General features: G+C 63.0%; 48 protein-coding genes (2 of these 48 running past the window's edge). 28 read left to right on the top strand and 20 right to left on the bottom strand.

Annotated features, from left to right (window positions below; all coding sequences use genetic code 11):
• From purE to manA, 5 genes are all read left to right on the top strand, one after another.
• On the top strand, positions 1–296 hold the 3' portion of the coding sequence (gene purE, locus FO013_RS03720) for a 5-(carboxyamino)imidazole ribonucleotide mutase (RefSeq protein ID WP_143921456.1). 178 nt of this gene lie to the left of the window's left edge; the window shows 296 of its 474 coding nt (coding positions 179–474); its start codon lies off the left edge, out of view; it ends in the stop codon at positions 294–296.
• 37 nt (positions 297–333) lie between these two features.
• Positions 334–1,482 carry an acyl-CoA dehydrogenase family protein gene (locus FO013_RS03725; RefSeq protein WP_143921457.1) on the top strand — a complete coding sequence of 383 codons (1,149 nt, stop codon included), beginning with the start codon at positions 334–336 and terminating at the stop codon, positions 1,480–1,482.
• Between the two features lie 306 nt (positions 1,483–1,788).
• A complete protein-coding gene (locus FO013_RS03730; RefSeq protein WP_143921219.1) occupies positions 1,789–3,309 on the top strand; it encodes an LCP family protein in 1,521 nt (506 codons plus the stop codon).
• 263 nt (positions 3,310–3,572) lie between these two features.
• Positions 3,573–6,371, top strand: coding sequence for an NlpC/P60 family protein (locus FO013_RS03735; protein ID WP_260847980.1), 2,799 nt, complete (start codon positions 3,573–3,575; stop codon positions 6,369–6,371).
• 355 nt (positions 6,372–6,726) lie between these two features.
• Positions 6,727–8,040, top strand: coding sequence for a mannose-6-phosphate isomerase, class I (manA, locus tag FO013_RS03740; RefSeq protein WP_143921220.1), 1,314 nt, complete (start codon positions 6,727–6,729; stop codon positions 8,038–8,040).
• Between the two features lie 547 nt (positions 8,041–8,587).
• Here manA and FO013_RS03745 read toward each other — a convergent pair.
• From FO013_RS03745 to FO013_RS03760, 4 genes are read right to left on the bottom strand one after another with little or no spacing between them, the layout of a single operon-like run.
• The gene (locus FO013_RS03745; protein WP_143921221.1) at positions 8,588–9,253 is read right to left on the bottom strand and encodes a CoA transferase subunit B; all 666 of its coding nucleotides are present in this window, start codon (positions 9,251–9,253) and stop codon (positions 8,588–8,590) included.
• Positions 9,254–9,262: 9 nt separating this feature from the next.
• Positions 9,263–10,033, bottom strand: coding sequence for a CoA transferase subunit A (locus FO013_RS03750; protein WP_143921222.1), 771 nt, complete (start codon positions 10,031–10,033; stop codon positions 9,263–9,265).
• Entirely contained in the window at positions 10,021–10,713 is a 693-nt protein-coding gene (locus FO013_RS03755) for a hypothetical protein (protein ID WP_143921223.1), read from the bottom strand. The genes FO013_RS03750 and FO013_RS03755 overlap by 13 nt, the downstream gene beginning before the upstream one ends.
• Before the next feature lie 59 nt (positions 10,714–10,772).
• Positions 10,773–11,900, bottom strand: coding sequence for a coenzyme F420-0:L-glutamate ligase (locus FO013_RS03760; protein ID WP_143921224.1), 1,128 nt, complete (start codon positions 11,898–11,900; stop codon positions 10,773–10,775).
• A gap of 497 nt (positions 11,901–12,397) precedes the next feature.
• Here FO013_RS03760 and FO013_RS23130 point away from each other — a divergent pair, with 497 nt between their 5' ends.
• Genes FO013_RS23130 through FO013_RS03775 form a run of 3 tightly spaced genes read left to right on the top strand, consistent with a single transcriptional unit; the run spans position 12,398 to position 17,393 of the window.
• Positions 12,398–12,841, top strand: a complete 444-nt coding sequence (locus FO013_RS23130) for a WhiB family transcriptional regulator (protein ID WP_269465931.1) — start codon at positions 12,398–12,400, stop codon at positions 12,839–12,841.
• Positions 12,838–15,939, top strand: a complete 3,102-nt coding sequence (locus FO013_RS03770) for a glycosyltransferase family protein (RefSeq protein ID WP_143921225.1) — start codon at positions 12,838–12,840, stop codon at positions 15,937–15,939. Before FO013_RS23130 ends, FO013_RS03770 begins: the two co-directional genes overlap by 4 nt.
• Complete coding sequence (locus tag FO013_RS03775; RefSeq protein ID WP_143921226.1) at positions 15,936–17,393, top strand: DUF5719 family protein; 1,458 nt, start codon at positions 15,936–15,938, stop codon at positions 17,391–17,393. The genes FO013_RS03770 and FO013_RS03775 overlap by 4 nt, the downstream gene beginning before the upstream one ends.
• Here FO013_RS03775 and FO013_RS03780 read toward each other — a convergent pair.
• Positions 17,390–17,749 (bottom strand): metallopeptidase family protein, encoded by a 360-nt coding sequence (locus FO013_RS03780; RefSeq protein WP_143921227.1) that lies wholly within the window; start codon positions 17,747–17,749, stop codon positions 17,390–17,392. The genes FO013_RS03775 and FO013_RS03780 overlap by 4 nt on opposite strands.
• 82 nt (positions 17,750–17,831) lie before the next feature.
• Between FO013_RS03780 and FO013_RS03785 the strand changes: the two genes are divergently transcribed.
• The 3 genes from FO013_RS03785 to ahcY are packed head-to-tail and all read left to right on the top strand — an operon-like array spanning position 17,832 to position 21,216.
• On the top strand, positions 17,832–18,230 hold the full coding sequence (locus FO013_RS03785) for a DUF3499 domain-containing protein (protein WP_395949323.1): 399 nt from the start codon (positions 17,832–17,834) through the stop codon (positions 18,228–18,230).
• Complete coding sequence (locus FO013_RS03790; protein WP_143921229.1) at positions 18,227–19,711, top strand: phosphohexomutase domain-containing protein; 1,485 nt, start codon at positions 18,227–18,229, stop codon at positions 19,709–19,711. Before FO013_RS03785 ends, FO013_RS03790 begins: the two co-directional genes overlap by 4 nt.
• An 11-nt stretch (positions 19,712–19,722) precedes the next feature.
• Entirely contained in the window at positions 19,723–21,216 is a 1,494-nt protein-coding gene (gene ahcY / locus FO013_RS03795; protein WP_143921230.1) for an adenosylhomocysteinase, read from the top strand.
• Between the two features lie 57 nt (positions 21,217–21,273).
• Here the strand turns inward: ahcY and FO013_RS03800 are convergent, their stop codons facing one another.
• The gene (locus FO013_RS03800; protein ID WP_260847981.1) at positions 21,274–22,098 is read right to left on the bottom strand and encodes an RDD family protein; all 825 of its coding nucleotides are present in this window, start codon (positions 22,096–22,098) and stop codon (positions 21,274–21,276) included.
• 93 nt (positions 22,099–22,191) lie between these two features.
• On the opposite strand from FO013_RS03800, the gene FO013_RS03805 reads away from it, so the two are divergent.
• Positions 22,192–23,190 (top strand): stage II sporulation protein M, encoded by a 999-nt coding sequence (locus FO013_RS03805; protein WP_143921231.1) that lies wholly within the window; start codon positions 22,192–22,194, stop codon positions 23,188–23,190.
• Positions 23,191–23,237: 47 nt separating this feature from the next.
• On the opposite strand, the gene FO013_RS03810 is transcribed toward FO013_RS03805, so the two are convergent.
• From FO013_RS03810 to FO013_RS03830, 5 genes are read right to left on the bottom strand one after another with little or no spacing between them, the layout of a single operon-like run.
• Positions 23,238–24,524, bottom strand: coding sequence for a DUF58 domain-containing protein (locus FO013_RS03810; protein WP_143921232.1), 1,287 nt, complete (start codon positions 24,522–24,524; stop codon positions 23,238–23,240).
• Complete coding sequence (locus FO013_RS03815) at positions 24,525–25,604, bottom strand: AAA family ATPase (RefSeq protein WP_143921233.1); 1,080 nt, start codon at positions 25,602–25,604, stop codon at positions 24,525–24,527.
• Complete coding sequence (locus FO013_RS03820; RefSeq protein ID WP_143921234.1) at positions 25,601–26,866, bottom strand: DUF4350 domain-containing protein; 1,266 nt, start codon at positions 26,864–26,866, stop codon at positions 25,601–25,603. The genes FO013_RS03815 and FO013_RS03820 overlap by 4 nt, the downstream gene beginning before the upstream one ends.
• Complete coding sequence (locus FO013_RS03825; RefSeq protein WP_143921235.1) at positions 26,863–27,519, bottom strand: hypothetical protein; 657 nt, start codon at positions 27,517–27,519, stop codon at positions 26,863–26,865. The genes FO013_RS03820 and FO013_RS03825 overlap by 4 nt, the downstream gene beginning before the upstream one ends.
• Entirely contained in the window at positions 27,516–28,568 is a 1,053-nt protein-coding gene (locus tag FO013_RS03830) for a hypothetical protein (protein ID WP_143921236.1), read from the bottom strand. Before FO013_RS03830 ends, FO013_RS03825 begins: the two co-directional genes overlap by 4 nt.
• A 136-nt stretch (positions 28,569–28,704) precedes the next feature.
• Between FO013_RS03830 and mtrA the strand changes: the two genes are divergently transcribed.
• From mtrA to hpf, 5 genes are all read left to right on the top strand, one after another.
• Positions 28,705–29,385: an MtrAB system response regulator MtrA gene (gene mtrA / locus FO013_RS03835; protein WP_143921237.1), complete on the top strand. Its 681-nt coding sequence runs from the start codon at positions 28,705–28,707 to the stop codon at positions 29,383–29,385.
• Entirely contained in the window at positions 29,382–31,487 is a 2,106-nt protein-coding gene (gene mtrB, locus FO013_RS03840) for an MtrAB system histidine kinase MtrB (protein WP_143921238.1), read from the top strand. The genes mtrA and mtrB overlap by 4 nt, the downstream gene beginning before the upstream one ends.
• Positions 31,484–33,205: an LpqB family beta-propeller domain-containing protein gene (locus FO013_RS03845; protein ID WP_143921239.1), complete on the top strand. Its 1,722-nt coding sequence runs from the start codon at positions 31,484–31,486 to the stop codon at positions 33,203–33,205. Before mtrB ends, FO013_RS03845 begins: the two co-directional genes overlap by 4 nt.
• A 60-nt stretch (positions 33,206–33,265) precedes the next feature.
• Positions 33,266–33,988, top strand: a complete 723-nt coding sequence (locus FO013_RS03850; RefSeq protein ID WP_143921240.1) for a ComF family protein — start codon at positions 33,266–33,268, stop codon at positions 33,986–33,988.
• 66 nt (positions 33,989–34,054) lie between these two features.
• Positions 34,055–34,714 (top strand): ribosome hibernation-promoting factor, HPF/YfiA family, encoded by a 660-nt coding sequence (hpf, locus tag FO013_RS03855; RefSeq protein ID WP_143921241.1) that lies wholly within the window; start codon positions 34,055–34,057, stop codon positions 34,712–34,714.
• A 97-nt stretch (positions 34,715–34,811) separates the two neighbouring features.
• Here hpf and FO013_RS03860 read toward each other — a convergent pair whose 3' ends face one another.
• The 4 genes from FO013_RS03860 to FO013_RS03875 all read right to left on the bottom strand — a co-directional run bounded on the left by FO013_RS03860 (position 34,812) and on the right by FO013_RS03875 (position 38,393).
• Positions 34,812–35,903: a DUF418 domain-containing protein gene (locus FO013_RS03860; protein WP_143921242.1), complete on the bottom strand. Its 1,092-nt coding sequence runs from the start codon at positions 35,901–35,903 to the stop codon at positions 34,812–34,814.
• A gap of 67 nt (positions 35,904–35,970) precedes the next feature.
• Entirely contained in the window at positions 35,971–36,612 is a 642-nt protein-coding gene (locus FO013_RS03865) for a response regulator (RefSeq protein ID WP_222103575.1), read from the bottom strand.
• A gap of 28 nt (positions 36,613–36,640) precedes the next feature.
• Entirely contained in the window at positions 36,641–37,786 is a 1,146-nt protein-coding gene (locus FO013_RS03870) for a sensor histidine kinase (protein ID WP_143921243.1), read from the bottom strand.
• A 40-nt stretch (positions 37,787–37,826) separates the two neighbouring features.
• Positions 37,827–38,393, bottom strand: coding sequence for a hypothetical protein (locus FO013_RS03875; RefSeq protein WP_143921244.1), 567 nt, complete (start codon positions 38,391–38,393; stop codon positions 37,827–37,829).
• Between the two features lie 151 nt (positions 38,394–38,544).
• Here FO013_RS03875 and FO013_RS03880 point away from each other — a divergent pair, with 151 nt between their 5' ends.
• Both FO013_RS03880 and secA read left to right on the top strand, forming a co-directional pair.
• Complete coding sequence (locus tag FO013_RS03880; protein ID WP_143921245.1) at positions 38,545–39,786, top strand: winged helix-turn-helix domain-containing protein; 1,242 nt, start codon at positions 38,545–38,547, stop codon at positions 39,784–39,786.
• Positions 39,787–39,840: 54 nt separating this feature from the next.
• Entirely contained in the window at positions 39,841–42,543 is a 2,703-nt protein-coding gene (gene secA, locus FO013_RS03885) for a preprotein translocase subunit SecA (protein WP_143921246.1), read from the top strand.
• Between the two features lie 19 nt (positions 42,544–42,562).
• Here the strand turns inward: secA and FO013_RS03890 are convergent, their stop codons facing one another.
• Both FO013_RS03890 and FO013_RS03895 read right to left on the bottom strand, forming a co-directional pair.
• Complete coding sequence (locus FO013_RS03890) at positions 42,563–43,030, bottom strand: Rv3235 family protein (RefSeq protein WP_143921247.1); 468 nt, start codon at positions 43,028–43,030, stop codon at positions 42,563–42,565.
• Entirely contained in the window at positions 43,027–43,854 is an 828-nt protein-coding gene (locus tag FO013_RS03895) for a LysM peptidoglycan-binding domain-containing protein (protein ID WP_143921248.1), read from the bottom strand. Before FO013_RS03895 ends, FO013_RS03890 begins: the two co-directional genes overlap by 4 nt.
• 148 nt (positions 43,855–44,002) lie before the next feature.
• Here FO013_RS03895 and FO013_RS03900 point away from each other — a divergent pair, with 148 nt between their 5' ends.
• The gene (locus tag FO013_RS03900) at positions 44,003–44,518 is read left to right on the top strand and encodes a hypothetical protein (RefSeq protein ID WP_143921249.1); all 516 of its coding nucleotides are present in this window, start codon (positions 44,003–44,005) and stop codon (positions 44,516–44,518) included.
• 67 nt (positions 44,519–44,585) lie between these two features.
• On the opposite strand, the gene FO013_RS03905 is transcribed toward FO013_RS03900, so the two are convergent.
• A complete protein-coding gene (locus tag FO013_RS03905; RefSeq protein WP_143921250.1) occupies positions 44,586–44,807 on the bottom strand; it encodes a helix-turn-helix domain-containing protein in 222 nt (73 codons plus the stop codon).
• Positions 44,808–44,947: 140 nt separating this feature from the next.
• On the opposite strand from FO013_RS03905, the gene FO013_RS03910 reads away from it, so the two are divergent.
• The 3 genes from FO013_RS03910 to FO013_RS03920 are packed head-to-tail and all read left to right on the top strand — an operon-like array spanning position 44,948 to position 47,331.
• Complete coding sequence (locus tag FO013_RS03910) at positions 44,948–45,598, top strand: flagella basal body P-ring formation protein FlgA (protein WP_143921251.1); 651 nt, start codon at positions 44,948–44,950, stop codon at positions 45,596–45,598.
• Complete coding sequence (locus FO013_RS03915; RefSeq protein WP_143921252.1) at positions 45,595–46,815, top strand: CpaE/TadZ family protein; 1,221 nt, start codon at positions 45,595–45,597, stop codon at positions 46,813–46,815. The genes FO013_RS03910 and FO013_RS03915 overlap by 4 nt, the downstream gene beginning before the upstream one ends.
• Positions 46,816–46,824: 9 nt before the next feature.
• Positions 46,825–47,331, top strand: coding sequence for a DUF6912 family protein (locus FO013_RS03920; RefSeq protein ID WP_143921253.1), 507 nt, complete (start codon positions 46,825–46,827; stop codon positions 47,329–47,331).
• A gap of 34 nt (positions 47,332–47,365) precedes the next feature.
• Here the strand turns inward: FO013_RS03920 and FO013_RS03925 are convergent, their stop codons facing one another.
• Entirely contained in the window at positions 47,366–47,830 is a 465-nt protein-coding gene (locus FO013_RS03925; RefSeq protein ID WP_143921254.1) for a DUF2505 domain-containing protein, read from the bottom strand.
• Between the two features lie 139 nt (positions 47,831–47,969).
• On the opposite strand from FO013_RS03925, the gene FO013_RS03930 reads away from it, so the two are divergent.
• On the top strand, positions 47,970–52,859 hold the full coding sequence (locus FO013_RS03930) for an NAD-glutamate dehydrogenase (protein WP_143921255.1): 4,890 nt from the start codon (positions 47,970–47,972) through the stop codon (positions 52,857–52,859).
• A 140-nt stretch (positions 52,860–52,999) separates the two neighbouring features.
• Complete coding sequence (locus tag FO013_RS03935; RefSeq protein ID WP_143921461.1) at positions 53,000–54,514, top strand: sensor histidine kinase; 1,515 nt, start codon at positions 53,000–53,002, stop codon at positions 54,512–54,514.
• A gap of 230 nt (positions 54,515–54,744) precedes the next feature.
• On the opposite strand, the gene FO013_RS03940 is transcribed toward FO013_RS03935, so the two are convergent.
• Positions 54,745–54,993, bottom strand: a complete 249-nt coding sequence (locus tag FO013_RS03940; protein ID WP_009884680.1) for a WhiB family transcriptional regulator — start codon at positions 54,991–54,993, stop codon at positions 54,745–54,747.
• A gap of 358 nt (positions 54,994–55,351) precedes the next feature.
• On the opposite strand from FO013_RS03940, the gene FO013_RS03945 reads away from it, so the two are divergent.
• The 3 genes from FO013_RS03945 to FO013_RS03955 form a co-directional block, all read left to right on the top strand.
• Complete coding sequence (locus FO013_RS03945) at positions 55,352–55,906, top strand: gamma carbonic anhydrase family protein (protein ID WP_143921256.1); 555 nt, start codon at positions 55,352–55,354, stop codon at positions 55,904–55,906.
• Positions 55,907–56,035: 129 nt separating this feature from the next.
• Positions 56,036–57,454: an NAD(P)H-quinone dehydrogenase gene (locus FO013_RS03950; protein ID WP_143921257.1), complete on the top strand. Its 1,419-nt coding sequence runs from the start codon at positions 56,036–56,038 to the stop codon at positions 57,452–57,454.
• A gap of 118 nt (positions 57,455–57,572) precedes the next feature.
• On the top strand, positions 57,573–57,671 hold the 5' portion of the coding sequence (locus tag FO013_RS03955) for a YciI family protein (protein ID WP_143921258.1). It continues 243 nt past the right edge of the window; only the first 99 of its 342 coding nucleotides appear in the window; its start codon is at positions 57,573–57,575; its stop codon lies off the right edge, out of view.

A 57,671-nucleotide genomic window follows, 5' to 3' on the forward strand; every position in this document is an offset into this window, starting at 1 on the left:
CGGCCCATCTGCCCGGAATGATCGCCTCGATGACCTCGCTGCCCGTCATCGGCGTTCCCGTCCCGCTGAAATACCTCGACGGCATGGACTCCCTGCTCTCGATCGTGCAGATGCCCGGAGGCGTCCCGGTGGCCACTGTCTCGATCGGCGGAGCCAAGAACGCAGGACTCCTCGCCGCCCGAATCCTCGGCGCCGGTGACACCGATGCAGCGGCGGCAATCCGCGGTCGACTCGACGAGCATCGAACCCAGCTGCGGCAGCTCGCTCTCGACAAAGGGCAGGCACTGCGGCGATAATAGGGGTACTTAACGATCGATCAGTAATAGGAGAATGATGTTCGACCTCTACCAGCCCAGCGAAGAACACGAAGAGATCCGCGCCGCAGTGCGCAATGTCGTCGAGAAGAAGATCACTCCCTTTGCCGCCGAGGTTGACGCCGATTCCCGCTACCCGCAGGAGGCCCACGACGCTCTGGTCGAGACCGACTTCTTCGCCGCCCACATCCCCGAAGAGCACGGCGGGATGGGCGCTGACGCGCTGGCAGTGGCCATCATCATCGAAGAGGTCGCACGTGGATGCGCTTCGTCATCACTGATCCCGGCCGTGAACAAGCTCGGCAGCATGCCGGTCCAGCTCGGCGGCAGCGAAGAGATCAAAGCGAAGTACTTCCCGCAGGTTGCTCGCGGTGAGGCTGGATTCTCCTATGGGCTCTCAGAACGCGAAGCCGGATCCGACACGGCCTCGATGAAGACCCGGGCAGTGGCCGATGGCGACGACTGGATCCTCAACGGTGTCAAGACCTGGATCACGAACGCCGGAGTCTCCGACTATTACACCGTCATGGCCGTGACCGACCCGGACGGTGCGCGCGGCCGCAATATCTCCGCCTTCGTCGTCGAGAAGTCCGACGAGGGATTCACCTTCGGTGAGAAGGAACGCAAGCTCGGCATCAAGGGATCGCCGACGCGTGAACTCCTCTTCGACAATGTCCGTCTGCCCGGCGACCGCATCATCGGTGACCCCGGTGAAGGACTGAAGATCGCTCTGCGGACTCTGGACCACACTCGCGTGACGATCGCCGCACAGGCCGTCGGCATCGCACAGGGCGCTTTGGACTACGCGGTGAACTATGTGAAGGAACGCCAGCAGTTCGGCAAGGCCATCGCGTCGAACCAGGGAGTCCAGTTCATGCTCGCGGACATGGGCATGAAGCTCGAAGCTGCTCGTTCGCTGACCTACACCGCTGCGGCCAAGAGCCAGCGCTTCGACGACGACCTCACCTATTTCGGAGCTGCAGCGAAGGCCTTCGCCTCGGACGCAGCCATGGAGATCACGACCGATGCCGTGCAGCTGCTCGGCGGTGCCGGTTATGTCGTCGATCATCCTGTCGAGCGGATGATGCGTGACGCGAAGATCACACAGATCTACGAAGGCACCAACCAGATCCAGCGCATGGTGATGGGGCGCAAGCTCATCGGCTGAGGCCAGACCCGCCTAGGCTGTGAGAGACCAGGCTTCGAGGAAGACGGCCATCGCTTATGGGCGGTGGCCGTCTTCGAGCCTGTGCTCCCACACTGAGGTCCACAGATCACGTGGCTGTGATCAAGTACACCTGCGATGACGCGACATGCGCAGGGCAAATGTGCCGGAATCCCAGGTTCGCACGCGCCACAATGGATGAACACAGTGGACTCTCCAGAAGGTTTGGCACAGTAGTCTGTGTCGCCGCGGTCTTCAGGTCCGCGCGGGTGGCCATAACAGCAACGAGCGCGAGGTAAAGGTAGGTCAGTGGCAGAAACGAGATATGTCGACCCCATTCATCACCCGTCGTACGCTTCACAGCCGACGAGGGATGTACGGGCGTGGATTCTTCTCCTCGTCACGGTACTCATTCCCGGGGGAGTGCAGCTGCTGTTCCGGTCTCGTCGCTGGGCCAAGATCTCGCTGTCGATCACCGCAATCACCTGGATCCTCGCGATCATTGCTCTGATCGTGATTCTCATCGACAAGAAGTTCCTCTTCACGATCGGCACGAACCCCTTCCTGCTGACGTTCCTCACAATCTGGCTGCCGGTCATCGCCGTCAACTGGATCGTGTGCCTCTTCGACACCTTGCGCCGGATCAAGCTGGTCACACTGTCCGCGAGGGCACGCAAACGCTTCCTCGCCGCGTTCTGCGCCCTGGTCCTCGTCGTTGTCGGCCCGCTGGCCTGGGGCACGACCCTGCTGGACTCCCAGCGCGGATTGATGGCTGACCTCTTCGCCTCCGGGAAAGCCGCGAAGCCCGTCGACGGTCGCTACAACATCCTTCTCCTCGGCTCAGACGCCGGCAAGGGGCGCACCGGCATCCGCCCGGATTCGCTGTCTTTGGTCTCGATCGATGCGAAGACCGGCAAGACGGTCATCGTCGGCCTTCCGCGCAATATGGAGAACGTGCCGTTCCCCGAGGACTCGCCGTTGCACCAGTACTACCCGCAGGGGTACAACTGCGGCGACGAGTGCCTGCTCAACGCGGTCTTCCAGCAAGGTGAGCGACACAAGGACGAGTTCGAGAACCCGAAACGAGCAGGTGAGCAGGCCACGATGGATGCCACCTCCGCGATCACCGGCCTCGAAGTCCAGTACTTCGCCATGGTCAACCTCAAGGGATTCGAGAGCCTCATCGACTCCCTGGGCGGAATCACCCTCGTCTCCGGTAAACGGGTGCCGATCTCTTCGAAGGTCGATCCAAACACGGGCGAGCATGGCCCGGTCAAGGGGTGGATCGAGCCGGGCAAGCAGAAACTCGACGGCTTCCACGCTCTGTGGTTTGCCCGCTCCCGTGAGTTCTCCAGCGACTACGAGCGGATGGTCCGGCAGCGCTGCGTGCAGACAGCGATGGTCAAACAGCTCGATCCCGCCACCGTTCTGACTCGGTACCAGGAGATCGCCAAGGCCACCCCAGGAGCGCTGGCGACGGACATTCCCTCTTCCGAGGTGGACGACTTCGTGGACCTGGCCCTGAAGGTCAAGTCGCAGAAGATCGAGTCGCTTGACCTCACTCCGCCCAACGTGACACCATCACAGCCTGACTTCGACGCCGCGAGGTCCTTGATTGCGGACACGATCGAAAAATCATCCCAGGATGCTGAGAAGGACAAGGACGCCCAGAGCGCCCCTGGCGATACGTCCGGAGCCGTTGCAGGGGTGAATGCGAGCCGTGGGCTCACAGCCGGAAGCACCACCCAGGTCAATGCGCAAAGTGGTAGTGAAGACGGCTCTGACGAGGGCGAAGAGAGCGCAGAGAGAGCCATCTGCTACGTGCCCTGAGATGTCGATCACCCAGCCGAGCTTGTGCGCCGACCGTGCGAAGCAGGGAATTTCGGAGGATTCTGGGAAAAACTTTCCCTCGGTGTGTCCCTTGCAAACGCTGGGAACCACACCGGTGTAATTTGGTTATTTTGTTATTTGGCTAGTCTGACACGCCGTATATGTGTAACAATTTTGAGATGTTGGGATTACCCACCGTCCTACCAACGGTGAGATGATTCCAGGGCCTGAACTTCCCTGACTTCCTCGAAAAGGCTGTAACGATGAAATACTTATTGCCCACAGTCGCGGGCTGCGCTTCAGTCGCACTCGTCGGCACCTTAGCGGTCACGGCACCGACTGCCTTCGCGGCGTCGACTGAGCCGGAAGTGACCCAAGAGGCGCTGAGCGTGAGCGAAGACGGACTCAACGTCCCCGGCGCCCGTGATTCCAGTGACTCCTCTGCCAACGTCGCCAATCAGAGCGCAACCAGCAACCTGCCGAACATCTTCAAATCGCAGACCGCTGCCGCCTCGACACAGGTGCCAGCAGTCGTCAACGCGAGTTCGGGCGCCTCGGCTGCTGCCGGTTCCACAGGGTCGGTCAACCCCGTCTCTGCAGGACTGTCCGCACCTGAGGGTGAGAGCGAAGCCGCTGAATCGGAAGCCTCCACCCCGAAGGCTGACCCATCGGCACCCGCTGAAGACTCCGAGAAGAAGGATGACGCGTCCGAGGACGCGAAGTCCGAGGGCTCTGAATCATCGGAGGAGTCGAAGGACAGCGACGATATCTCGGGCTCGGTGCGTCAGAAGACCGAAGACGGCGTCAACATCGCGCTGATCTCCGACGTCCTCGACGTTCCATCCAAAAACCCCAGCCTGATCGGCTTCACCTTCTCCGAGTCGACGTCCAACATCCGCATCCAGATCCGTGTCAAGAGCGGATCTGATTGGGGCAGCTGGGAGTCGCTCGACGAGGAGAAGCAGGAGCAGGCGAAGAACGAGGGTTCCGAACCTTTCACCGTCAACAGGGCCTCCGGTGTGCAGATGCGCATTCTGGGCGACAAGGCACCCAGCGATGCCGAACTCGTTCTCGTCGATCCGAAGCAGAATCCCAATGATGCTGCGGCCGTGGCCGAAAACGCCCCGGTGGAGATCGAGCCGCAGAGCTCCGATCCGTCCGAAAGCGCAGCAGACACCTCAGAGACGACACCCGGCTCGACTGAGGCTGCCGCGAGCACCGAGACTGTGGCTGCATCAGGTCAGGCCTCGGTCACCAATCAGAACTACGTACCGGGATCCTCGTCCACGAACAACGTGGCCAAATCCGCCAAGGTACCGAAGCCGAAGATCGGCTCGCGCGATTCGTGGGGTGCCAAGGCATACAACGGCAGCCCCGACTACGCCAGCAGCGTCAAGCAGGCTGTCGTGCACCACACCGCCGGTTCGAACAGCTACTCGGCTGAAGACGTTCCCTCGGTCCTGCGCGGTATCCAGTCCTACCACCAGTCGGGTCGAGGCTGGGATGACATCGGATACAACGTCATCGCCGATAAGTACGGCCGTCTCTGGCATGCCCGCGGCGGCGACATCAAGAAGGCCGTCATCGGTGCTCACGTGGCCGGCCACAACTCCGGTACATTCGGCATCTCGGTGCTCGGCTCCTATGACAAGTCGGCCCCGCCGAAGAAGACCAGGGATGCTGTCGCCTCGGCGATTGCCTGGAAGCTGTCGCTCGATGGCGTCAAGCCGAGCAAGTCGACCGTCGTCGCGCACCGCGACCTCGCGAACACCAGCTGCCCCGGTGACGCCTTCTATTCCAAGATGGGCGAGATCCGTTCAACTGTCACCGACATCATGAAGTCCGGCGATCTGCCGTCCGATGAGAAGAAGGACGACAAGAAGGACGACAAGAAGAAGGACGATAAGAAAGACGACGGCAAGAAGGCAACGCCGAAGCCCAAGACTGCGATCGAGAAGTACGCCGCTGACCACAAGAAGGAACTCGGCAAGGCCACTGGCAAGGAACACGATGTCAAGGGCGTTGACGGAGCACGTGCTCGCTCCTACGAGAAGGGCAACGTCTTCTGGTCCAAGAAAACCGGTGCATACCACCTGACCGGAGCGATCAAGAACTCGTATAAGGGTGACGCTGTCACCCAGCTGGGCCTGCCCACCTCGCAAGAGAAGGGCGGCCTGAAGGGCGGGGGATCGGCGCAGTCGTTCCAGAAGGGCAAGATCTACTGGTCGAAGGACACCGGTGCTCACTACACCACCGGCACGCTCCTGAACTATTGGGGTGACAAAGGTACCGTCAAGGGCCACCTTGGTTACCCCGCGTCGGACCCGGTGTACAAGGACGGACGAGGAGAGCAGCTGTTCGAAGGTGCCCGACTCGTCTGGGCCGAGGGCTATGGAACCACAGAGTTCTCGCCCACCGGAACCATTGAAGGCGGCGTAATCGACGACAATGGTCCGGGCGACACCGATGATGCCAATGCTTCCGGTGGTGCCGACGAGTCGGCACCACCGGGGGACAGCGCCACCGATGGCGGTTCGGCTGCAGACTCCGGGGAAGGTTCTACAGACGACAAAGACGCCAAGGGTGACGACAAGGATTCGAAGGACGATAAGTCCAAAGACGACGACAAGTCGGACAAGCCCAAGGATGACAAGAAGGACGATAAGTCCAAGGATGACGACAAACCGTCAAAGGCTGAGAAGATCCAGGCTCAGCGTGACTCCATCGTCAGTGAGGCGAAGGCTCACCTCGGTGTGAAGTACGTCTGGGGCGGAACCTCACCGACAAAGGGCTGGGACTGCTCGGGCTACACCCAGTACGTCTACGCCAAGCACGGCATCAAACTGCCGCGCACCACCAGCCAGCAGCGCAACGCCGGCACGGTCATTCCTGCCAGTGAGGCCAAAGCAGGCGACATGATCTGGATCCCCGGCCACATCGGCATCATCTCTGAGACCAAGGGACAGATGTACGATGCGGGCTCGTCTCGGACGAACACGACGAAGCGCAGCTACAGCTGGATGCTCGATCGTGGAGCGAAGGTCATTCGCGTGGTCGGCTGACGGCAGCACGGTGACATCGGCCGAGTCAGACTCGGCAGAGAGTCCCAATGCCTCGCGGTCGGTTCTGGAAAGAACCGGCCGCGAGGCATTTTCTGGTCCGGTTCACCTGCGACTTGGGCCCGGATATCCATAGACTCTCTTTGCAGCTGGCCCGTCTGTCTCGTGCGGTCAGCCTCATGTGCCGCTCCACGGGCCCCTGACTACGCGGTGAACAACAGATGTCCTTGCCTGAACAGTCAGTGAAGCCACTTGGGAAAACCCTGATCTGTCAAGATAGACGCGCTAACGTGGAGAAACACGCACGGCAAATGCATGTGTGTTCATCCGAACAGTCCAGCCGAAGGGGACCAAGACAGTGCGCCGATTGCACAACACGGTCAAGAATTTTGCTTGGGGCAGCACGGACGCGATCCCGGCGATCCTGGGAACTGCGCCCGACGGCACTCCTTGCGCCGAGCTTTGGCTCGGAGCACATCCCCTCAGCCCCTCCCGTCTGGACATAGGTCAGTCTGACCAGCAGCGCACGGCCTACCGCTCCGCGCAGCAGGGGTCATCGTCTTCGCTGGACGTGAAGACGGACAACAGCACCGTGGGACCCAATCTCATCGAATACCTTGCCGGTGACCCAGAAGGTCTGCTGGGCCATGACTCGCTGCAGGTCTTCGGGCCGCGTCTGCCATTCCTGCTCAAGGTCCTCTCCGCGCAGAAGGCACTTTCCATTCAGGTTCACCCGAATCCAGAGCAGGCGGCCATCGGATTCGCCCGGGAAGAGTCCGAAGGCCCCGATCTCGACGCTTCGACCCGTAACTACAAGGACCCGTCGGCCAAACCGGAACTCATCTACGCCCTCACCGAATTCCACGCGCTGACCGGATTCCGTTCGCGCAAAGCCGTGCGTGCAACCTTCGAACGTCTGCTGTCTCTGTCACTGTCACCGGCTTCCCTGGACTTCCTCGGAGACGTGATCTCGGCGCTGAAATCGGTGACTGAGGCTAAGGCCTTCGCCAAGGCAGTGGAGCTCGTCCTCGGCGATGCCCGGTCGGCCGAGTTTGTGGACGAGATCGCCGGCCAGGATCTGGCAGAGCTGCCAGAGGGACACATCAGCCGTTCGGGCACAGCCGTCGATCCTGCTGAGACCTTCCAGGAGCTTGTGGCTGACTATCCTTCCGATCCTGGGGTGCTTGTGGCACTCATGCTCAATCGCGTTCACCTGCAGCCCGGGGAAGCCCTGGCGATGGAATCAGGTGTGCTGCACGCCTACCTCGGCGGGACCGGAATCGAGGTCATGGCCTCGAGCGACAACGTTCTGCGCGGGGGACTGACGAACAAGCACATCGACATTCCGGAGCTCGGAAAGGTTGCGAAGTTCGGCTCCGCAAAACCTCGAATGGTTGAACCTGACCGCGCCGGAATCCTCTTCGGTGCGACCGAGGATTTCGCACTGCAGTCGCTGCGGTGCCCACGACTGACGCAGGTCGAGCGCCGAGGCGCGAGCATCGCCCTGTGCACCTCGGGAAGCATCACTCTGACCTCCCTCGGGTCCACAGTGACACTCACACGTGGCCAGAGCGTTTTCATCGCGGCAAATGAGCCCACAGTGACCGCAGACGGCCACGGAGACCTGTTCGTGGCCACCACCGGACTCGACACCTCGCTGCCCTTCGCCTGAAGCACCTGGCTGGCCTCTTTTGGCCGGTCTGGGCGACTGCTGGATGCCGAGCGGACTGGCGCGAGTGAGGTGGGCCGCGCCACCGCGAGCACCCTGCACCGTCGGAACCAGATCACCTCGTTCCTCAGGTGCCTTTTGCCGCTGAGGGGAGGAGTCGCTGAACTAGCTGGTGTATTTGCAGCTGACGGGATGTTGAGCGAGAGACTGTGCGTGGTGCACCGAGGAGCGAAGTCTCTGATCGCGTCTCCCAGGCCCGAGAGTCATCTGCAAGTGGTCCCACGCACCACCGCACCGATTCATCCGCGCGGGTGAAAGCTCCCTGACACAAGAAAGAGGCCGTCCTGAGCCGAATTCCTCGAAAGGAATCGGCCCAGAACGGCCCCACGTCTCACAACGGCTCTGTATGACGCCGCCGGAGCAGCGCTACCTCACGATGCACGTTGCCTGTCTGACTTCACAGTGCCAGCCACCCGGCTGTCACCGTCCGGCAGCCGCTCGGCGGTCTCCACCCGGCCGTCACAGTGCCAGCCGCTCGGCGGTCGGTGCCTCAGGCGGCGTCGACGCTGATGGTGGGGACGTCGTCGGGGACGTTCACCTCGGCGCCGGTCTTCTCCTTGACCTCTTCGACGGTGACTCCGGGAGCCAGTTCGACGAGAGTGAATGAGTCTCCGGAGACGTCGAGCACGGCGATGTCGGTGATGACGCGGCTGACGACTCCCTTGCCCGTCAGGGGCAGCTCACAGGACGACAGCAGCTTGTGTGAGCCGTCCTTGGCAACATGGTCCATGATGACGATGACGCGCTGGGCTCCGTGGACCAGATCCATGGCCCCGCCCATTCCCTTGACCATCTTTCCGGGGATCATCCAGTTTGCGATGTCGCCGTTCGTGGCGACCTGCATTGCGCCGAGGATCGCGGCATTGACCTTGCCGCCGCGGATCATGCCGAAGCTGGCAGCAGAGTCGAAGAAGGAAGCGCCGGGGAGCATTGTGACGATCTCCTTGCCGGCGTTGATGAGATCAGGATCGACCTCGTCCTCGGTGGGGTATGGGCCGACTCCGAGGAGACCGTTCTCCGACTGGAGGACGAGGTCGACTCCCTCGGGCAGGTAGTTGGGCACGAGTGTCGGCATTCCGATGCCCAGGTTGACGTAGCTGCCGTCTTCGAGTTCCTGGGCTGCGCGGGCGGCCATCTGATTTCTTGTCAATGACATTTCGGCTCCTCAGGCTTCGCGAACGGTACGTTTTTCGATGGGCTTGTCGGCCACCTGCTCCGCGGTCAGCTCGACGACGCGGTGGACGAAGATGCCGGGAACGTGGACGTCATCGGGGTCGATCTCTCCAGGCTCGACGAGCTTCTCGACCTCGGCGATGGTGATCCGGGCCGACTGTGCGGCCGGGGGATTGAAGTTCCTGGCCGAAGAGTTGAAGACGAGATTGCCGTGGCGGTCTCCGATGGCGGCGCGGACGAGTGCGTAGTCGGGAGCAAGTGACTCCTCGAGGACGTATTCCTCCTCTTCACCGAAGGTGTCGAAGACGCGTGTGTCCTTGGCCGGTGACTCCTTGACGACGTTGCCCTCGGCGTCGTACTTCCACGGCATGCCGCCGTCGGCGACCTGAGTGCCGGCACCGGTGATCGTGTAGAACGCTGGGATTCCGGCTCCGCCGGCGCGCAGCTTCTCCGCCAGGGTGCCCTGCGGGGTCAGCTCGACCTCGAGTTCGCCGGAGAGGTACTGGCGGGCGAACTCCTTGTTCTCTCCGACATAGGAGGCAATGATCCGGCGGAGGCGGTGGTCGGCGAGCAGCAGGCCCAAGCCCCGTCCGTCGACTCCGGCGTTGTTCGAGATCACTTCGAGGTCCTTGGCGCCCTGGTCCTTGATCGCTCGAATCAGGAACTCAGGCACGCCCACAACACCGAAACCGCCCACGGCGATCGATGATCCATCTGCAATATCGGCTACCGCCTCAGCGGGAGTATCAACTACTTTGTCCATACGCCCAGTCTGCCACGGACCTCGCCGAGGCTGCCCGCCAGGTCCGCAATGCGAGCCTCATCCATCCCGTTGGCCAGCACAGACTCACCCCCGCGAAGGAGATGGCCCAGGAACGTCGCCCATTCCTCGGGACCCGGAGTTGAGTTCGCGACGAGGAGGCCGGAGCTGGAATCGTCTGGAGAGTCGGTCCACTGGACCTCCTGACCACCGACGATGAGAGTCCCGGTGGACTGGAGGCGCCGAGGTGTCACGTCCGGGTAGGCGCGGATAGCTGAGTTGACGTCGATGAAGTCCTCATCGACCGGTGTGCTCAGCGCCAGTGCCGGCGGGTTGTAGACGAAGACCTCCTCGGCATCGACCAGTCGCTCATCGTGCTCGTGGCCCTGCGGTACGAAGGCGTGGAAATCGCCATCTGGGGCTGGTGACCCGTCCGTGCCGAGCACGACGCGACCGTCGGCGAGGAGGACACTGAGAATGGCGACGAGCTCTCGCCAGTGCAGTCCGGCAGGCAGCGGAACGAAGAGCGTGAAATCAGGGCCGAGGTCGTAGTCGCCGAAGAGGCCGACACCCTTGTTCACCCAGTTCGCCACGACTGGACCGGTGAGGTCGAGTCGGTCGAAGTCGGGTCCGCGCCAGAAGAGGACGGCTCCGCCGGTGCGGCTGATGATGGAAAGATCCACGGGGGATGACCTGCTTTCTCTATGGTGATGGGGCGTTCACTGGGACGGGAGCCCGATGTTCAGGGGGTCAGGAGGCCGATATTGATCCGGACACCACGGGGGAACGCTCCGAGCTCTCCGTCGGCCCACTCCCACTGCGTGGTCGCGCTGAGATCCTCGGCGAAGAGCGCAGTGTGCATGCGCTCGACGAGAGACCCGAGGCCGACCATCGCCTCCAGCAAGGGAGGACCACCGGCCTGCGGAGTCGCCGGAGAATCGGAGGGAGCCATGGTGATCCGGGAGCCGGACCCCTCGATGCGCATCCGCCATGCAGCCTGCCCGGGGGTGCGTGAAGCTCCAGCGCGGACGACGCGGATGGCGCGTGAGACGCGTTCGAGGATGTCGTCACTGTTGTCACCGGCTGCGGCACGGCCGGGCAGCTCGGTGACCCCGAGGCCTCTGTGGATTGCTTCGACGTGGCCGTAGCGGAACCAGTCCTCCCCGAGGTCGCGGCTCAGAGCCTTCGCCCCGGCTCGGCCGTTGTCGAGATATCCGCCGGCGCCGCGTACGAGTGCCATCGGCAGTCCGCGCGACGATCCCTTGACGAGGTCGGCCGCGGCGGCGATCTCATCGGCCACCGCGCGCACGGTCACCGATTGCACCCGGCCATCATCATCTGGTCTGCCACGCTGATCGTCGAGGCCTGAGAATCCGGAGAGACCGAGCGCGAAATCACCGACGCCGATCCTCCAAGGCCGCGAGATGGTGTCGGAGATGACGACCCCGATCCGCACGGAGAAGGACTCTTCGACCCGCAGCCGCAGCTTCTGTGCCGAAGCATCGCTGTCGTGAGGGTGGAGGACGACGGCGCCGCTCGAATTCGACTGGTCGAGTCCGGCCGCCGCCTGCACAGTTCCTGACTTGGTGCGCACGACCTGGACGGTCGACCCGGAGGCATAGGTCCGTTCGGCAACGAGGTGATTCGACGAATCCTTGACGAGGTCCTCGAACTCCGCCCGGTCCTTCACACTGCGCATTCGACCATCAGCTTTGGACACCACCTTCGAGGCGATGACGAGGATGTCGCCGTCCTTGAGGTCGATCCGATTCCGGCGCAGAGCGTTGACAAGGATCGCTGCCAGATCGGAACCGGCTTCGATGGGCTCCTCTACGGGAGGCGCATACACGGTGAGCAGTCGGTCATTCATCGATGCGTCCCCATCATCGTCGGGCCGCCTCTGCGCCCGGATTCAGTGGGCGGACGCGGGGATCGGGCGACGATTGCGAGTGATTCGACTCTCATGTCTCCATATTCCCACTGACGGCGAATGATTTCGAAATTCTCCGGATTTGCTCAGCCGCTCACTACAGGTTGTGTCAATATCAGATAGTGGTCGCTACATGTGGTGTCATCGGCGCGTGTGTATGTGAAGGTGTGTTCGATTAAACCGCAGGTGCCCACTGCAATACTCCACAAGGGCTTGACGGGGCGGTAATGACACGCGTGTAATTTATAGTTAACAGGGGAACGCACTTAGCACGAATCCTCGGATTCGAGCATCCACCACGCTGATACGGTCAGCACGAGCTTCACCTCCGGAACCATCCGGGGAGCCGGTCGCACCCAGACCACTCAGCTCCTCGAACGCTACCGGAATCGGAGCTCGCAGTGGTGGGTGAGCTGAGAGTGAGAAAGGGGAAAACCGTGCAAAGCGCACAGAGCAAAAGGCAGGAGAGGGAAGACTTCTCCACAGTCGTGCCTGGAGTCACTTCTCGAAGTGCCGAAGACTGGTTCGTCGAACCAGGGGCCCGTACTCCGGACACTCTGCCTGATCCATTGGCGATCGATCCGAACGATCTGACACCGCTTCCCACGGACAACTCCGCAGTATCGCCGCTCTCGCTGCTCTTCGGGGCAGCCGAGGACGGCGAGCTATCCTGGCAGGACCAAGCGCTGTGCGCTCAGACCGACCCCGAGGCGTTCTTCCCTGAAAAGGGCGGATCGACTCGTGAGGCCAAACGTGTCTGTGCCTCGTGCGACGTCCGGTCAGACTGCCTCGAATACGCGCTGGCGAATGACGAGCGCTTCGGAATCTGGGGCGGTATGTCTGAACGTGAACGCCGCCGACTGAAGAAACAGGTCGTGTGAAACCTGCCGTCACCGTTGTCCTCGCCTCAGGCGATGACAGCAGCAGGGTTGAGCTCGAAACAGCTCTGAGCAAGACCTACCCCGAGATCCCGGTCGTGGATCTCGGGGGTCTTGACGTCACAGAGGCACTTGCACTCCCCAAGATTGCCGACAGCACCCATCTGTGGTTCCTCACCGCAGACTCACGTCCGGAACCCGATTGCCTCGAGGAGCTGCTCGACGCCATCGGCGCAACCGAATCGATCGCCGCCGTCGGTCCCAAGATCATGCACCAAGACCACATCGTCTCCGCCGGAGTCACCACCACCTCGGCGGGAGCCAGGGTCAACCCGGTTGCCGACGGAGAGGTCGATCAGGGCCAGCGCGACGGCCAATCGGAGACATTGGGCCTCGACTTGCCCGGCATGCTCATCTCCACCACCGAGCTCGAAAGAATAGGTGCTCCTTCGCGCGTCCTCGGCGTGGCCTATCGCGGTCTTGAATACTCGCGTCGACTGCGCGACCTCGGCCGCCGAGTCGTCGTCGCCCCACGCGCCGGACTCACCGTGTCCGCACACTCGGCCGCCCAGCTGGGCTCCTCGCCTCTGCCACCACTGTCGAAATCTCAGATCCGGACGGAACAGCGCTACCGGCTCAGCCTCGCCACCCCCGGATTCGCCGGCATCTTCTGTCTCCTCATCCTCACCCAGCTGAAGAACACCCTGGCGGGACTCCTGTCGAACAACGTCCGCGCCGCCTCCTGGTACTTCTCCGCACTGCTCGGGCTCGTCTCCGACGCCGGAACCACCTCACGGCTGAGACGGTCCAACGCTCGCCGCAACCGCCTGGCCAAACGCACCACCGACTCTCATGTGGCTCCGCTCTACGCGGACCCGGACGAACTCGCCGTCCAGCGCAGGAGCATGAACTCCGCCGAGGAAGCCCGCCTGGCCCAGGCCGAGTCGTCCACCGTCAGCGGCCCGGGCCACATCGACGAAACCGAGCTCAACCCGGTCGGTGACACGGAAGAAGCCATCGACTCGTTCTCACGCCTCGAGGTCACCGGCGGTTCGGGACTCTTCCGCAGCCCTCTGACCTACCTCCTCCTCGCGGCCGCGGCACTGAGCGGCCTCGTCTCCTACCGTCTCTTCGGCCCCGGCCACCTCGTCGGCGGTGCACTGGGATCCACCGACGTGACGATGGGTGATCTCGTCGCCCGACTGCTCAGCCCTCACCTCGATGTCTCCACCGGTGCCACCGCTCCCGCCGACCCCTACCAGCTGGTCCTCGCAGCCCTCAGCGTTCCGTTCCTAGGCGACGTCGACATCATGGCCCGGACCCTGATCCTCCTCGCCCCGATCCTTGCCGTCATCGCCGCCTACCGTGCCGCGGGCGCAATCGTGAAGCGAAGGTGGGTACGCGGATTCGCCGGTCTGCTGTGGATTGCGGCCCCACTCTTCGTCACCGCGCTCTCCGACGGCCGCCTCGGCGTGATCCTCGTCTGGATTGCAGCACCGCTCTTCGTCATCGCCCTGCGGCGCAGCCTGCGCACAGGGTCGATCGCCGCGGCCGCAGGTGCCGGACTCCTGCTGTTCCTGATGATCGCCGGCATGCCGCTGATGCTTCCTCTGGGCATCATCCTCACCGTGGTGCTGGTGTGCACCGGGCGCGGTCTGCGCCACCTGTGGCTGCTGGCCCCGACCCTGTTCCTGGCGTGGCCCTGGCTGGTCGACCTCGTGACTGCTCCGGGTGCGCTCTTCGTCATGCCCGGCCAGACCCTGGCCCCGCCGGCACCGCCCAGCTACCTCCTCGCGGTCGGCTTTCCCTCGACGATCGACATGAGCTGGCTGGCCGATCTCCTGTCCGCTGTCGGCGTCAACGGCGTCAGCCCCGGGATGCTCCAGCTGTGGGCACCGGTTCTGGTGCTGCCGATGCTCATCCTCGCGTTCCTCACGCTCATCGAAGCTCACCTCAGACTCTCACGCCTGATGTGGGCCGTGGGACTCTACCTCGCGGGTCTGCTGTTGGCCACCGTCCAGGTCCTCATCCCGGCCCAAACCGGTCCCTTCCACCTCATCGGCTCCTATCCTGCCGCGGGACTGACCCTGCTCAGTCTCGGCGCGATCATGCTGCTCACGCTCGGGGCTCAGACCACGACGACGAAATCGACGAACTCCAGGCGACTGCCCATGCGGGGTCTGTCCGGACTCGTGGCCATCGCCGCCGTCGGACTCATCATCGTCAGCGCCGGGCCCAGCACCACCTCGGCGAACAATGTCACCACCCAGGAACACGGCACCGTCCCGGCGCTGGCCGCCGACCGCGCTGCCGGTGATGCTCAGGCGCGCACGCTGCGCCTCGACGTCGTCGACGGCGAAGTCCGTGCCCGCCTCCTCTCGTCCGCCGATGGGACCGTCATCGGGACCTCGACCATCCGGTCCGCCGAGGCAGTCGGTGGCTGGCCGTGGGAGCGCAGACCTCTGCCGATTGGCGAGGACCAGACACTCATCGCTCAGGCCGCTGCGGCGCTCTCGGCCGATGACGCCGGAGACGTCCGCACCATCCTCGGTCAGCTGGGCGTGGACTTCGTCCTCGTCGACTCGGATGCGAAGAATCTGACGAACTCAGTGGCCGCCGCCGACGGAGTCGTCCAGGTCGGTCCGACCGAATCGGGTCGCCTGTGGCAGGTCGACAATCCCTACAGCGGCCGGTTCCTCGTCCGCGAACCCGACGGCACGATGAGCACCGCACCGATGCACGGCACCACCGCCGAGGTGGCTCCAGGTGAGGACGGACGCACCCTGATCGTGTCCGACAGTTCCGACAACATCACCGCCAGCCTCGATGGCAACGACCTGCCGAAGCCGGAGAAGCCGACGATCGGCTGGGCCTCCGAGTACTCCTTGCCTGCTTCCGGCGGCGAGGTCGAACTCACCTACGGTTCGTCGCTCTACGCCCCAGGCGTCATCATCGGCTGGATTCTCGGCCTTCTGACCATCATCGTCGCGATCCCCTTCGGGTCTCAGCGCCAGACACGGGCCTGGTCACGAACGACGCGGGCGAAATCCGAACGAAAGTCTGAAGCCGCACCCGAGCATCCTGTGGAGGCGAAGTCATGAAACACATGCGCAGCATCGTGACCTTCGCGGCGATCGCCGTACCGGGAATCCTCGTCGCGACGACCTCATTCCTGACTCCGCTGACTCCGGGCACACTCGACCGCAGTCCCGAGCAGGTCAGAATGCCCACCGCCGACACCCGTGTGATCTGCCCCGGTCCGCTCCTGACTGATGACGAAGCAGAGGGCACCGACGCGGAGTTCGTCGACGACTCGAACGTGTCCACACGTGCCGTCTCCGCCTCCGCACCGATCAGTGCCGCAGACGGCTCGGTCTCCGCGGCCCGTCTCCAGGTTGCGGATCTGGGTGGTTCGGCGAACTTCGACAACCCCAGCTCCGACGGCTTCGTCTCCGGCGACGATCCCATCGACAAGACCAAACTCATCACCGGGTTCGCCCGGCCCGGGGCACCGGCGCTGACGACCGGCGTCGAAACCGTCGAAGGCACCTCCGGAGACCTCACAGGACTCGCGACACTGACCTGTGGTTCGGCGGCGAGCAACTTCCGGATCCTGGCTGGCTCCGGTGCAGCAGGATCGAACTCCCAGCTGTTGCTGAGCAATCCCGGCGACGTTCCCGTGCAGGCCGAAGTCACGCTCATGACACCGTCGGGAGAGCGCGGGGAGCCGACAGAGGTCAGCATCAAGGCAGGGAAGCAGCGAGCCATCCGATTGGGTGGTCTCGCCGCAGGTGCGGAATCGCTGGCCGTCGATGTCAACGTCGACGGGGGAGTCGTGGCCGGGTCCCTCCAGGAGACCGTGCTCGACGGTCTCACCCCTAAAGGCATCGATCTGGCCACGAGCGGAGCAGAAGCCGACACACAGCAGGTCGTCACCGGACTCGACGGGAAGGACGCACGCCTGCGCGTGGCCAACCCGGGCGATGACCTGGCAGAGATATCGCTCAAGGCCTATGGACCCGATGGGGAGATCGACATTCCCCGCTCATCGATGACCGTTGTCGCACACGGAGTCGCCGAGGCCGACCTCGGAGATCTTGACGCCACAAGCGTCGTCCTCGATTCGGGCCAAGCCATTCAGGCCAGCGCATTCATCGGTCAGGACGGGGAGAAGGGAAGCTCAGACTTCGGAAGCATCAACGCCACCGACGCTCTCGCCGAGTCCCAGGTCATGGCTCTGCCGCGCACAGGCACCGGGAAACTGTACCTCTCACCAGGGCAGGGGCAGGTGCAGGTGAGAGGCATGCTCGACGACGGTTCGCTCACGGAGGGTCAGTCGATTGACCTCAATCCGACCGGCACCACCGAATTCAGCCCGGCCGAGGTCTCCCCGGACGCAGTCCGCGCCATCGTCATCAGCGGTGAGAACGCCTCAGGTTCCCAGTCCGACGGTGTCCACGCCAGCTATGTGGTCACCACAGACTCAGGGATCTCCGCGGTGCAGCCGGCCCCGGCACCTGCCGGCGTGGCCTACCGCGACATCCGCCTCGGCTAGGAATTCCTGAGGATCTCGACCTGGTCGGCGACGACTTCGGCGATGAGCGAGTCCCGTTGCCCGCTGCTGTGATATTCGATGACTCGCCGGTAGAGGACGATGTGCGTGTGCCTGTTCGCGGTGGCCGGAAAGACCCGGCCGAAGGCGGGCTCGGTGGAGCTCGCCGGTGGAACCGCATCAATGGCCAATACCACCTCGGCGAGCAGTGCCGGTTCCTGCGCCCGGAAGCGGGCGAACTCCTCGGCCGCGACACGGGCAAAACTCTCCGCCCGACGCAGACGGGCGGGGACGTCGGCCAGGAACAGCGGGGACCGCAGTCCGCGGCCGTGCCGATCACGATGACGCCTGGTACTCATGAGTCAATATTCTACCGACCATACGGCCCTGGTTGACCAAGACAAGCGGTGCTCGCGTGTAAAGTGGTTGACTGTGTCAGCCGTGAGATTGTGTTCAAAAGTCAGCTGCTCGCGCAGTGCCGCAGCCACCATGACGTACGTGCACGCTGATGCCTGTGTCGTCATCGGTCCGCTGTCGCGTCGCGCCGAGCCCGGTGCCCATGACCTGTGCGCCGACCATGCCGCGAAACTGACCCCGCCTGTGGGTTGGCAGCTCATCCGCATCGAGGGTGAACAATCCCCGCCCGAGCGCACCCATGACGATCTGTTGGCCATCGCCGACGCCGTCCGGGAAGCTGCGGGACGTCCCGGAGAGGGCGTCAGAGCGGGCGCGGCCGCATCGGCATCGTCGTCTGGGTCACCCTCGCCCTCCGAGGGCCGAAGCGACGGATCGATGCCGGGTCGCAAACACGGTCACCTGCGCATCATCGGCGATTCATGACCGAGTCCACGTCCGGCGCCGAACCCGGTCCCGAACTCGTCGCCGCCCGCACCGCCGCACTCGAACCCGCAGTCGGTGCCTATGATATCCGTGGCCGCATTCCCGACCAGCTCGATGCCGATGTGCTCTACGCCCTCGGCTGGGCCACCGCCACAGCTATGTCGGAACTCCATTCGAGCGCCGAGGTGGTCGTGGGACACGATATGCGACCCAGTTCACCCGGTTTCGCCCAGGCCTTCGCCGCCGGCATCGAGGCGGCCGGATATCGAGTGGTGCTGTTGGGGCTGTGCTCGACCGACCAGCTGTACTTCGCCTCCGGGATCTTCGAACTGCCGGGTGCGATGATCACCGCAAGTCACAACCCGGCCGACTACAACGGGATCAAGATCTGCGGGCCACGTGCCGCAGGAGTCAGCCTCGCCTCTGGGCTGGGACGGATCAAGGAATTGGCACCGCAGGCGCCGGCACATGTCGCCACCGGCACCTTCCACAGCTCCGCACCTGAGGTCGATGTCGACGGCGTTGCCGCCGCGGACATGCGCAGACGCTACGTCGAACGCATCCGGACGCTGACCCACGTCGACGAGGTCACAGGCCTGAAGGTCGTCGTCGACTGCGGCAACGGCATGGCGGGCAAACTCCTCGGAGAGGTCTTCGGCACCGAGTCCGGGTACTCGAGGGTGCCATTCGACGTCATCGGGCTGTTCACCGAACTCGACGGCACGTTCCCCAACCATGAGGCGAACCCGCTGAAGCCGGAGAACCTCCTCGACGTCTCCCGTGCAGTGCTCGACCAGGGGGCGGACTTGGGACTTGCCTTCGACGGGGATGCCGATCGCTGCTTCTTCATCGACGAAACCGGAGCGACCATGTCGCCCTCGGCCGTGGGCGCGCTCGTCGCCGAACGCGAGATCGTTCGCTCCAGGGCCGCAGGCGTCGCTGAACCGGTCGTCATCCACAATCTCATCACCTCCCGCAGCGTTCCGGCTACGATCGCAGCCGCCGGCGGGCGGGCCGTGCGCTCGAAGGTCGGGCATTCGGGCATCAAAACACTCATGCGCACCGAACATGCCGTCTTTGCCTGCGAACACTCCGCTCACTTCTACTTCGATGAGTTCTACGGCGCGGACTCCGGCATGCTCGCTGCCTGCCACCTGATCGCCGCCTTGGCGAAGACCGGAGCACCGGCGTCACGACTCCTCGCCGACTACGACCTCTACGTCCAGTCGGGAGAGATCAACTTCACCGTGGCCGATCCCGACTCGGTCCTGAGCTCCTTCTCGTCCGAGTCCGGTCAGTTCCCGACGAACACGGTCGACGATCTCGACGGCATCGGGCTGCAGGGAGACGACTGGTGGATCAACCTGCGCAAGTCGAACACGGAGCCCCTGGTGCGACTCAATGTCGAAGCCAGCGACCTGCAGAGCTTGCGCGAACTGACCGCACAGGCCAGTGAGTTCGTCGAGGCTCGCAGGCAATAGACTCGAGAAAGATGACAACAGTTTCCGTTCCCGATGGAGGTACCGTGCTCGATTCCACCGACTTCAAGGTTGCCGATCTGAGTCTGGCCGAGGCCGGCCGGCATCAGATCCGACTCGCCGAACGCGAGATGCCAGGACTCATGGCACTGCGCGAAGAGTTCGGCCAGAGCAAGCCGCTGACGGGAGCGCGCATCGCCGGCAGCCTGCACATGACGGTGCAGACTGCGGTCCTCATCGAAACCCTTGTCGCACTCGGGGCGCAGGTGCGGTGGGCCAGCTGCAATATATTCTCCACTCAGGACGAGGCAGCCGCCGCTGTCGTCGTCGGCACCGGCAGCGTCGACGCCCCAGCCGGTGTGCCGGTCTTCGCCTGGAAGGGTGAGACCCTCGAAGAGTACTGGTGGGCTGCGGACAAGATCTTCGACTTCGACGAGGGCGCGAACCTCATCCTCGATGACGGCGGTGACGCCACCATGTACGTCCTCAAAGGTGCCCAGGCCGAAGTCGACGGGGGAGTGCCCACCGCGGGCGAGGACGACCCGGAGGAGTTCAAGGTCCTACTGGCACAGGTGCGGAAGTCGCTCGAGGCCTCACCCGGTCGTTTCGGTCGTATGGCTGCCGGCATCAAGGGCGTCAGCGAGGAGACCACGACGGGAGTCAATCGCCTCTACCGACTGGCAGAGGAAGGGAACCTTCCATTCCCTGCCATCAACGTCAACGATTCGGTGACGAAGTCGAAGTTCGACAACCGCTACGGGATCCGCCATTCCCTGCCCGATGGCCTCAACCGCGCCACCGATGTCCTCATCGGCGGCAAGATCGCCGTCGTCGTCGGATATGGTGACGTCGGCAAGGGAGCCGCCGAGGCGCTGCGTGGTCAGGGTGCCAGGGTCATCGTCACGGAGATCGATCCGATCTGCGCCCTGCAGGCGACGATGGACGGCTACCAGGTCGACCATCTCGCCACTGTGGCACCGAGCGCTGACATCATCATCACGACCACCGGCAACACTCGTGTGGTCGGTGTCGAGGTGCTCCAGAGCCTCAAGCCCGGAGCGATCGTCGGCAACGTCGGACACTTCGACGATGAGATCGATCTGGCCGGATTGGCCAAGATCTCCGGAGTCTCCAAGGTCGAGATCAAGCCGCAGGTCCACGAATGGCGCGTTCCCGTGCCCACCGACTCGGGTCTGGACCGTGCGCAGACGGATTTCCTCGTCCTCTCCGAAGGACGCCTGCTCAACCTGGGCAACGCGACAGGTCACCCCTCGTTCGTGATGAGCGCCTCGTTCACCAATCAGGTTCTCGCCCAGATCGAACTCTGGGTCAGCCCCGAACGCTACGACAACGATGTGCACAGGCTGGCGAAGGAACTCGACGAGAAGGTTGCTCGCCTCCACCTGCCTGCTCTCGGAGCGAATCTGTCCGAACTGTCGAAGGAGCAGGCCGAATACATCGGAGTCGACGTCGCCGGACCCTACAAGCCCGAGCACTACCGGTACTGAGCCACTGATGAGGTGCCAGTCGAAGTGGTGCTGAGTCGAACCTGAGCCTGTGGAACCCTAGCGGTTCTGCAGGCTCAGGCCGTGTGGGAGGGTGTTGACTCCTGCGCGGAAGGCTTTGGACTGTTCGCTGCGGCGCTGCTGTTTCGCGAATTCTGCGGACCGTTGCCGGTGGATGACCGCCGACAGGAACTGTTCGGGCATCGTCCCCTCCGGCGGTGCCGGTGCGACATAGGGATTGAGTTCGGTGGCAAGCTCCTTCGCCCGCTCCCACCGCGATTCGCGGCCCAGGTTCTCCGCCGTCGACAGGAACTGCACCACCCGTCGGTGCAGTCCGGCAGGCAGTGTGGCGATGTCGGTCTCCGCCAGCCAATTCTGCAGGTGCGGTGAGACATGCGTGCGGACCGGTTGGGGTGGGGCGGTGCGTTCACTGACGGCCATCGTCCCCGCCATATAGTCGCCGAGGCGCTTGGACTGCGGCGAGACCAGCCCGGAGAGGGCAGCCAGGCCGCCACCGCTCGAGAGGATCTCGAAGGGCCAGAGAATGGCGCGGATGAAGGAATGCCTGGCTCGCACGGCTCCACCGTCATCGCGGACGACGCGCAGGCCGAGGGCGAGCTTGCCGATCGAGCGGCCGTGGGTGAGGACTTCGATGATCATCGGAAGGAGCACGAACACGGAGATGCTCATGATGGTCATGACCGATGTCAGCAGGAGTTCATTGACGTCGAGGACCTGAAGCAGGAACCAGAACATGGCGATGATGAGACCGATGTTGACGATCGAGTAGACGATGTAGTCGATGAGGCAGCTCAATGCGCGCGCCGCCAGGGCCGCGGGCTGGATGCTCAGCTCGACGGCTTCACCCGTCACCAAAGTACTCACGAATCCATCCTGTCATAATTCGCATCGCCACTTCATGGTGGATCGCCTGGGACACCGATTCTGGTCGGGAGGACTCTCCGATAGGGTTGAACCATGGACCCGAACCTGCTGGCCGAACTGCACGGCGACGAGTGGCGAGAACTGTCCATGCTGGCGAAGAAGAATACGCTGAGTCCGGCCCAGACCCGCAGATTCCTCGACCTCTATCGAGACGCCTCGAAGGATCTGTCGCGGATCATGACGGTGGCCCCTGACTCTTTGGAGGCTGCGCGGCTGTCGGCGATAGTCCACCGCTCACGCAACCATCTCTCGGCAGTTCCCGCCGGCGGGCTGAGCGGTCTCTCTCGCTTCTTCATCATCAGTCTGCCGCTTTCGATCTACCGGCTGAGGTGGGACTTCCTCATCGTCGCCGTGTGCTTCCTGGCGGTGGCGAGCTTGGCCGGGATCTGGGCTGGCATGCACCCGGAGGTCCTCGAGACCTTCGGCGACCACGCCTTCCGCAAACAGTTCGCCGAACATGATTTCGTCGATTACTACAAAGAGAACCCGAACGGCTTCTTCGCCGTAGGGGTGTGGACGAACAACGCGTGGATCGCCGTGCAGTTCGTGCTCTTGGGCATCACCGGAGTCTTCGTCGTCTCTGGGCTGTTCTCCAACGCAGTCAACGTCGGCTTCTCCGGTGCGATGATGTTCGAGTTCGACCGCGGTTCCGACTTCTTCCTGTACATCCTCCCGCACGGAATCCCCGAGATCAGCTGCATCATCCTTGCCGCTGCGGCAGGACTGAGACTGTTCTTCGCCTGGGTAGTGCCGGGGCCTCAGCTGCGGCGGAATAAGCTCGCCTCGGAGGCCAGGTCGCTGCTGACCGTCGCCGGTGGTCTGGTCATCATGCTGTTCATCTCGGGACTCATCGAAGGGTTCATCACCCCGAACCCGATTCCACCGGCGCTGAAGATCGCCATAGGCGTGGCCTACACCGCGCTGGTCATCGCCTACGCCTGGTACTTCGGCAAGCGTGCCGCCACGGCCGGGCTCAGTGCCGACCTCGACGAGCATCAGGCGGGCTACTCAATCCGCGCCACCGACCGGTAGCGATCCTCATCACCGGCTGGTCGGGGCTTCACCGGTCTGTGAAGCGCCTACAGCTTCCCGGTGGCCTTGAGATTGATGTAGAGGTCAGCCAGCGCACCGGGCAGGTCATCGGGACCGGCTTCGACGGACTGGACACCGGCTCCGCGCAGACGAGCCTGCAGTGACTTCGACGTCAGCAGCGCCGATTCCGCAGCGGCGGCTGTGAATATCTCATCGATACTCTCACGCTTGGCCGCCAGCTCACCCAAGGCTGGATCCTCCACCGAGGCCAGCACGATCCGGTGACGGGCCAACAACGTCGGCAGAACGGGCAGGATCTCATCGGCGACGCTGCCCTCATCCAAAGCGGTGACGAGGACGACGAGGGCATGCTGGCGTGAGGTGGCCAGAACCGTCGTCGAGATCTGCTCCCAGTCGGCATCGTAGAGTTCCGGATGGACCGTGGTCAGCGCCACCGACAGGTCATGGACCGGGTCCTTCGACCGATGGCTCGAAGCGATTGCGCGGATGCGTGCATCGGCGACGACGACATCGACGCGGTCACCTGCTCCCGAGGCCAGAGCTGTCAGCAGCAGAGCAGACTCCAGGGCGGCATCGAAGATCGTGCCATCTCCGCACCGTCGCGCAGCCAGCCGAGAGGAATCGACGACGATGACGACCCTGCGGTCACGCTCGGGTCGCCAGGTCTTGACGACCAGGTCCTGGGAGCGGGCACTGGCGCGCCAATCGATTGAGCGCACATCATCACCGTCGACGTAGTCGCGCAGCGAATCGAACTCCGTGCCCATGCCGCGGATCATCACGGCAGAACGCCCGTCGAGTTCACGCAGCTTCTGCGTCTTCGAGGGCAGTTCACGGCGAGAGATGAACGGAGGCAGGACCCGCACGATCGCCGGCACATCGAAGCTCTTCTGCCGGGCGATGAAACCGAGGACGCTGCGAGAGCGGATGGTGACCTTGTCTGCGTGCAGTGCGCCGCGACGCACGGGCAGAAGCTGTGTCACCACCTGTGAGTTCTCGCCTGGAGGTAAGTCGAATGCTGAGCGGGTGCTCGTCGCCCCGGCACTCGGTGACCACGCATCACGGACCGCGATGCGCAGGCGTCTGGGGGAGTCGTTGACCAAGGTGAGGGTGCAGTGGGTGGGGTCACCCAGCCGGACCATGGGTCCGGGGGTGCGCTGGAGGGAGACCAGCCTCGGCGGGGGAACGAGGAAGAAGTCGAGCAGCGCGACGATGACGATGATGCCGAATACGATCAATGCACTCGTCCACCCCGGCACGAGCATGACGGGGACGAGCCCGAACAGGGCCAGCAGGAGCAGTCGTGTGGTCATTCAGCGGGGGACTTCGGTGGTCGCGATGATCGAGTTGAGGACCTGATCGACGTTGAGTCCGTCCATCTGCGCCTCGGGACGCAGGATCACACGGTGACCCAGGGTCATGTGCGCCAGGGCCTTGACGTCATCGGGGGTGACGTAGCCGCGGCCCGACAGCCAGGCATAGGCGCGTGCGGCACCGAGCATCCGCGTGGCACCGCGGGGAGAGACACCCAGGGCCAGTGATGGTGCCTGTCGAGTCGCTCGGGCCAGATCGACGATATAGGTGATGACCTGCGGAGCGATGTAGATCTCGGCGATTCGCTCCCGAGCCTGGGCGATCATGGCCGAATCGACGACGGGAGTCAGTCCCGCCTCGGCGAGGTGGGAGGCGTCGAAGCCGCGCGCGTGACGGTCGAGGATCTCGAATTCCAAGTCACGTTCGGGCAGTCCGAGTACGAGTTTGAACAGGAACCGGTCGAGCTGCGCTTCGGGCAGGGGATAGGTGCCCTCGTATTCCAGCGGGTTCTGGGTTGCTGCGACCATGAAGGGTTCGGGCAGTGCACGGGACCCGCCGCCGACCGAGACCTGGTGTTCCTCCATGGCCTCGAGCAGAGCCGACTGCGTCTTGGGTGGCGTGCGGTTGATCTCATCGGCGATGAGGATGTTCGTGAACACCGGGCCGGGCCGGAATTCGAAGTTCGACACGGATGCGTCGTAGACAAGAGAACCGGTGACATCGCTGGGCATGAGGTCGGGCGTGAACTGGATGCGGGTGTTGTCGAGGCTGACCGAGGTGGCGAAGCTGCGCACCAGCAATGTCTTGGCGACACCGGGCACACCTTCGAGCAGCACGTGGCCCTGGCACAGCAGGGCGATGAGCATACCGGTGACCGCTTCGTCCTGGCCTACGACGGCCTTGGCGATCTGCGTGCGCACATCGATGAACGAGTCTCGCAGGGGATCGCGCTCCTGAGTCGGCTGGGTCTGCTGCGGCTGTGAGGCTTGCTGCTGCTGAGCCTGCGCCGCTGGCTGGGGCTGCGCTGGCTGTGCCGGGTTCTGCTGCTGGGCGGAGTTCTCGCCTGGAGCCTGTGTCATGAGATCTCGCTTTCGATGAGAGTGAGCAGATGGATGATGTTCGCCAGATCTGAGTCGGTGCGGGGCACCGCGGAGGAGAAGACCGATTCGACCTGGGCCGGGTCGCGGCCGGTCGCGTTCACGATGCCGACGATGATGTCGTGGCGGCCGGCCTCAGGACCCAGCGCCAACCGTTTCGCGATGCGCAGCAGGGCACCCATGCGCAGAGTGTGCAGAGCCCCGGTCCGGTCATGGCTGCGAGCAGCCAGAGCAGCCCGCCCGTGCACCGTCTCCACTGCGGGAACGATGACCGGGAGCCGTTCGACGGCCAGAGGGCCGAACCTGCGGCCGAGGATGAGCAGCAGGATCAGCACACATGGAGCCAGCCACAGGGCCCCGGCGATGAACCAGCTGGGCACATAGTCCAGTGTCGACGGAGCCGACTCGAACTCACCGGAATCGGTGGGGTAGTAGACGACAAGACGGTCGGTCTGTGACAGCTGGGAGAGCACCAGCGAGGCATGACCCTCCTCATCGATGCCGGCATTGGTCACCCAGTCGGAATTGCCGAGGACGGTGACGGGGAAATCGCCCTTGCCTTCGCCGCCCTCATCGACGATGAGCTGCCCGTGTGCCGACCCGGGGGTGACCTCACCGCCGTCGATCTGAGTGACGCCGGGGCCGGCGAACGGATAGCAGGTGCTCAGCCCCTGAATACCCTTCCGGGCTTCGGCATACTGCTCATCACCGGTCTCCACGGCACCGGCAGCCTGAGCGGCCGGGACCTCACAGTCAGGCTGTGAGGTCTCATCTGGTGTCGCCAGGGGGCTGAGGCTGTCATCGACCGTGATGCGGTCGGTGAAGTCCTGAACCGAGTAGCCGGGATCGATGAGGGTCAGCCGGTTGTCATTGGCGGCGAGTTGGGACCGGAAGCCGTCGATGTCGCCCTGGGAAAGCAGATCGGCCTTCGTCGGAATCAGGAGCGTCGTGCCGGGCTGGCCTGAGGCTTCATGGGCCGTGTCGAAATCCTCGGTGGTGGTGACATCGACCCCATGGTCGCGCAGCGTCTCGACCATGGCCTTCGTGCCCTCTCGAGCCGTGGAGTCATAGTGCAGCGGTGCCTCGGAGCCACGATCGGACGTCATCAGCATCGTCGCGATCACGGTGATGAGGATGGCGACGGCCGCGACGATCCACACTCCAGCCGATCTCAGCCGAGCCGTCAGCGGCACCGCCGCACTCGACCGTGTGCCTCTGGTGGCGACGTCGATGAGGGCACTCATGATGTCACCGCCGATCGCTGTCGGGGACTCAAGGCGCTCAGGTCCTCATCGAGTGCAAGGAACTCGCTGTAGGTCGCATGCAGAGAAGCGGCTGAGGTCCGGGCCGAGTCCTCGCCGAAGAGGAGGTCGTTGAAGACCTCGGCAACCCGGGCCAGCTCAAGTCGGTGCTCGGGCAGTTCGCCTCCGGCCGTACGGCTGAGCTCGCTGGCCGTCGACGCCGAATCGAGCGTGACGATGTGCTTCTGCGAGAGCACGGCGAAGATGGCACGTGCGGAGTCGATGACTGCGGGCCTCATATCGCCGCGCTGCGCGGCGGCACGCGCGCTGTCCCTCCAGGGACCGGGCTCAGGTGAGGCGACGACGGGGTCGAACGCCGACAATGGGAGAGTCGTCTTCCGCAGCCCGACCCGACGCACCCGCCAGATGATGAGACCGACGATGGCCGCCAGAGCCACGACGACGATGAGGATCAGCCAGGGAGAGTTACCCTGCAGCGCTCCGGAGACGATCGAGTTCCAGATGTTGTTCAGCCATTGACCGAGCTGTTCCAGAGGGGTGAGGTCGGTGTCGGAGTACTCCGACTTCGACAGTTCGTGTTCGACCCACTCGCGGCCGGTGTCACGGTCGATGACCGAATTGCTCTGCAGGCTCATTCTGTGCCCTCCTCACGACGGATGAGGACCAGGTCGAAGCCTTCGGACCGCATGCGCTGGTCGAAGTAGCAGACGCAGACCAGGCACGAGAAGTAGGCGAAGAGAATTGCCGAGGACACGGTCGTCAAGAGCAGAAGAATCGCTCCCGCGATGGCGAGGATGATCGTCATCGACATGGAGGCGGCAGCAGCGGTGCCGATGGCGATCGTGGCGATCACGGTGACGACAGTGACGAGGGGCGTGATGACGAGCTGAACCAGTTGGTTGGACAGGAAGTAGCCGAGACCCAGCTGTCCGAAGGTGCGCCAGAAGCCTGTGCCGGTCAGGCTCCAGGAGCGTCTCAGCCCGGCACGCACACCCAACCTTTCGACGGAGATCGCGGAGCCGGTGAAGGCGAATCGCAGATTGAGCCAGACCAGGGCGCAGAGCCAGAGTCCCAAGGCGATGAAAGCGGTGACGATTGCGAGGACCGTGTTGTCGACCATCGCGAACAGAAGAGATGGCAGCCCGAGCAGTATGAGCAGACCCAGATTGATCGCGCCCAGGAGCGCTGCGGCGAGAAGCAGTGACCACCGGCGCCCGCGCAGAGACATCCACGACTGCGTCAGCGTGGTCTTGCGTGCCCCGAACGAGCTCTCGGCACCAGCTGCGGCCAGTCCGGCAAGGAAATGAGCGACGCCGAGGCTGAGCAGGCTGATCGCGAACGATCCCATCTGCGCGAGCAGGAAGAACCCGGACATCGCATCGTCATTGCTGACGAGGTCGTTGAGGACGGGCAGGAACTCAAGGACGACGAAGGTTCCGACGGCAGTGAGGATGAGAGTCCAGAGTGTGAACACGATGAGGGCCGCACCGATGGTGAGGCCGGGGACGAAGCGCAGAAGCCGGAAACCGGAATCGAGCACCTCGAAGAACGTCAGCGGTCGTTTGGCCAGGACTCCACGCGGGGAAGGCGGGTGCCATTCGTGATGCGTCGGGCCCTGACCTCGTCGTTGCCACTGACCGGTCTGCCAATCGACCTCTGAGGTCCACGCATTCGATCGTCCCATCACCAAGCAATCCTGCCATGTTTCGCAGTCCGCCGCCGAGTCGAATCGCCCCCTGAAGTCGAGTTCACAACGTCTGCGTTCACGGGTGGGGGTGTCGAGGTCGAAAGATTGGACGCTCATAAGCGACAATGGACAGATGAACGCTCGTATCCTCGTAGTTGATGATGACACGGCTTTGGCCGAAATGATCGGAATTGTGCTCAAAAGTGAAGGCTTCGAGCCCTTTTTCTGCGCTACCGGCGATCAGGCCTTCGGAGAATTCGAGAAGGTGAATCCGGACCTCGTCCTCCTCGACCTCATGCTGCCCGGAAAGGACGGACTCGAGGTCTGCCGAGAGATCCGCGAGATCTCCTCGGTGCCGATCATCATGCTCACGGCGAAATCGGACACCGTGGACGTCGTCCTCGGCCTGGAATCCGGTGCCGACGACTACGTTCCCAAACCCTTCAAACCCAAGGAGCTCATTGCCAGGGTGCGAGCCCGCCTGAGGATCTCCGAACCGCAGGCGCCGGAGCTGCTCACCGTCGGCGATGTCGTCGTCGACGTTGCCGGTCATACCGTGACCAAGGGCGGTTCCCCGATCTCACTGACTCCGCTCGAGTTCGATCTGCTGGTGGCCCTGGCCCGCAAGCCATGGCAGGTCTTCTCCCGTGAGACCCTGCTCGAGGAAGTGTGGGGCTACCGGCACGCTGCGGACACGCGCCTCGTGAACGTGCACGTGCAGCGTCTGCGCTCGAAGATCGAACGCGACCCGGAGAAGCCAGACATCATCGTCACCGTTCGCGGCGTCGGATATAAGGCAGGCAGAGCGGCGTGAGTCGCTCCTCGGCTGTGGGTGGAGCAATCCGCACCGCAGCCTCGGCGATCCGGACGTTCTGGAAGTTCCTCCTCCGTTCGTTCAGTCATTCCCTGCAGCTGCGGATCGTCGTCCTCACCATCGTCCTCACCTCCGTGGCCATCTTCGGAGTGGGGACGTACATGTCACAGCAGATTTCGCGTGGCCTCTTCGACACTCGGCTCCAGTCCCTGTCGTCCCAGGCCGGGACCATCGTCTCCGAGCTGCGCAGCCTCGCCCCCGTCGACGGACAGGCCGTAACACAGGAGAATCTGAGCTCTCAGCTGTCGTCGATCTACAACCGGTCGACCGGATCCGTGTATTCGCTGACTTTGGAGCCCAGCGATCCGAACTCCTCGTTCTCCACGATCAGTGCCGGGTCGACAGATTCCGACGGTGCGGCAACCGAAGTTCCCATCACCGATGAGCTCCAGGACGCCATCGGCAAGGCCCCGACCGACGACATGCTCTACCAGTCGGTGGCGCTTCCCGACGGGTCAGGACCCGGGCTCCTGATCTCCCAGGAGCTCCAGATCCCCGGTGCCGGTCAATTCCAGCTCTACTATCTGGGCGACCTGTCCGAGCAGCAGGACACCCTCGACTTCGTCCAGAGGTCGATGCTCGTCGCTGCCCTCGTTCTCGTCGTCCTCGTGGGTGCTGTGGCGTGGATCGTCACCCGACTCGTCGTCACGCCGGTGCGCACCGGCGCCGAGGTGGCACGTCTGATCGCCGATGGTGACCTTGACGAACGCATGCCCGTCCACGGCAATGACGAAATCGCGGTGCTGGGGGAGTCCTTCAATGACATGGCAGACACCCTTCAGCACCAGATCCAGCAGATGGAGCGACTGTCGGTGCTGCAGCGACAGTTCGTCTCTGACGTCTCCCACGAGCTGCGCACACCCCTGACCACCATTCGGGCTGCGGCGGACCTCATCTACGATTCCCGTGATGACCTCGATCCCGTCACTGCCCGCAGCGCTGAGCTGCTGAATTCGCAGGCCGAGAGATTCGACAATCTCCTCTCGGACCTGCTTGAGATCTCCCGTTATGATGCCGGTGCCGCTGCCTTGGTGGCCAAGCCGGTCGACATCGGAGCCATCGTCACCTCGATCATCGAGACAGTGTCGATGGTGGCCGATCAGATGCACACGAACATCGTCGTCCATGCCCCGTCATCGCCGGTGATGGCCGAAGTCGACCGGGTCCGCATCACCCGGATCGTGCGCAACCTCATCGTCAACGCGATCGAGCACGGGGAGTCGAACCCGATCGACATCTATGTCGCCTCCAACGCCGAGGCGGTGGCCGTGAGTGTCCGCGACCACGGAGTGGGAATGAACGACGAACAGGTCGAGCACGTCTTCGACCGCTTCTGGCGTGCGGATCCCGCCCGCAAACGCACCTTGGGCGGATCTGGTCTGGGACTGGCGATCTCGCTCGAGGACGCCCACCTGCACAATGGTTGGCTGCAGGTCTGGGGCAAACCTGAAGAAGGCTCATGCTTCCGCCTGACGATCCCGCGCCGTCCCGACCAGGAGATCACCTCCTCGCCTCTGCCTCTGCCGCCTCGGGATGCCCAGATCCAGGGTGCAGCCCTTGTGGCCGGCCCGCTGTCCTCGGACGGTTCCGTGCGGATCCAGACCGGATCCATTCCCATCGTGGTCGAGACCGGTCAGACTCCTCCCACCCACGAAGGGTATGTTGATGTGCCCGAGGTTGTCCGCGGTCACGCTGCCATCATCGATGACGACGCTGAGGATTCGGGCGCCGAGGACAGTTCCAAGAATTCCGAACCCGCAGACGACGAACTCGACCACGCAGACGCAGGCACTGCTGCCGACGATGCCACCGATACCGACGATGCCACCGAGCACCCTGGCGACGCAGACACCGATGCTGACGAAGTTACCGAGCACGGCAGCGACACAGGCGCCGATACCGACACAGGCGCCGATTCTGACACAGACACCGATACTGACACAGACACCGCGCACCCAGTCGGCGGCAACGCTGACTTTGAGATCGACATGGACACCGTTTGGCCCCCGGATACAGCACCTAAAGGAGGATCGCAGTCATGACGACATCCCGAGGTAAAAAGGGTCTGCAGATGCTCATCCTCGCTGTGTTGGCCAGCCTGGCGCTGGGGGCCTGCTCCTCGATTCCGAGCAGTTCGCCCGTGGGACACATCGAGGCAGGATCCGGTGACCCGGGTGCCAGCAGCGCTCGGATCCCAGACGGACCCGAACCCGGCGACAGCGTCGGTGAGATCGTCCGCGGCTTTCTCTCTGCCGGCGCGGGAACCGGAAACAACTTCTCCGTCGCCAAGTCCTTCCTCACCGAGGCCGAGGCACAGGAGTGGAACCCACAGGAATCGGTGTCGCTGCTGCCCAATGAAACCGATCTGGATTCGATCAACGCCGAAGTCACCTCCGACCAGAAGACGCTGACGCTATCTGTGCCGGTCGTCGGACTCGTGAACTCGTCGGGAATCTTCAATTCCACCAAACCGGGTACCCAGTCGAATCTGGAGTTCTCCCTGCGGCAGGAGAACGGTGAATGGCGCATCGCCTCGGCGCCCGACGGTCTGCTGGTCTCCCAGACAGAGTTCCAGACGATCTTCCTCAACTACTCTCTGCAGTTCTTCACCTCCGACTACTCCTACCTGGTTCCCGACTCCCGCTGGTTCCTTCGCTCCTCGTCGACGCCGACAGCTCTCATCAACGAACTTCTCAGCGGCCCGGCCTCCTATCTCTCGGGCGCGGTCGTGACGTCAATACCAGACGGAGCGAAACTCAGCGATACGAACGTGGTGACCATCGAAAACGGCGTCGCGCACATCGCCCTGAGCAACCAGGGGGACGCGCCGACGGACAAGGAGAAGGGAATGATCCGACAGCAGATCGCATCGACGCTCAAGGTCATCCCCTCAATTTCGAGCATCGAACTGACCATCGGCGGACAGGTCGTGTCGGAGAGCCTGCAGCCGAAGACCGACTCCTCGGTCCAGGTCGACGGGCCCCCGGTGGTGCTGGCCAAAAACCGGCTCTCACGCATCTCGGGCACGACCGTGGCGAAGGTCGAGAACAGTCCGGACCTGTCAAAGGCCAAGGCCAGCGACCCAGCGGTCTCGTTCGACGATTCGCTCTACGTCTACCTGCAGAACTCCGGGAAGGAGCTGATGCGCCTCAAGGCCGACACCGTTGATGCGACTCCGATCCTCAAAGGTAAGAGGCTCGTACGCCCGAGCATCGATCGGTTCAACACGGTCTGGACCGGGGAACGCGACAACAAGGGCAAGCTCACAGCCATCGGCGAAGACAGCACGGAGTACACGATCGCCACGGACATCCTGTCCGGTCGAGACCTCATCGATCTGGAAGTCTCCCGCGATGGTACTCGGATTGCGCTGCTGAGCAGGCACAAGGGAGAGCCCTCACGCATAGACGTCGTCGGCATTCCGCGTGACAAGGCGGGAAATCCGTCCAGTGCCGTGTCTGACTCTCCGATCGAGGTCGGGTCGAACTTCGACGAGATCAAGGACATCTCCTGGGCCGGATCGACCTCGCTGGTCGCGTTGGCTGCAGCGGAGGGCGAACGAGTCCAGCCGTTCCGCATCGGCGTCACCGGGCCTCCTGCACAGCTGGGAGAGGTCCCCGACGGCAGTCGGATCGCCTCCGGTGAGGATGGTCGTTCGATCCTCGTGACGAGCTCATCGGGAGAGATCTACTCCTACAATTCCAATGCCTGGCAGAAGCTCATCGACATCTCGGCGAAATACCCCTCTTACCCGGGCTGAGGCTTCGGAGAGTCGGAGACAGCGGAGCCGCCTGCAGACGCGGCATAGTAGATTTCTCCCATGGGACTGCTGACCGAATTCGGCGAACTCTTCCTGCCCCGCCGGTGTGCCGGCTGCGGGCGGGAGGATGTTTCCCTGTGCACGGCCTGCCTGAGTCTGCTCGGCGGCATCCCGCGTGCCATGGAACCGAGATACGGTCAGATTCCCGTCGTGGGAGTCTCAGAATACAGCTCGCAGATTTCTCATATGGTGGTCAGCTTCAAAGACAACGGCCGCCGCGACATTCTCGACCCTCTTGCCCTGGCGCTTGCGCGTTCCGTCACAGCAGCCTTGGAGTTGGCTCATCATCCGGGAGGTCGGGTCAGACTCTTTCCCGCGCCGAGCTCCCCGCGGGCACGGAGACGCCGAGGCGGTTCCCACACCGCTGTCCTGGCTCGCCGTGCGGGAGAACTCGTGCCCGAACTGTCGTTGGAGGTGGTCGACGTCCTTCTCACCAGACGCCATCACGATCAGGTCGGTTTGGGAGCCCACGCCAGGGAGCGCAACGTGGCGAAGTCGCAGTATCTCAACCCGGCGATTCTGCCTTCGATGTTGTCTGGAGAGGGCGGCGAGACCGCGCTGGAATCCGGTATCGATCTTCTCGTCGATGACTTCGCGACGACCGGAGCAACTCTGGCAGAAAGCGCAAGGGTATTAGCATCGGTGCAGATCAGACCCGCTGCAGGAGCCGTTCTCGGTCTCGGCCGCGGGGGCACTCGATTTGTCTCTCCCTTTACTGTATAACGGGGGATACCCATCCAAGGGAATGGGATCGGATGAATCCGAAGAACGAGTCGCTAAGGACGCATCATGGACATTGTTGTCAACGGACGTCAACTGACCATCTCCGACAGCTTTCGCGCCCACATTGAGGACAAGATCGCGAAGGTCGAGCAGCTTGCCCCCCGAGCTCAACGAGTCGAGGTACACGTCGCTCATGAGAAGAACTCCCGTCAGCCGGAGACGAGCGAGCGAGTAGAGCTCACGGTCGTTGCGAAGGGCCCGGCCATCCGTGCGGAGGCCATGGCGAGCGACAAATATGCAGCATTGGATCTGGCTTGGGCGAAGCTCGTCGAGCGATTACGGCGCGCCAGAGACCGCAACAAGGTTCCTCGAGCCGGTCACCACCGAAAGGAATCCACAGCCGAGGCCCTGGCTAAGATGCCCGTCGCCGAGTCTCTGGTTCCCGACGAGGGTCAGGCGATCGACGCGAACGAATCCGCGAACAACGATCAGACCAACGGCCGCATCAAGGCCGAAGGCGACTCACCCGTGGTTCTGCGTGAGAAGACATTCAACGGCGCTCCCATCGGCATCGAAGAGGCGCTCAACCGCATGGAGCTCGTCGGACACGACTTCTATCTGTTCATCGACGAGGATTCGAGCAAACCGTCCGTCGTCTACCGTCGCAAGGGGTGGAGCTACGGTGTGATCACTCTCGATCACGAACTGCAGGGCGTCGCCGACTGACCTGAACTGAGCAGTGCTGACCTGGACACTCGAACAGCACGATCGCCGAGGTGGGAATCCCCACCTCGGCGATCTGCGTCTGCGGTCGAATCCGGTCTCAGGCTCGAACACCCTCGCGGCCCCAGGTGACAAGGCGCCAGAGCTTCTCCAGCGGTCCCTGTCCGACAAAGCGCAGCCACAGCGCCGAGACGAGGATCTGGATGACCATGATGCCGACGCAGACGAGCACGCCTGCCAGATATCCGCCATGGTCATCGAATTGAGCCAGGTCGGGTTCAACAGCCTTGACGGCGAGGATGAGCAGTGTGGCTCCGATGTAGTTGCTCAGCGCCATGCGACCCAGCGGTGCGAAGAGCGGCCGCAGAAGCGCCTCGGCCGGGGTGAGCATGAGGAGCATGACGATGACGACGAGGCCCAGGGCCATGGTGATGCCCAGTCCGGCCGTAATCCACAGGTGCAGTTGGCGGGTGTAGAAGTCGGTGAGGAGGAAGCCGAGGACGGAGATGCTCGCGCTCAGCGCACCGATCAGGGCGAGCCGAACCGGATGACGCAGTGCACTGCGGACCATGTCGGTGTACCCGATGGAAAATCCCAGTAAGAACAGGCCCGGGATGATGACGAGTCCTCCACCGGACCACACGCCTGCGGCCAGGAGCAGCGCTCCGCCGACAGAGGTCGACACGGCGAGAGCCCGGGCGGGTATCCAGGTCGAGGGAAGCAGTATGACGATCGCCGCGATCGCATACGGCAGCAGGGCTTCACCGGGCTGCAGGACCATGTGGCCGGCACCGAGAAGTCCGAGGAACAGGAATCGGCGCAGCAGCGCCAGCCTGGGTCGGGGGCTGCGGGCTGTGGCGGAGTTCCACATGATGCCGAAGCCGACGCCGAAGAGGATGGAGAAGATCGGGAAGAACCGGTTCTGTACGAAGTCCTGCTCGACAGCGCGGATGCTCTCGACTGCGCCGGATTCGTCGAGAGCGCCGAGACCGAAGATCGGCGGGAGATTGACGATCATGATCCCGCACAGGGCGAGTCCGCGCAGTACGTCGAGAGTCGCAATTCGGGCCCTGCCTGCAGGACGGTGCGTGGCGGTGGCAGGGGCGCCGACGTCGATGGCGGTGCCGGCGTCGGCGTCGGTGACGGCGGATGTGGGCGCGGACGATGGTTGGTCGCTGGTATCTGAACTCATGACTTCCATCCTGGTCGAGGCCCGGAGCGGCCCGCATCGGCACAATGGCCGGAAGTGTGAGCAGGGGTCAGCCGTTCGGCCGATTCATCACGCCCGACTCCCACATCCGAGCGGCGATTTCGACCCGATTGCGGGCCGCGAGACGAGTCTGAATATTGCCCAGGTGGCTCTTCACGGTGCCCAACGAGATGTAGAGCTCGGCACAGATCTCCTGATTGGTCCGTCCCCGCGCCACAAGGCGAGCGACATCGTTCTCCCGCTCGCTGAGCCCGGCAACACGGTTCTCACCGGTTCTGCCCTTCTGGGAGCGGCGGCTGAGCAGATCCAAGGTCAGTGACGGTGAGATCAGGGCGTCACCGTTCGCGGCAGCTTTGACTGCGGCCAACAGCAGGTCGGGCCCGGCGTCCTTGAGGAGGAATCCGCTGGCACCGCCTTTCAGAGCTGCGTCGACGTAGTCGTCATCGTCGAAGGTCGTGACCATGATGACCTTGGAGATCGGTGTCAGGCGCGGCAGTGCCGCAAGACCGTCGAGCGTGGGCATGCGGATGTCGAGGAGGATGACGTCGGGACGTTCGCGCTTGGCCAGCTCGATGGCATCGACCCCGTCAGAGGCCTGCCCGACCACCGTGATCGACTCATCCGCGTCGAGGATGAGTGAGAATCCCATCCGCACCATTTCCTGATCGTCGACCAGCGCCACTGAAATCACGTTCGTCCTCCGTCGCCTCGTGTCGGACTCATCCCTGAACTCTCGAGGTCAAGGGTATCCGAGTCTCGAGCACCCAACCCCCGTCCTGGCTGGGCCCGGCGAACAGATCCCCGCCGAGGTGGTCGACCCGTGCGGCCAGACCGCGCAGGCCGGTGCCGCTGCCGGAACCGATCCCTCCGGAACCGGGACCATTGCCCACAGTGAGGACGATGTCATGACCGGAGCGGTCCCCGGGCCTCGCCGAGGCTGTGGTGAAGACGCGGACCATGATCGGCACCTCGGCTCCCGCATGCCGACGGATGTTTGTCAGCGCTTCGGAGAGCACACGGTCGAGCACGGGCCAGATGGCGGAGGGCACCGCCTCGGTGTCGGTGCCGTCGATGTCGATGCTCAGGTCCTGGGCACCGGCAAAGCCCTTGGCCCGGTCGAGGAGGGCCTGGATGTTGGAGGCGACGGGAGCTCGGGGGCCGGAGTCGATCGAGTCGGTCGCGGTGTTTGAGACCAATGACCGGATCTCATCCAGTGCTCGTGTCCCGGACTCCTCGATCTTGCCCAGAGCGGTCTTGAGGATTCGGGGATCCTCACTGCGGGCCGCCGCTTGGGAGAGGACGACGATACCGGTCACCTCGTGGGCGACCAGATCGTGGAGTTCGGTGGCCATTCGACGTCGTTCCGCCTCGGCGGCGGTGGCATGGCGTTCGATGAGAGAACGATCGATCATGCGCAGAAGCAGGCCCAGGGACAGGCTGACCACGATCACGGTGGAGGCACCGAAGGCGAAGGTGAGCCCGTCGCCCCAGCCCATCAGGCCGGGTTCGATGACATTGCCAACGGACAGCAGGATGAGCAGCAGCAGCTGTGTGCGGGTGGCGAACCATCGAGCGAGCATCACCACCGTCACCAGACTCAGCCACATCACGGTCAGGCTCAGAGTTGATGCGAAGGCGACAGGGACGAGGGCGAGGAGCAGGAGGAGGGCGGCCAGAGACAGCAGACCGAGGGGCGGGACCCGGCCCTCGGTGGAGCGGGACTGGGTGAGTACCAGGATGGGCAGAACCGTGGCCAACGCGAACAGGTTGGCGATGACGAGCGGCCAGCCCGAACCGGTGAGCAGTTCGAGCAGGAACGTCAGGGGCAGGGGAAGAAGCCACAGCCACGTGATCACAGTCTTCATCGCTTCCCAGTCTAGTCAGGCCCGGTGCTCACCCTGCGGCTCATCCTGCAGCGCGGCAGTCGGGGGAGGCGTATTCGAGTTCGACGACGACGCCGGAGTCCGTGACCGCAGAACCCTTGACCGTGACGTCCTGATCCAACTCGATCTGACCGGCGCGGTGATCATCGGCGAACAGCTGCAGTCGGTCGTCGGCAGAGTCGGCGGAGAAGATGACCTTGGAACCGTTGATCATCGCGGCCTCTGTGAACGACCCGTCAGGCCGTTCGATCGGATCGACATCACCGTCCGGGTGGTCGAAGGTGACAAACCGTGACAGGCGGTCCGCGCGACCCTGACTGAGCTGGTGGACGAGCAGCTGGTCCTTGTTCGTTCCGGCCTGCAGCCTGAGATCGACATAGCTGAGGTCGGCGGAGTCGCGCATGGCGTGGAGGATATAGGGCCTGCCATGGACATCGATCGCTGTGGCGTCGGTCCCGCAGGCGTCGAGGAAGCCCTCAACCTGTGCTTCGAGGGCGAGCTTCGACTGGTGTTCCCAGACGAAGAGTGCGCCGATGGAGGCGGCGATGAGGCAGAGCGCCGAGGCGAGTGCGATGAGGGCTTTCTTCATGGTGGGTGTTTGTTCCTTCTGTGGGCAGTTGCGGTGACAGTGACGATCCTTCCGGCCTGGGACGGATCCGGCTTCGGCCGAACGGCTGATCCTTCTCAGCCGGATGGACGGATCACCGAGCTGTGTCAGTGCGGTGATCTACTGTGGGTCCATGCAGAAGATGACACTGTCGGCAGCACGCAGGACGGCGATCGCTGCGACCGGCCTTGACAGGCAGCGCCCGGCTCAGGTGACTGCTCGGCACTTGAAGTCGACGTTCGCGAGGATGGGACTGACCCAGATCGACTCGGTCTCCCGCGTGGTGCGTTCGCACTATCTGCCCTACTATTCGCGACTCGGACCGTATCCGCGTGAGACCCTCGACCGGCTCTTCTACTCAGCACCCCGCATGGGCGTCGAATACTGGGCCCACGCAGCGGCCTTCGTCCCGCCGGAGACCTACCGTCATTTCGAACGCACCAGAGCCGAGTGGTGGCGCAACGACTACGGCCAACGGCATCCCGACAACGGCCCTGATTTCCGGGCACTGCAGCGATCGGTCCTCGACGCGCTGGAGTCGGGACCGAAGACTGCACGAGGGGTCGCGGACCTCGTCGACCATGAGATCCCCGAACGCAACCGCGATCATTGGGGTTGGAACCCCAGCCAGGTCAAGATGGCACTCGAAGCGCTGTTCGCCGGTGGCATCATCAATGCCGCGGGCCGCAATGATCACTTCGAACGCGTCTACGCCCTGCCGCGCGACGTCAGTCAGGAGCTGCCGGCGCCTGAACTCTCCTACGGTCCCGCTGGCGGCCCTGAGGTCGGCCTCGATCCCGAAGCCGAACGACCTCGCGGAATCTCAGGCACTGCCAACAACGTGCTCGAGCTGACCCGGATTGCGGCCCGGGCGCTGGGCATCGCCCGCCCGGACTGCCTGGCAGACTACTTCCGGCAGGCGCGCGCGGCCACCGATGAGGCGATCAGGTCGCTGCTGGCCTCCGGTGAACTCGTCGAAGTCGACGTTGAGGGGACTCGGGCACTGAAGTGGCATACGGCGAGGACTCCTCGCTCCGTCTCGGCCAGAGCGCTTCTGGCTCCCTTCGACCCGCTCGTCTTCTACCGGCCGCGGATCGAATGGCTCTTCGGCTTCCACTACCGGATCGAGATCTACACTCCCGCCAAAGACCGGGTGCACGGGTACTACGTGCTGCCGTTCCTCCTCGGCGAACGTCTCGTCGGTCGAGTCGACCTGCACCGGGACCAGGCAGCCAACACGCTTCGGGCGCTGAAGGTGACGTGGGAGCCGGGCGAAGAGCACGAGGAGGAACTGGCACTGGAGCTGCGTGAAATGGCGAAGTGGCTCGGATTGGGGGCTGTGGATATGAGCGGTACTCACCTGCCATTAAGCTAGGGAATATAGAGTCGTTCGAGTTGTTGTCAGGCATTCATGCCGATTAGGAGAAAAGTGGCTAATTTCCTCGAGAAGCTTCTGCGCACCGGTGAGGGACGCACGCTGAAGAAGCTCCGCCAGTACACGGATGCGATCAACGCGCTGTCCGAGGAGTTCAGCGAGATGTCAGATGCTGAGCTGCGGGAGGAAACAGATCGTTTCAAGAAGCGCTATCAGGACGGGGAGACCCTCGATTCGCTGCTTCCCGAAGCCTTCGCCGCCGTCCGCGAGGCCGCGGGACGCACACTGGGCATGCGCCACTTCGACGTCCAGCTGATGGGCGGGGCGGCACTGCACCTGGGCAACATCGCTGAGATGAAGACCGGTGAAGGCAAGACGCTGGTCGCGACTGCGCCGGCCTACCTCAATGCACTCACCGGCGGTTCCGTGCACATCATCACGGTCAATGACTACCTGGCCACCTATCAGTCGGAGCTGATGGGCCGCGTGTTCCGGTTCCTGGGGATGGAGACCGGCTGCATTCAGGCCAACATGTCCTCAGACAATCGTCGCAAACAGTATGCCGCGGACATCACCTACGGTACGAACAACGAATTCGGCTTCGACTACCTGCGCGACAACATGGCCTGGTCTGCCGATGAACTTGTGCAGCGCGGGCACGCATTCGCGATCGTCGACGAGGTCGACTCGATCCTCATCGATGAGGCTCGTACCCCGCTCATCATCTCCGGCCCGGCAGAAGGCGATGGCAACCGCTGGTACGAAGAGTTCGCCAAGGTCGTCAAACGGCTCAAAACCGACCGTGACTACGAAGTCGATGAGAAGAAGCGCACCGTCGGTGTGCTCGAGCCCGGCATCGAACGAGTCGAAGACTATCTGGGCATCGGCAATCTCTACGACGCAGAGAACACACCGCTGATCAGCTTCCTCAACAATGCGATCCGCGCGAAGGAACTCTTCAAGAAGGACAAAGACTATGTGATCCTCGACGGTGAAGTCCTCATCGTCGACGAACATACCGGTCGTGTGCTCAAGGGCCGTCGCTACAACGAGGGTCTGCACCAGGCCATCGAGGCCAAAGAGAACGTCAAGGTCCAGGCCGAGAACCAGACCCTGGCGACGATCACCCTGCAGAACTTCTTCCGTCTCTACGAAAAGCTCTCAGGCATGACCGGTACAGCAGAGACCGAGGCCGCGGAATTCATGTCGACCTACAAACTCGGCGTGGTCCCGATTCCGACGAACAAGCCGATGCAGCGCGTCGACCAGTCGGATCTCGTGTACAAGAACGAGGTTGCGAAGTTCGATGCCGTCGTCGATGACATCGCTGCGCGCCACGAGACCGGGCAGCCGGTCCTCGTCGGCACCACCAGCGTGGAGAAGAGCGAATACCTCTCCAAACATCTGAAGAAGCGCGGCATCCGCCACGAGGTCCTCAACGCGAAGAACCACGCAGGTGAAGCTTCCATCATCGCCATGGCGGGTCGGAAGAATGCCGTGACTGTCGCAACGAACATGGCCGGTCGCGGTACCGACATCATGCTCGGTGGCAACGCCGAATTCCTGGCTGTGACCGAGATGGAGGAGCGGGGCCTTGACCCCCAGGAGAACGAAGAGCAGTACGAGGCCGAATGGCAGGACGTGCTCAAGGCAGCGGAGAAGCGAGTCAAGACCGAGGCCAAAGAGGTCGTCGAATCCGGTGGTCTGTACGTCCTCGGCACCGAGCGTCACGAATCCAGGCGCATCGACAACCAGCTGCGTGGACGTTCGGGACGCCAGGGCGACCCCGGTGAGAGCCGCTTCTACCTGTCTCTGACCGATGACCTGATGCGGCTATTCGGCTCCGGTGCTGCCGAGCGGATCATGGCCACCGCCAATGTTCCCGACGATGTTCCGCTGGAATCCAAGATGGTGTCAAGGGCGATTCTCTCGGCACAGTCGCAGATCGAACAGCGCAATGCCGAACAGCGTAAGAACGTCCTCAAATACGATGACGTGCTCAACCGTCAGCGCACGGTGATCTACGATGAGCGGCGTCGGGTCCTAGACGGGGCAGATTTGGAAGATCACGTCGCGACGTTCCGTGAGGAAGTCATCGACGCCTATGTGGCAGAGGCAACCACCGGTCCGGTCGAGGACTGGAAGGTGGGCGAACTCTTCGAGGCGCTGGGCAAAATCTATGAGCCGTCCATCACCGAAGAGGACCTGGCCGAAGAAGTCGGGGGAATCGGCAACCTGACGAAGAACCGCCTCAACAGGGAGATCCAGTCGGACATCGGGGTGTTCTACGAACAGCGTGAAGAGGCTCTGGGCGAAGAGGCCACTCGTGAACTCGAACGACGGGTCGTGCTCTCAGTCATCGATAAGCGGTGGCGCGAACACCTCTACGAGATGGACTACCTGAAGAACGGCATCGGTCTGCGAGCCATGGCGCAGAAGGATCCGCTGGTGGAATATCAGCGCGAAGGCTTCGACATGTTCAAAACCATGCAGGATGGGATCAGGGAGGACGTCGTCCGCCTCACCAATACCCTCGAGGTGACCGTGAACCGTGTCGAGGACGATTCTGACGACGATTCCGAGGTTGAGGTCGACGCGGCTGAACTGCGTCACACCACACCCAAGATGCAGCTGTCCGCCCCATCTGAGGCTGGTTCGACCTCGTTGTCCGAGTCTGAGGACGAAGAGGTCGGGACCGCGGCCGATCAGCCGGCCAACCGTGCAGAACGTCGTGCGATGAAGAAGGCGAAGAGCTGACCAGTCTCTGACGGCGGCTTCACATTGTCTGCAGTGCCGTCATCGTCCACCGGGTGGTGAGCAGTTCCAAGCGAATTGCCACCGCCCGGAATCGGTTCTGGGTGCGAACCACGACGGTGACTTCAGCGATGACACTGGTGACCCTGCAGACTCGGGCGTTGCCTGCCTGCAGGGTGCGTGTCGCGCCCAGGTCTCCGAATGGTCTGGTCGGTGCCACCTCTGCACGCAGCTGGGCGCGCTGGTCGATCTTCTCCAGCAGCGTCCGGTCGACCCAGCGAGAGATGGAATCGCTGCGACGTATGCCGGCGAAGATCTCCAGGCACGCCACCGCCAACGATGTCGCAGTGGCGGCGATGCGGCCCTCATCACTGTCATCTGCGGCCTTGTTCTGCTGTGCAGCAGGGGCGGTCGCATTGGTGTTCGGTACGCCGCTGCTCAGCGGCGTTGATGCCACCCGAGGACGTGAAAGCACCAGTGGGGCACTCATGGCTGAATCTCCAATCGTTGGCCGGGCATGATGAGGTTCGGGTTCGCACCGATCACGTCGCGGTTGGCTGAGTAGATGTCGTCGACGAAGCCTTGGGTAGTGCCGCCGGAAGATGGATGATCGGCTGCGATCGACCACAGGCTTTCGCCGGGGCCGACGATATAGATGCCAGGGTCCTCATCATGATCGTCAGGGGCATCGTCGTCCTCATCATGATCGTCAGGGGCATCGTCGACGGGATGGTCGATGCCCTGGCCCCGGTCATTGTCGCCGTCGGCCGGATCGGCGGCTTGGGCCGAACCGGCGTCCTTGGGCGGTCGATTCAGCGGTGGCGAAGGCGCGGGTTCAGCAGCAGGAGATGTCGGTTCAGCGGTCGGCGGGGTGGTCGGCCAACCAGGATCAGGTAGGGGATCGTCGGGCAGCTCGGTCGGCCAGCCGGGATCGAGCGTGGCACTCGCCGATCCAGCGGGCGCAGCGTGAACTTCGTTCATGAGCGTACTCGTCGGCGGGTGAGAGGCCTGGGCCGCGTTGACAGCCAGGCTTGCTGAAGCTGCGGCGAGAACGCTTGAGCGCAGTAACGTCGGCACGATGCGCACGACAGACCGTGTGACGATTGTTCTCATGCGCCCGTTGGGCAGCAGCCTGATCAGGAGCGTCAGAAGAGAGACCACTCCGAGGCGGGAAGAGAGCACGGCAGCAGTGCCGACGACGATGATGACAACGAGATCAGTGGTGCTGCGAGGCGTCGGCAGGTGAACCCAGGTGGTGACGAACGCGCCGATCAGACACAGCCACGAGACGCTGCAAGCTATCAACAGATACATGAGAGACGTCCTTCATTGGTAACGTATCCCAATACTGCCGTTGGATGCCATTTGATGTCAATAGATCAAGATAACTACGAGACTGTAGTTCCGCTGATCGATGCAGAAGCTCTTGCTTGTCGCTCTTCGCTGCGGCAGGCTTCACATCATGGATGAACGGATCGACGCTCTTCTCGCGGATGTCGAAGCAATGCACGCGTCCCGGGAAGCCCATGCCAGAAGAGGTGAACTCGGTGATGAAATTGCCGCTCATGCCGCGCGGCATACTCTGCGCGAGCGACTGCGGGGTGCGATCGGCCAGCCAGTGCAGGTCGTCGTCGCCGCCCGGGAGATATCAGGGACAGCTGTCTTTCTCGGTCATGGGATCTTTGTGATCGCCGGCGCGGAGGCGAACATTGTGGCGATCGACTGGATACGAGAGATGCGCACTGGATCCAGAAGACACCGGTACGAATCCGGTCGCCTGGAGCGGTTGGGTATGGCGTCGGCTCTGAGGCGACTGGCCGCCGACCACGAGCAGATCTCCCTGGAGCTGGCGGGCGAGGGCGGAACTGTTCGGGGGCACAGTGACATGGTTGCCTCGGACTACGTCGAGATCTCCGGACGGATCATTCCGCACCGATCAATCGCTCTGGTGCGGGCCCGAGTCAACCCCTTCGCTTAGGCGTGGCTGATCGGAGGCGGTTGACGAGCCGATTGTTGATCGGGGAGTGGAGCAACCTGTCTTCGTTTCAGTCTTCGAGCGAACCGGTCTTGATCTCGTGCTCGGCGCGTTCGTACATCCGCTGGATGTACGCCTCGATCTCGGTCTTCTCCACGCGCCACTGTCCGCGCCCGCCTACCTTGATGGCACGAAGATCTCCGGTGCGGACCAGGGCGCGGGCTTGAGCGATCGAGACATTGAGCAGATCGGCCACATCGGTGAGCGGCAGAAAGCGATTTTCAACGACCATGAGGGCCCCTTCTCATTCCAGGTGACTGATTGCTTGGTGACAAATTTTGTCAAAACCATTGCTTTGACCTCATTTGATGTTCAATACTATCACTCAGAAACAGTTCCTGTCATGGGAAATTTTCCGAAGGTGGAGATGCAATGGAGCTCTCGAAACGAATTCGTCGGCCGAAGTGGACCGATGCCAGGCTGCTGGTCGGGGCAGTCCTAGTTGTCGTGGCCATCGTCGCGACCTATCTGCTCATCAGCGCGGCGAACGCCACCACCCGAGTGTGGGCCAGTGCGGTACCTCTTGTCCCAGGTCAGGTGGTCAGCGCTGATGACCTGACTGTCGCTGAGGTGAATCTGGCCGATATCGGAGACAAGTACCTCTCCGCGGATGCCGGGTTCCCGGACCATTCGAGTGTGCGGGCCGTGATCGCCGCCGGTGAGCTTCTGCCAGCCTCAGCCCTGGCCCCCATCGCCGAGCTCGAGGGCAGGATCGTGGCGATCGATGTCGCCGGGTCCGTCCCCACAGTCGTCGACACCGGCAGCCTGGTCGACGTCTGGGCCCAACCGTCATCTCAGGGACTCGATGATGAAGGCGTTGACCCGCAGCAGATCGTGACCTCGGCTCCGGTCTCGAACATCACCCGCGAGGTTGGCAGCTTCGGCGTCGGAGATGGTGCCAGGATCGAAGTCTTCGTCGCCAGTGCGGAGCTCGCCGATGTCCTCGGCGCACTCGACGGCAACAGCGTCCTCTCGGTCGTCGGCGCCCCCGCCGAAGTCAGGGCAGAGAGCGGTCAGTCATGACACAGGTGCTCCTGGCCGTGGACTTCGAGTTCGATCTGATCCTGTTCGAACTCCTCAGCGAGGTCGACGACGTCACCATCGTCGCTCGACCAGCAGATGACGTAGAACTTCTCGCGCTGTGCAGGACAGGCAGCGCCGACGTCGTCATCGTCGGTCAGTACTTCCCGGGATTGGATGCGCAGGTCATCTCTGCAATCCACGCAGCAGGAACCGCGGTGCTGGGATTCGGAAACGACACTGCGGCACTGGAGTCCCTCGGCATCGTCAGCAGCGTTCCGTCCTCCGCGGATGCTGAGACTGTGGCGCAGGCGATCGATGATACCCGCGATTCCACCGTCATCCCGCCCCGCCCACTCGCTCCGCCCGGATCGCTGAAAGGGCAGGGACACATCGTCACAGTATGGGGAACAGGTTCGTCTCCCGGTCGGACGCTGACGGCGGTCAACCTCGGCGATCATGGTGCCAGGCAAGGTCACCGCAGTGTCGTCGTCGACGCCGATACCGTGGCTGCGATGGTGGCCACGACTCTGGGGCTGACCGAAGAATCGGCGCATCTGGCCAACCTGTGCCGACTCGAGATGGAGAAGACCCCGCCTTTGGACATCTCTGCCGTTCCGCATGCTGCCGTGCGCGATGACTTCCATGCTGTCACCGGACTGACCAGGCCAGATAGGTGGCCAGAAGTTCGCGCATCGGTCCTGACAGCGGTGCTGTCCCGCCTGGCCAAGATGTTCGATCTTGTTGTCGTCGACGTCGCCGACCGGGTGGATCCCGACGATGACTTCGCCGATCCGTTCTACGACCGGCACTGCGCGACACGCGCCGCGCTGGAGGTCGCGGACACCGTGCTCGTCCTGGCCGCAGGCGATCCGATAGGTCTGCAGCGGCTCGTCAAACTGCTGGGTACCGAAAGGGTGGAGTCGCTGGGGTCCAAGATGCGCATCGGCATCACGAAGGTGCGCTCAGGGGCTGTAGGCCATCCGGCCGAGGTGCGGATCAGGGAAGTGCTCGCCAGGTTCGTTCGCCGAGACCCCGATTTCATCTTCAGCGACGACCGGGCAACAGCCGACGCCGCGATGCTGTCCGGGCACACCCTCCACGAGGAGAATCCGAAATCTGTGCTCAGCCAGGAGATCGCCGCCGCGGTGACTGAGCTGCTGCCGGCCCGGAAGCGCCCACGGAAGTCGGGTGCGGGGCGAGCGGCGAAGTCCCTTTAGGATTGGAGCATGTCCATTCGCTGCTATATCCCGACCACATTGACAGCAATTCGCCGAGGGCTCGGCTCCGTGCACGCGGTCGCCCCCGATTCCCAGGGTCGAGAATTGGGCGGGGATGAACTCGAAGCACGAGAATTCGACGCCCTGTGCATCGCAGCCGCACTTGCCGCCACTCAGTCCTTCGAAGCCGCTGGTGCAGGCGCCCGAGAATCTGCACCGGATCCGGGATCCGAACGCGGGTCGGGCGCTGTTTCACCGCGAGCCGTCATCGCCTACGACGCACCCGATTCGAGCTCTGGCGAAGGTTTGGCCGAAGGTTTCGAGTTGTTTACCCTTCCCGAGGTGGACATGACATCAGTCGCCAGCATCCACCTCGACGAGGTCGAGATCTGGGAAGAAGCTGCCGACATCGCCGCCGACAGGGGACACGAAGCAGCGGAGGACCACCTCGGCGACTCCGATCTTCTCTGGTACGACGCGACCGAGCTTCCCGAGCTGCTGCGCGAACGCGGCTGAGTCCGGATCAGCCCGGGCTGATCAAGCCAGCGTCTCAGAAGTGTTCGAGCTTGGCCAGACGGTCGGCAAGTCGCTTCTCAAGAATGGGCACGACGGCCTGTTCGATCATCGACCCGAAGAGGGGAATCGAGGAACTGATCTCGGCGCGCACCGACAGCGAGGTTCCCGAACCATTGCGAACCAGCGCGATGAGCGCATCGATCTCAACGGGAACTCCGGCTGCATGGGCGGTCATTCGGATCTCTGCGTTGTCGCCGATGACATCGCCGGGAATCATATAGACCTCGACGAGTTCGGCATCCGCCGGAAGGCGAGAAGCCAAGGTGGAAGGCATTTCACTCTTGGGCATCGGCGTCTTCACCGTCACCTCGGTGTCGGGGTCGATCCGCTCGGCATGTGCCTCAGATCCCAGTGACTGCCAGGTCGAGACATCGGCAAGTTGGAGGAGAAAATCCAACAGAGCCTCCGAGTAATCATGGTTGAGTGTCAGAGTTCGCATGGCTCCAGTTTGCCAGGAGTTCAGCGTCGTGGCGCGGTATGGCTGTCGGCGTGCCTTTCTCCGCATTTGAGCATAGTGTGGGTGGTGGCGGTTCGACGTCGAACCGCTGTAAATTTTGCGCGCTGATCATAGAGGTGACATGGTGTCTCAGGTCTCATATTCGGACATTGCAGAAGAGTGGAGGAAGCAGAGGGGACAAGGTGCCCCGGAGAACTTCATCGAAGCGTATTATCCGCGTTTCGAACCTGGCACTTCCGAAGCGGGAACAGAGGCGCTGGCCGCAGCGGCCGCCTCACACTACGCTCTAGGACTTGAATACGACGGCAGATCACCGGTGATCTCCATCTACAACCCGGATGTCGACTCTCCCGAGTTCCGTGATAACCACACTGTCATCGCCATGGTCCTGACCGACATGCCCCACCTCGTGTCCTCGATCGTCAGCGATCTGGCCACCAGCGGTCGTGCCATCCGTCAGGTCCACCACCCCATCATCGCCGTCGAGGGACAGGGCTCGGACCTGTCCGTGCTGTCTCGGGCCGAAGCCCCAGCGGTCTCTGCCGATACCGCTGGCATCCCTCTCGTATCCGAACCCGCCGAGGCGAGCGGATCCCTCCTCCCGCAGCAGCAGTCCTGGATCCGCCTCGAGATCGATCGACTTCCCGAAGAGGATCTCGCAGGGCTCGAAGACCAGCTGCGCAACGTCCTCGACTACGTTTCAGCCGCGGCCAACGACGCCAGCGCCATGGCGATCCGGGCCAAGGACATTGCGAAGGAACTGCGGGCGCAGCCGCCACGTTCAGAGCTCGCCTCCGAAGCCGAGGCAGCCGCCGAGCTGCTCAACTGGCTTGACGGCCACTTCACCTTCCTCGGATACCGCGAATACGACTACTCTCATGATGAGAGCCAGAGCAGTCTCGAACCGATTGAGCACACGTCCTTAGGCATCTCCACTCTGCGGCCGCTGGTGAAGTCGCCGCTGAGTCGGGCCGTGGCCGATAAGGCCAATGAACCGCATGTGCTGGTGCTGACGAAGGCTAACTCACGTTCACGCGTGATCCGTGCGTCATTCATGGACTACATCGGGGTCAAAACCTTCGACTCGGCCGGTGAGATCGTCGGAGAGCGCCGCTTCGTCGGCGTCTTCAAGCCCGAGTTCTACAACGACAGCGTTCTCAACATCCCGGTCATCAACCGCAAGGTGCGCAAGATCCTCTCCGCCAGCGGATTCCCCGCAGGATCGCATTCGGCGAACGAACTCCTGGGCGTCCTCGAGACCTACCCGCGCGATGACCTCCTGCACGACGAGACTACGACGATCTTCGATGTCGTCATGCAGATCGTCGACATGCAGGAACGTCGCCAATCACGGGTCTTCGTCCGCCGTGACCCCTACCAGCGGTTCGTCTCCGTCATCCTCTACCTGCCCCGCGACCTCTACGACACGGCGGCGCGCATGCGAGTCCAAGAGGTGCTGCGGAAGTTCTACCGCGCTGAGAGCGTCGACTTCGATGTGCTGTTGACCGAATCCGCACTGGCCCGCATTCACTTCGTGGCCCGTGTCGCCCGTGACGTGGAACTGCCGCAGATCGAACCAGAGACCGTGGAGAAGCGGATCGTCGGCGCAGTGCGCTCCTGGTCCGAAGACGTCCATGCTTTCCTCGCCCCCACAGAGCGAGGTGACAGCGACAGCTCCGTTGCACGCGCAAACCGGTGGTCGAAGGCCTTCCCACCCAGCTACGAAGAACACCATTCTCCGACCGACGCCATCGCCGACGTCGCCCGGTTCGAAGCGCTGGAGGCCGGTGACGGTCCCGCTGTGCGCCTCTACAGTCCCGAGGAATCCGGCGATGCCACAGTGCGCCTGGCCCTCTACCGCAACGAACGCGTCGGGTTGTCGGAAGTGCTGCCGTTCCTCACCGCCTTCGGAGCGACCGTACTCGACGAACGCCCGCATGAGCTGGACCTCGTCGACGGGTCACACCGCTACATCTATGACTTCGGACTCACCTTCCCCAAAACACTTGATGACGGTGACTGCGAACGGATCTCCGATGCGTTCATCGCCGGTTGGGAGGGCAAGAAGGAAGCCGGAGTCTTCGATCGCCTCGTCGTCTGTGGAATGCACTGGAAACACGTGACGATCATCCGCGCACTGGGCAAATACCTGCGCCAAGCCGGCTTCACCTATTCCGACGCCTACGTCGGCGAGGTCTACAGTGACAACCCGGAGATCTCACGACTCCTGGTCGACTACTTCTTCGCGAAGTTCGATCCCTCCGCTGACGGAGCCGGACGCGAAGACAGGATGGTCGAACTCAACGAGTCGGTCGAATCGGCACTCAGCGATGTCGCCAGTCTCGACGCGGACCGTGTCCTGCGGTCTTCTCTCGAACTGCTGCGCGCCACAGTGAGGACGAACTACTTCCTCGACGAGACCGGTGAGCTGCCGACGGCGCTCGTGCTCAAGATCCGCGCCAACGAACTCAGCTTCGTGCCCAAGCCCAAACCAGCACTCGAGATGTGGGTCTACTCGCCTCAGGTCGAAGGAGTGCACCTGCGCTTCGGCACAGTGGCCCGTGGCGGTCTGCGGTGGTCTGATCGTCGTGACGACTTCCGCACAGAGGTCCTCGGTCTGGTCAAGGCACAGATGGTCAAGAACGCACTCATCGTGCCGACCGGCGCCAAGGGAGGATTCTTCCCCAAGCAGCTGCCTCCGATGACTGACCGGGACGCGTGGATGGCCGCCGGCCAGGCCGCCTACGAGGTCTTCATCGGAAGCCTCCTCGAAGTCGCTGACAACCTGGTCTACGGCGCGACCGGCGCCCAGGAGGTCGTCCATCCCGAGCGCGTCGTCCGACACGATGGAGATGACTACTATCTGGTCGTCGCTGCCGATAAGGGCACCGCTCGCTTCTCGGATGTGGCCAACGCGATCGCCGAACGCCGCGACTTCTGGCTCGGCGACGCCTTCGCCTCCGGCGGATCCGTCGGCTACGACCACAAGAAGATGGCCATCACCTCTCGCGGTGCTTGGAAGTCCGTGGAACGACACTTCCGTGAACTCGGGGTCAACACCGCCGCCGATGACTTCACAGTCGTGGGCATCGGAGATATGAGCGGTGACGTCTTCGGCAACGGTATGCTCCGCAGCGAACACATCCGCCTCGTCGCGGCCTTCGACCACAGGGACATCTTCCTCGACCCGAATCCGGACGCGGCACGCAGCTTCGTGGAACGCAAGCGTCTCTTCGACCTGCCGCGCTCAAGCTGGCAGGACTACGACCGGGAGCTCATCTCCACCGGAGGCGGAGTCTTCCCCCGATCGGCGAAGTCCATCGACCTCAGCTCCGAAGCTGCGGCCGTACTGGGGCTCGAGCCCGGTAAGCGCAGCCCCGCCGAGCTGATGTCACAGATCCTCAAAGCCCCCGTCGATCTCGTCTACAACGGCGGCATCGGCACCTACATCAAGTCCTCAGACGAGAGTCATGCGGATGTCGGGGACAAGGCCAACGACTCCATCCGCATCGATGGCCGTGACGTGCGCAGCCAGGTCGTCGGAGAAGGCGGCAACCTCGGTGTGACCCAGCTGGGCCGTGTCGAAGCGGCACTGAACGGCGTGGCGATCAACACCGATGCCGTCGACAACTCGGCAGGCGTGGACAGCTCCGACCATGAGGTCAACATCAAGCTGCTCCTGCGCACCCTGCTCCACAAGGACGCCTTCGCAGCAGAGGATCGCGAACATGTGCTGCTGTCCTTCACCGACGACGTCGCCGACCGGGTGCTGGCCAACAACTACGCACAGAACGTCGTCCTCGGTGAGGCTCGAGCTCAGACGGAGTCCATGTCGGGCACCTATGGTCGGATGCTGAGCTACCTGGAGAAGAACGCCGACCTCGATCGTCAGGTCGAGTTCCTGCCCGATGCGCAGGAACTGACCAAGCGTGAGTTCAGCGCCTATGTCTCCCCGGAACTGGCGGTTCTCCTCGCCTACGCCAAGATGCATGCCGCCGATGAGATCCTGGACAGCGTGGTTCCCGATGAGGAGTGGATGAAGCGGGAACTGACCTCCTACTTCCCCGACTCCCTTGTCGAGAAATACGGAGAGCTCATCCCGGAACACCCCCTGCACCGAGAGATCGCGACAGCCAAGCTCGTCAACCGGATGATCGACCGCGGCGGACTCACCTACGTCTACCGGATGCTGGAAGAGACCCCCGCCTCGGTGCCGCAGATCGCCCGTGTCTTCGTCGTCGTCTCCGAGATCTTCGGACTCGATGACTTCTTCGAAGCGGTGTGCGCACTCGACAACAAGGTATCGACCGAGGTCCAGGTCCAACTGCAGCACGCCTATGTGCGTCTGCTCGATCGGTCTTCGCGCTGGTTGGTGCAGCAGGCACCGGACACCCTCGACGTCGATTCCGGCATCGAGCGCTACGGCAATGTCGTCGCAGCTCTGCGAGCCCGCGTGCCCGATCTCGTCGACGGCTTCGACGCCGAGAGCATGAGGGCAACGGCACAGGGCTACATCGATGAAGGTGTGCCGAGCGAACTCGCATGGCGCGCCGCAGCCCTGCTCGACGAGTTCGTGCTTCTCGACATTGCCCAGCTGTCTGCCCGTGCGGGTGAATCCGCAGAGGACGTCGCTGAACTCTACTATGCCGTCAACGACAAGTTCTCCGGTTCGCAGGTGCTCACTCTCATCGGCGATCTCGACCGCAGCGACCGGTGGTCGGCCCTGGCACGGGGCTCGCTGCGCGATGACTTCTACTCATCGATCCTGTCGGTGGCCGGCACGGTCCTCGTCGCGACGGACTCGCCGATCTCCGGGACTCCACATGAGCGAGCCGGTCAGCGTCTGACCGAGTGGCTCGAACGCAATGAGACCGTGGCCGCACGGGTGCTGGATACGACCGAGACGATCCTCGGACTCGAGACCGTTACCCAAGCCCCGCTGTCGGTGCTGCTGCGCATGATGCGCGGTGTTGTCCGCTCCTCGGCATGGGAATCGGAGCAGGCCGTCTGAGCAGTGACCCCAACAGATCAGTGATAGCGTCAGATGATCGCTGACGTCGACAGACTTTGCGGGCTTGGAGCCTGCGGGTCTGTCGGCGTCTGTGCCGCCATCATCGGCCTGTGCCGTTGCCCACCCGGAAGAAGAACACAGTGCTCAACGAACTCCTGGCCGCCGAAGGCATCACCGACGAAACTGATGTCGAGTACATCCACCTGTTGGTGGGGGACTGGCAGCTCATCTCCGACCTGTCCTTTGCCGACCTCGTCCTGTGGGTGCCCTCGGCCAGTGGTGCCCATACAGTGGTAGCGCATTCGCGTCCGACCACCGGTGCGACCCTGTTCAATCGCGACCTCATCGGAGCCCGAGCCACCGGACTCGAACGGGAGCTCCTGGACACGGCAGCGAGCTCACATGAGCTCGTGACGAAGGTGGCGCAGGCAAAATCGCTGGGCGTCAACGCCGGCACCGATGACACGGAAGTATCCGCCGAGGCGGTGCCCCTCGTCCGCGACGGAGCGACGATCGCCATCATGGTCCGGTACTCCGAGGAGATCCGTCGTCGCGGTTCGTCACGTCTGGAGAAGTTCTACACACAGTCCGCGATGTCGTTGCTGACCATGATCGCGCAGGGTGCTTTTCCCGACCGTGATGCTCCCAGCGGTGCACGACACGGCGAACCGCGCGTCGGAGACGGCATCTTCATCCTCGATCGTGACTCCCACGTCCAATACGCCTCCCCGAATGCGGTCTCACTCATGCACCGCTTGGGCCACCGCGGTGAGATCGAAGGGGACTACCTCGCTGAGGTGGTCTCGAGTCTGAGCACGGAGCTGCGTCAGGTCGATGAGACGCTTCCGCTCGTGCTCACGGGTCGCGCCCCCTGGCGGACCGAGCTCGAGGTCGGTCGGACGAGTGTGTCGCTGCGGGCGATCCCACTGACCGATGCCGGCACTCGCACCGGCGCGATCGTCCTGGCTCGGGATGTCTCGGAGATCAGACGACGCAAGCGAGAACTGCTCTCACGCGATGCGATGATCAAAGAGATGCACCATCGGGTCAAGAACAACCTGCAGACCGTTTCGGCACTGCTGCGTCTGCAGACTCGTCGGATCGACAGCCCCGAGGCGAAGGGTGCTCTGACGGAGGCGATGCGCCGAGTCTCGATCATCGCCGTCGTCCATGACGTGCTCAGCCAGGGAGTCGAATCGGAGGTGGACTTCGACGAGGTCGTCGACAAGGGGCTGCGCCTGACTCCCGAGCTGACGAGTCCACTGGTCCAGATCAGCCTCAAGCGCTGCGGCAGCTTCGGCACCATCTCTTCAGCGGACGCCACCTCATTGGCCCTGGCGATCACTGAGCTCATCACCAATGCGATCGAGCACGGGTTCCCGGTCGCTGAGCAGGAGAACCTCGCTCCGGGCGAGACACTCACCGGACATGTGTGGGTGACTCCGGAACGTGAGGGCGATCACCTGCATGTCACGATCGCCGACGACGGTGTGGGACTGGGGGAGGACCACAGTCCCGGCAACGGGCTGGGCACACAGATCGTGAAGACCCTGGTCTCTGCCGACCTGGCGGGTTCGATCCAATGGCAGGAACGCGAGGGCGGCGGGACCGTGGCGATTCTCGATGTGCCCCTGCGCCCCGATTCCTACGACTGAAACCGGCAGGACTCGGCCGAAATCAGCGGCTTAACAACAAAACACCCTGCGACCAACGAATCACCCCTTGGCAAAGGGGTGATTCGGCACTAACGGTGCGGAGTGCACTGGCTGTGGGTCGGGTGCGGACACGATTGAGTCCCTTGCTCAGAATGCGAAGATCTCGTATTCCGAGCAAGGGACTCAATTGGCGAATATCTGCGACCGCCTGTCTCCAGCTGCTGAAGGACTCAGCCAGCGCGGCGGGCACGTGCGGCGCGACGTTTGAGCGCACGACGCTCATCTTCGCTGAGACCGCCCCAGACACCGGCATCCTGACCGGATTCCAGAGCCCATTGCAGGCAGGTCTCGACTACTTCACAGCGGCGGCATACAGTCTTAGCCTCTTCGATCTGAAGCAGGGCGGGACCGGTGTTTCCGATCGGGAAGAACAGTTCCGGATCCTCATTGAGGCATGCTGCACGATGTCGCCAATCCATGGTGACCTTTCGACGAATTAGGTGAACGCGGTTTACGACACCCAAATTCCAGGCGCGCAACTCTCTTACCCAAGGTTCACATAACCGTTTTGGGCACACAAGGGTAATGCAGTGTGAAATTTCTGACAAATATTTTGTTCATTGTCCTGCTATGGGGCCCTCGACGCAAATTCGTCCACTATGCGTCTCTCTCGAGGCGGCAGGCGCGATGACATCATGATGCGACCTTCCTCCGAGGTGTGCGACGTTCACGGCTAGACTGGCGATGAAACGACTGGTCACCTTGGCGGGGGCTCCAATCACCGCTGACTCAGTCGAACACGAGAATCTGAACTCAACGTGAACCAATGGAGGACTCATGACAATGGACAACCTTTCCCAGGCACGCATCATCTCTGTCGGCGGGCACACCCCTCAAGTCGATCCCGGTGCGTTCATCGCAGCCGGTGCCACCCTGGTCGGGGACGTGAGGGTGAAGAAGGGCGCGAGCGTCTTCTACGGCTGCGTGCTCCGAGCTGAAGCCGCCCCGATCACCATCGGCGAGGACTCGAATGTGCAGGACAACACGGTCATGCACACAGATGAGGGCAAGCCAGTCGTCATCGGTGCACGGGTCTCCATCGGCCATCAGGCTCTTGTCCATGGGGCAGTGGTCGATGACGACGTCCTCATCGGCATGCACGCCACCGTCCTCAACGACGCGCATGTGGGCTCCGAATCGCTTGTCGCCGCAGGCGCGATCGTCCTGGAAGGCACCGAGATCCCACCCAGGTCACTGGTAGCAGGAGTCCCGGCCAAGGTGCGTAGGGAGATGACGGACGACGGCATTGAGAAGGTCCGCCAGAACGCTCAGTCATACCTGCGTCTGTCAGCACTGCACCGAGATACTGCCGAAGTCATCGACGGACTCTGAGCCACCTCGGGCTATGCGAGGTCTTGAGTCTCACACTCTTCGAGTGGTGCTTGAGACCCTGTTCGTTGAGGGTTGTCAGAACCGAGGCGTCCATTCGCTCTGTCGTCCGCTATTTGAGAGAATTGCTCTGTGAACACTGAATTTGAATCCACTGGAGATCGAGTTGTCATCATCGGTGGTGGCCCGGGCGGATACGAAGCCGCACTGGTTGCCGCCCAATTGGGTGCGGACGTGATGCTGGTCGAGCGCAACCGCTGCGGTGGGGCCGCTGTGCTCACCGATGTCGTTCCGTCGAAATCACTCATTGCCACGGCCGAGATGATGGAGGAGATCGGCCGCTCTGAGAGCTTGGGCATCCGCATCTACGACAGCGAGGGCGATGACGGCGATACGGTCGTCGCGGACCTCAAGGCCGTCAACAAACGCATCCTGTCCCTGGCTGACGCCCAGGCCAATGACATCTACGAAGCCCTGGTTCGAGCGGGTGTCAAGGTGATCCAGGGATCTGCGACCCTGGCTGACCGCGATCATGTCAACGTCGTCGAAGAGGGCGGTACAGAATACACGCTCGAGGCTTCGACGATCCTCCTGTCCGTGGGCTCTCATCCTCGTGAACTCGACTCGGCGAAGCCAGACGGAGAGCGAATCCTCTCCTGGACACAGCTCTATGACCTCGATGAGATCCCCGAACACCTCATCGTCGTCGGCTCAGGTGTCACCGGTGCGGAATTCGCGTCTGCCTACCGTGCGCTGGGAACGAAGGTCACGCTGGTCTCCTCCCGTGAGAAGGTCCTGCCTGGTCAGGACGAGGATGCTGCCGATGTGCTTGAGTTCGTGTTCCGCAATAAGGGCATGAATGTCCTCTCTCGGTCGCGCGCCGACTCAGTGAAGCGGACCGAGAAGGGCGTCGAGGTGACTCTGTCGGACGGCCGCCGTGTCGAAGGGTCACACTGCCTGATGGCCGTCGGTTCCATCCCGAACACCGAAGGCCTTGGCTTGAGCGCCGCGAAGGTCAGGGTCGCCGAGTCCGGTCATATCAAGGTCGACGGCGTTTCGCGCACCTCTCGCTCCGGCGTTTACGCAGCAGGTGACTGCACCGGTGTGCTACCCCTGGCCTCAGTGGCGGCCATGCAGGGGCGGATTGCGATGTTCCATGCGCTAGGCGATGCCGTGCAGCCGCTGAAGATTCGCCACGTGGCATCCAACGTGTTCACCGCCCCAGAGATTGCGACCGTCGGCTTCACCCAATCCGACTACCGGGAGAATTCGACCGACATCGATACGGTGATGTTGCCCCTGGACACGAATCCTCGCGCCAAGATGCTTGGCATCAAGGACGGATTCGTCAAGCTCTTCGCCCGCCGAGGCTCTGGCTCGATACTGGGCGGAGTCGTCGTCGGTCCTCGTGCCAGTGAGCTCATCCTGCCGATCACCATGGCTGTGGAGAATCGCCTGACAGTCGATCAGCTCTCCGCTTCATTCGTCGTCTATCCGTCGGTGAGCGGATCCCTGACAGAGGCATCACGGCAGCTGCACCGCCACCTGTAGAAGTTTTCTCTCTCCGAACTGTCGATATCGGGACCAGTCACCCGTCAGTATGGTGTCAGGCACCTTCGCTTGACGTGCTCAGCAGATGCTGGCGCACAACTGTCATAAGGAGAGAGATATGAAGTACGCACTTCTGCTCATGGGAAATGTTGCCGATGCCGAATGCGGTGCAGACGAGGGACCCGATCCCAGTGAGTTCATGGCCTTCGATGAGGAG

The organism is Brevibacterium aurantiacum (assembly GCF_007558825.1).
Classification (GTDB): domain Bacteria; phylum Actinomycetota; class Actinomycetes; order Actinomycetales; family Brevibacteriaceae; genus Brevibacterium; species Brevibacterium aurantiacum_A.

Bases quoted from the DNA above. Each gene is read 5' to 3' on its own strand.
- FO013_RS03725 (WP_143921457.1), top strand. From the start codon at position 334: ATGTTCGACCTCTACCAGCCCAGCGAAGAACACGAAGAGATCCGCGCC.
- FO013_RS03735 (WP_260847980.1), top strand. From the start codon at position 3,573: ATGAAATACTTATTGCCCACAGTCGCGGGCTGCGCTTCAGTCGCACTC.
- FO013_RS03745 (WP_143921221.1), bottom strand. From the start codon at position 9,253: ATGTCATTGACAAGAAATCAGATGGCCGCCCGCGCAGCCCAGGAACTC.
- FO013_RS03750 (WP_143921222.1), bottom strand. From the start codon at position 10,033: ATGGACAAAGTAGTTGATACTCCCGCTGAGGCGGTAGCCGATATTGCA.
- FO013_RS03760 (WP_143921224.1), bottom strand. From the start codon at position 11,900: ATGAATGACCGACTGCTCACCGTGTATGCGCCTCCCGTAGAGGAGCCC.
- FO013_RS03775 (WP_143921226.1), top strand. From the start codon at position 15,936: ATGAAACACATGCGCAGCATCGTGACCTTCGCGGCGATCGCCGTACCG.
- FO013_RS03780 (WP_143921227.1), bottom strand. From the start codon at position 17,749: ATGAGTACCAGGCGTCATCGTGATCGGCACGGCCGCGGACTGCGGTCC.
- FO013_RS03790 (WP_143921229.1), top strand. From the start codon at position 18,227: ATGACCGAGTCCACGTCCGGCGCCGAACCCGGTCCCGAACTCGTCGCC.
- ahcY (WP_143921230.1), top strand. From the start codon at position 19,723: ATGACAACAGTTTCCGTTCCCGATGGAGGTACCGTGCTCGATTCCACC.
- FO013_RS03805 (WP_143921231.1), top strand. From the start codon at position 22,192: ATGGACCCGAACCTGCTGGCCGAACTGCACGGCGACGAGTGGCGAGAA.
- FO013_RS03810 (WP_143921232.1), bottom strand. From the start codon at position 24,524: ATGACCACACGACTGCTCCTGCTGGCCCTGTTCGGGCTCGTCCCCGTC.
- FO013_RS03815 (WP_143921233.1), bottom strand. From the start codon at position 25,604: ATGACACAGGCTCCAGGCGAGAACTCCGCCCAGCAGCAGAACCCGGCA.
- FO013_RS03820 (WP_143921234.1), bottom strand. From the start codon at position 26,866: ATGAGTGCCCTCATCGACGTCGCCACCAGAGGCACACGGTCGAGTGCG.
- FO013_RS03825 (WP_143921235.1), bottom strand. From the start codon at position 27,519: ATGAGCCTGCAGAGCAATTCGGTCATCGACCGTGACACCGGCCGCGAG.
- FO013_RS03830 (WP_143921236.1), bottom strand. From the start codon at position 28,568: ATGGGACGATCGAATGCGTGGACCTCAGAGGTCGATTGGCAGACCGGT.
- mtrA (WP_143921237.1), top strand. From the start codon at position 28,705: ATGAACGCTCGTATCCTCGTAGTTGATGATGACACGGCTTTGGCCGAA.
- FO013_RS03845 (WP_143921239.1), top strand. From the start codon at position 31,484: ATGACGACATCCCGAGGTAAAAAGGGTCTGCAGATGCTCATCCTCGCT.
- FO013_RS03850 (WP_143921240.1), top strand. From the start codon at position 33,266: ATGGGACTGCTGACCGAATTCGGCGAACTCTTCCTGCCCCGCCGGTGT.
- hpf (WP_143921241.1), top strand. From the start codon at position 34,055: ATGGACATTGTTGTCAACGGACGTCAACTGACCATCTCCGACAGCTTT.
- FO013_RS03860 (WP_143921242.1), bottom strand. From the start codon at position 35,903: ATGAGTTCAGATACCAGCGACCAACCATCGTCCGCGCCCACATCCGCC.
- FO013_RS03870 (WP_143921243.1), bottom strand. From the start codon at position 37,786: ATGAAGACTGTGATCACGTGGCTGTGGCTTCTTCCCCTGCCCCTGACG.
- FO013_RS03875 (WP_143921244.1), bottom strand. From the start codon at position 38,393: ATGAAGAAAGCCCTCATCGCACTCGCCTCGGCGCTCTGCCTCATCGCC.
- FO013_RS03880 (WP_143921245.1), top strand. From the start codon at position 38,545: ATGCAGAAGATGACACTGTCGGCAGCACGCAGGACGGCGATCGCTGCG.
- FO013_RS03890 (WP_143921247.1), bottom strand. From the start codon at position 43,030: ATGAGTGCCCCACTGGTGCTTTCACGTCCTCGGGTGGCATCAACGCCG.
- FO013_RS03895 (WP_143921248.1), bottom strand. From the start codon at position 43,854: ATGTATCTGTTGATAGCTTGCAGCGTCTCGTGGCTGTGTCTGATCGGC.
- FO013_RS03900 (WP_143921249.1), top strand. From the start codon at position 44,003: ATGGATGAACGGATCGACGCTCTTCTCGCGGATGTCGAAGCAATGCAC.
- FO013_RS03905 (WP_143921250.1), bottom strand. From the start codon at position 44,807: ATGGTCGTTGAAAATCGCTTTCTGCCGCTCACCGATGTGGCCGATCTG.
- FO013_RS03910 (WP_143921251.1), top strand. From the start codon at position 44,948: ATGGAGCTCTCGAAACGAATTCGTCGGCCGAAGTGGACCGATGCCAGG.
- FO013_RS03915 (WP_143921252.1), top strand. From the start codon at position 45,595: ATGACACAGGTGCTCCTGGCCGTGGACTTCGAGTTCGATCTGATCCTG.
- FO013_RS03920 (WP_143921253.1), top strand. From the start codon at position 46,825: ATGTCCATTCGCTGCTATATCCCGACCACATTGACAGCAATTCGCCGA.
- FO013_RS03925 (WP_143921254.1), bottom strand. From the start codon at position 47,830: ATGCGAACTCTGACACTCAACCATGATTACTCGGAGGCTCTGTTGGAT.
- FO013_RS03930 (WP_143921255.1), top strand. From the start codon at position 47,970: ATGGTGTCTCAGGTCTCATATTCGGACATTGCAGAAGAGTGGAGGAAG.
- FO013_RS03940 (WP_009884680.1), bottom strand. From the start codon at position 54,993: ATGGATTGGCGACATCGTGCAGCATGCCTCAATGAGGATCCGGAACTG.
- FO013_RS03945 (WP_143921256.1), top strand. From the start codon at position 55,352: ATGACAATGGACAACCTTTCCCAGGCACGCATCATCTCTGTCGGCGGG.